Raw genomic sequence first — 50,467 nt, forward strand, 5'->3', positions numbered from 1 at the left:
ATCGTCGCCTGGTCGGCGGCCGGTGTGCTGGTGCTGATCGCCGGTGCGGGCGGCGCGATCTACTTCAAGCTGAACGCCAACATCAAGTCCTTCGACGCGGACGCGATCGCCGGCGACCGCCCGCCCGAGGCGAAGGCCGACGCGGACGGCAACAAGCCGGTCAACGTGCTGCTGATCGGCTCGGACAGCCGCGGCAAGAACAACGCCGACCTCGGCGGCGGCGAGGACGGCGGCGCCCGCTCGGACACCACGATCCTGCTGCACGTCTACGCCGACCACAAGCACGCCGTGGGCATCTCGATCCCGCGCAACACGATGGTCCAACTGCCGTCCTGCAAGCTGCCCAACGGCAAGTGGACCAAGGGCGGCAACACCGACCTGTTCAACGCGGCCTTCTCGATCGGCGGCAGCGACGACGGGAACCCGGCCTGCACCCAGAACACCGTGGAGAAGCTGACCGGCATCCGGGTCGACCACACCATGGTGGTCGACTTCAACGGCTTCGCCGCGATGACCAAGGCCGTCAACGGCGTGGACATCTGCCTCCCGCAGCCGATCTACGAGGGGGACATCAACCCCAACCTGAAGAAGAAGGGCGCGCTCGTCCTCCCGCAGGGCAAGCAGACCGTGGACGGCCAGAAGGCGCTCGACTACGTGCGCCTGCGCCACGGCATCGGCGACGGCTCCGACATCGGCCGGATGAAGCGCCAGCAGGCCTTCATGAGCTCCCTGGTCAGCAAGATCAAGAAGGACGGGCTGAGCCCCACCAACCTGCTGCCGCTGGCCGACGCCGCCACCAAGTCGCTGACCGTCGACCCGGGCCTGGACTCGGCGGACAAGCTGCTCTCCTTCGGCCTGTCGCTGAAGAACATCGACATGCACGACCTCAAGTTCGTGACGGCGCCCTGGCGTTACCGCACCCAGGACTCCAACATCGACCTCATCCAGCCGGACGCAAACAAGCTCTGGGAGACCCTCAAGGCCGACCAGACCATCGACGGCCAGAACGCCACCGGCCAGCAGCCGGACGCGTCCGGCAGCAGCCCCGCCCCGCAGCAGTCCGCGCCCGCCACCCCGGCCGCCCCGGCCGGGGACGCCGCCAACGCCGCGATCAAGGTGTCGGTCTACAACGGGACCACCGTCAACGGCCTGGCCGGCAAGGGCACCGAGCAGCTGAAGGCCGCCAAGTTCGGCGCCACCACGGCCGGCCAGGCGGCGAACACCAAGTACAAGACCACCACGATCGAGTACGGCACCGGGCAGAAGGCGAACGCCGAGAAGATCGCCGCGCTGTTCCCCGGCGCCGAGCTCTCCTCCGGCAGCTCGCGGGGCATCTCGGTGATCGTCGGCCAGGACTTCGCGTCGTCCGCCGGCCTCGGCACACCCTCCGGGACGGCCGGCACCACCCCGGGGGTCCAGACGCCCCCGCAGCCGCTGCCCACCAGCGTCACCAACGAGGCCCGCTCGGCGGACGACGACATCTGCGCCAACACCACGTACGGCAGCGGCGGCTGACCGCACCCACCGGACAGCGGGGACGACCCCCGGGCCGGCGCCCCTCCGGGCGCGTGGGCCCGGGGGTCGTGCCATGGTGGGGCCAGGGCCGGTCCGCGGACCCCCGCCGACCGGCCGCGGGGCCCGTGCGGCTCCGGGAGGGGACCGGCACGGCACCGAAAGGCGGACCCCATGCCCGAGATCGCCCTCCAGTTCGACATCGCCGCGCCCCGGGCCGTCGTCCTCGCCGCGCTCACCACGCACGACGGGCTGACCGCCTGGTGGACCACCGCCGTGGACCGGGAGGCCGACGTCCTGCTGTTCGACTTCCCGGAGGTCCCCGAGCCGTTCCGGCTGCGGGTGGAGCGGGCCGACCAGGACCGGGTGGTGTGGACCAACGCCGGAGCCTTCCCGCCGCACTGGGCCGGCACCTGGATCAGCTGGGACCTCGCCGACCTGCCCGGACGGCCCGACCTGCCCGGACGGCCCGGCGCGCCCGACCGCACCCGGCTGCTGTTCCGGCACGGCGGCTGGCAGCCGGGCAGCGAGGACGGCGTCCCGGCGGTGGCCGGCACCTGGGCCGAACTGCTGGTCCGGCTCAAGGACTACGCGCAGAGCGGCAAGGTGCAGCCGTACTTCGTCACCGCCCGGCGCCACGACGCGCCGTGAACCCGCCGTGAACCCGCCGTGAACCCGCCGCGGACCCGCCGCCGAGCCGCCACGTGCTCGGCCGCCCCGCCCGCCGGGGCGCCGTCCGGTGGCGGGATCGCGGCGGCGGGCCGAAGGTGGCGGTGTACCGCCGTCGTACCGGCCGGCCCGTCCCCGCCGCCCCCGTCCCCACGACCGCCGGCCGCCACCGCCTCCGGGAGGCCCCGCAATGCCCGTAGTCACCGATCCGTACCAGCCCGGCACCCCGTGCTGGATCGACCTGATGGCGAGCGACCAGCAGGCCGCGCTCGACTTCTACCGCGACCTCTTCGGCTGGCAGGGCGAGGTCGGCCCCGCCGAGTTCGGCGGCTACGCCGTGTGCACGCTCAACGAGCGGCCGGTCGCCGGGATCATGGGGCAGGTCGTGCCCGAGGGCCAGCCGGCCCCGCCCGTCGCCTGGACCACCTACCTCGCCTCGGACGACGCCGACGAGAGCAGCCGGGCGATCTCCGCGGCCGGCGGCACGATCCTCTACGAGCCGATGGACGTCGGCACGATCGGCCGGATGCTGGTCGCCGCCGACCCCACCGGCGCGGTGTTCGGCGTCTGGCAGGCCATGGACTTCATCGGCGCGGGCGTGGTCAACGAACCGGGCGCGCTGGTCTGGAACGAGCTCAACACCGCCGACACCGACGCGGCCGGCCGCTTCTACCAGCCGGCCCTCGGGCTGCGCCCGGCCACCATCCAGGGCATGGCCGGCTACTACTCCCTCAACGTCGCCGAGCGCACGGTGGGCGGCATGCAGGCGGTCCCCGGCTACCTGGCGCCGGGCACCCCCTCGCACTGGATGACGTACTTCTCGGTGGACGACACCGACTCCACGGTGGACGCCCTGGTCAAGGCCGGCGGCTCGGTGCTCCAGCCGCCGTTCGACCTGCAGTCCGGCCGGATGGCCGTGGTCCGGGACCCGCAGGGCGCGGTCTTCGCGGTGATCCAGGCCCCCGACGCGCAACTGCCCGACCACCCGTAGCGGTCCGCGGTGCGGCCGGGCAAGCGGAAGCCGTCCTTCCCGCGACGCGCCGCCGGGAAATGGGCGGCTTCCCCCCCGTTCCCGGGTAAGACTGCACCCATGCTGGGGCTACCGGACGACATCCGCGCTTTCCTCTTCGACCTCGACGGGGTGCTCACCCAGACCGCGAAGGTGCACGCCGCGGCCTGGAAGGACACCTTCGACGCCTTCCTGCGCGCCGAAGCCGCCCGCACCGGCGGGCCGTTCGTCCCCTTCGACGCGGTCGTCGACTACGACACCTACGTGGACGGCCGTCCACGCCTCGACGGCACCCGGGCGTTCCTGCGCAGCCGGGCAATCGACCTGCCCGAGGGCACCCCCGACGACCCGCCCAACTCCCCTACCGTCCAAGGGGTCAGCCGGGCCAAGAACGACACCGTGCTGCGGATGATCCGCGAACAGGGCGTCCAGCCGTACGAGGGCTCGGTCGCCTACGTGCGCCGGCTGCGCGCGGCCGGGCTGCCCAGCGCGGTGGTCTCCTCCAGCGCCAACTGCCGCGACGTGCTGCGGGCGGCGGGCATCGAGGACCTGTTCGACCTGATCGTGGACGGCAAGGTCGCCAAGGCCGAGGGCCTGCCCGGCAAGCCCGCCCCCGACACCTACCTGTACGCCGCCCGCACGCTCGGCGTCGAGCCCGCGCACGCCGCCGTCTTCGAGGACGCGCTCGCCGGCGTCGCCTCCGGCCGGGCCGGGGGTTTCGGCGCGGTGGTCGGGGTGAACCGCACCGGCCAGGCCGCCGAACTGCACCGCGACGGCGCCACCGTGGTCGTCGACGACCTTTCCGAGCTGCTGGGGGAGCAGGCATGACCGAGCGCGGTGCGGCGGGCGCCATGACCGAGCGTGGTGGGGCAGGGACATCATGAGTCCGTCCGACAACTTCGCGATCGACCCCTGGCAGATCACCGAACAGGGCCTGGACCTGACCGCGATGGCCCGCGCCGAGTCGGTGTTCGCGCTCTCCAACGGACACATCGGCCTGCGCGCCAACCTGGACGAGGGCGAGCCGCACGGCCTGCCCGGCACCTACCTCAACGGCGTGTTCGAGCTGCGCCCGCTGCCGTACGGCGAGGGCGGCTACGGCTACCCGGAGTCCAGCCAGAGCGTCATCAACGTGACCAACGGCAAGATCATCCGACTGCTGGTGGACGACGAGCCCTTCGACCTGCGCTACGGCGAACTCCTCAGCCACAAGCGCTGGTTGGACTTCCGTGAGGGACTGCTGCACCGCGAGGCCGAATGGGCGTCCCCGGCCGGGCGGACCATCCGGGTGCGCTCCTCCCGGCTGGTCTCGCTCACCCAACGGGCCGTCGCCGCCGTCGAGTACAGCGTCGAGGCGGTGGACGGCCCGGTGCGGATCGTGCTGCAGTCCGAGCTGGTCGCCAACGAGCAGCTGCCCGGCGGCCCCGAGGGGGACCCGCGCGCCGAGGCCGTCCTGGAGGCGCCGCTGCAGCCGGAGGTGCACCACGCGGGCGGGACGAAGGCCGTCCTGGTGCACCGCACCCGGTACAGCGGCATCCGGGTCGCGGCCGGCATGGACCACATCATCGAGGGCCCGGAGCGGTCCGACACCGTCGCCGAGGCCGAGGCCGACCACTGCCGGATCAGCGTCACCACCGTGCTGGAGCCCGGACAGCGGTTGCGGCTGACCAAGTTCATGGCCTACGGCTGGTCCGCCACCCGCTCGCTGCCCGCCGTCCGGGACCAGGTGGAGGCCGCGCTGACCGCCGCCCGGTACACCGGCTGGGACGGTCTGGTCGCCGAACAGGCCACCTTCCTGAGGGAGTTCTGGGAGACCAGCGACATCGAGGTCGAGGGCGACGTCGAGCTCCAGCAGGCCGTCCGGTTCGCCGTCTTCCACGTCCTGCAGGCCGGTGCCCGCAGCGAGGAGCGGGCCATCCCCGCCAAGGGGCTGACCGGCCCCGGCTACGACGGGCACAGCTTCTGGGACACCGAGACCTTCGTCCTGCCGGTGCTCACCTACTGCCTGCCCGCCGCCGTCAACCAGGCCCTGCGCTGGCGGCACACCACCCTCCCGCTGGCCCGCGAGCGGGCGACCCAACTCGGCCTGTCCGGCGCGGTGTTCCCGTGGCGGACGATCCGCGGCGAGGAGTGCTCCGGGTACTGGCCGGCCGGCACCGCGGCCTTCCACATCGGCGCCGACATCGCCGCCGCCGTCGCCCGCTACGTCCGGGCCACCGCGGACGAGGAGTTCGAGCGCGAGTTCGGTCTCGAACTCCTGGTGGAGACCGCCCGGATGTGGCGCTCGCTCGGCCACCACGACGTCGCCGGGAAGTTCCGGATCGAGGGCGTCACCGGGCCTGACGAGTACAGCGCGATCGCCGACAACAACGTCTTCACCAACCTGATGGCGCAGACGAACCTGCGGGCCGCCGCCGAGGCCGCCGTCCGGCACCCGGCCGAGGCCGCCGCCCTCGGCGTCGACACCGAGGAGACCGCAGCCTGGCGGGACGCGGCCGCCGCGATGTTCGTCCCGTACGACGAGGACCTCGGCGTCCATCCGCAGGCCGACGGCTTCACCGACCACCAGGTCTGGGACTTCGAGAACACCCCGCCCGAGAAGTACCCGCTGCTGCTGCACTTCCCGTACTTCGACCTGTACCGCAAGCAGGTGGTCAAGCAGGCCGACCTGGTGCTCGCCATGCAGGTCCGCGGCGACGCCTTCACCGACGAGCAGAAGGCCCGCAACTTCGCCTACTACGAGCGGCTGACCGTCCGCGACTCCTCGCTCTCCGCCTGCACCCAGGCGGTCATCGCCGCCGAGGTCGGCCAGCTCGACCTCGCGTACGACTACACCGCCGAAGCCGCCCTGATGGACCTGCACGACCTCGGCGGCAACACCCGCGACGGCCTGCACATGGCCTCGCTCGCCGGGGCCTGCATCGCCCTGGTGGCCGGTTTTGGCGGGCTGCGCGACCACAACGAGACGCTCTCCTTCCGCCCCCGGCTGCCGTCCGGCCTGATGCGGCTGAGCTTCTCGCTGCTGGTGCGCGGGCACCTGCTCGGCGTCCGGATCACCCACGAGTCGACGACGTACACCCTGCGCCGCGGCGAGGTGATCCACGTGCGGCACGACGGCGCGGCGGTCCAGGTCAAGGCCGGCTCGCCGGTCACGGTGCCCACCACCGCCCCGCCCACCCAGGAGCGCTGCTCGCAGCCCCCCGGCCGCGAACCCGGCCGCCGCCAGCCCCAGGCGGGCCTCACCGCGGGCAAGCTCGGCCAGCACGACCACCTCGCGGCGGAGTAGCGGCCCGGTGCGGGCCCGCGCCGCCGGTGGCGCGGGCCCGCACCACCGGCGGGGTCCGCCCCCGCTCACCCGTCCGGCTCACCCCGGCTGCGAGGCTCCCCGCCCCCGTCGGAGGGTGCAGGTGTCCGGTGGCGACCTGGGTCGACCCGTGGCGACCGAAGGAGGGCACCCGTGGCGAGCGTGGCCGAACAGCTGGTGGAGGTGCTCCGGCAGGCCGGGGTGGAGCGGGTCTACGGCGTCGTCGGCGACAGCCTCAACCCCGTCGTGGACGCGATCCGCCGGGCCGAGGGCATCGGCTGGGTGCACGTGCGCAACGAGGAGGCCGGCGCCTTCGCGGCCGCCGCCGAGGCCGAGCTCACCGGTCGGCTCGCGGTCTGCGCCGGCTCCTGCGGTCCCGGCAACACCCACCTCGTCCAGGGCCTCTACGACGCCCAGCGCAGCGGCCTGCCCGTCCTCGCCCTGGCCTCGCACATCCCCTCCGGTCAGATCGGCACCGGCTTCTTCCAGGAGACCCACCCCGAGCGGGTGTTCACCGACTGCAGCAGCTGGTGCGAGATGCTCTCCACCCCCGCCCAGCTGCCCCGGCTGCTGCGGATCGCCGTCCAGCACGCCCTCGGCTCGCACGGCGTCTCGGTGCTCGCCTTCCCCGGGGACGTCGCCGCGCTGCCCGCCGCCGGGCCCACCGGCACCAGCCACTTCCTCACCGAACAGGCCGTCGCCGCACCACCGTGGTCCCAGGTGCAGGAGCTGGCCCGGCTGCTCAACGCGGCCCGCAAGGTCGTGCTGTTCTGCGGCGCCGGGGTGCGCGGGGCGCACGCCGAGGTGATGGAGACGGCGCAGGTCCTGAACGCGCCGATCGGCCACTCCCTGCGCGGCAAGGAGTGGATCCAGTACGACAACCCGTACGACGTGGGGATGAGCGGCCTGCTCGGCTACGGCGCCTGCCACGAGGCGCTGCACTCCGCCGACCTGGTCCTGCTGCTGGGCACCGACTTCCCGTACGACTCCTTCCTGCCGCAGCTGCACACCGTCCAGGTCGACCACGACGCGACCCGGCTGGGCCGCCGCACCGCGCTCGACCTGGCCGTCCACGGCGACGTCGCCGCCACCCTGCGGGCCGTCCTGCCGCTGCTGGACGCCAAGCGCGACCGCGCCTTCCTCGACGGCATGCTGCGCAAGCACTGCCGGGCCCTGGAGGACGTGGTCGGCGCCTACACCCGCGACATCGAGAAGCACCTGCCGATCCACCCCGAGTACGTCGCCGCCGTCCTCGACGACGTCGCCGCCCAGGACGCGGTGTTCACCGTCGACACCGGCATGAACAACGTCTGGGCCGCCCGCTACCTGCAGCCCAACGGCCGCCGCCGGGTGATCGGCTCCTTCCTGCACGGCTCGATGGCCAACGCCCTCCCGCACGCCATCGGCGCCCAACTCGCCCACCCCGGACGCCAGGTGATCGCGATGGCCGGCGACGGCGGCCTCGGCATGCTCCTCGGGGAACTGCTCACGGTGGCGAAGCACCGGCTGCCGGTGAAGACCGTGGTCTTCAACAACGGCGCGCTCGGCATGATCAAGCTGGAGATGCTGGTCTCCGGCTACCCGGAGTGGGAGATCGACAACGGGGACGTGGACTACGCGGGGATCGCCCGGGCGATGGGGATCCCGGCCAAGCGGGTGGCCGAGCCGGCCCGGGTGCGGGAGGTGCTGGCGGAGGCGCTGGAGCGGCCGGGCCCGGCCCTGGTGGACGTGGTCACCGACCCCGACGCGCTCTCCGTCCCGCCGCACATCACCGCCGCCCAGCTGAAGGGCTTCGCGCTGGCGGCCGGGCGGACGGTGCTCTCGGGCGGCGTCGGACGCATGGTCGACCTGGCACGGAGCAACCTGCGGAACATCCCGCGGCCGTGAGTTCCGGGGCGGGTCACCGGGGCCCGAGCGGACCCCTTGCCCCTGAGGCAAAATTCTTGCCCGTGCGGCACGACGGGTGTCCACTGGACACATGACCAGCACCACCACCGGCGCCCCCGCCGCAGGCGACCAGCTCGACGACCAGGAGGTCGTCGGCCTCGCCGCCCGCCTCCGTGAGCACCGGCTCAGCAGCCGCCTCACCCTGGAGGTCGCCGCCGGACGGGTCGGGCTCTCCCCAGCGTATCTGTCCCGGCTGGAGACCGGTCGGCGGCAGCCCTCGCTGCCCGTCCTGCTCGGCCTCGCCCGCGCCTACGGCACCTCGGTGTCCGGCCTGCTCGGCGAGACCATGGCCGAGCCGGACCCGGTGGTCCGCGGCGGCGCCATCGAGCCCGGGCGGGCCGGCGGCTGGGGCTACCGCCGGGCCGGCGCTCCCGGCCGCGCCATGCAGGCCCTGCGGGTGCACGTCCCGCCGGGCGTGCAGGACGCGGTGGTCCGGGTCCACCCGGGCGAGGAGTGGCTGTACATCCTGCGCGGCGAACTCCGGCTCACCCTCGGTGAGCAGGTCCACCGCCTCGGCGTGGGCGACTCCGCCCACTACGACTCGCTCACCCCGCACTGCATCGCCGCCGAGTCCGACACCGGCGTCGAGCTGCTGTTCGTCCACACCCTGCTGCAGAGCCCCGGCGGCGAACTCTGCCTCGGCGGCGGCCCCGCCGCAACCCACTGATCTGCCGTCAGAAACCCTGGAGGAGATCCCCATGGCCGATCCCGCCACCACCGCCACCCCGACCGCGGTCGGAGCCGCCGACACCGCCACCGGCCCGAAGACCATGGACGCCGGCAAGTGGGCCAACAAGCGGGTCTACCTCCGCCTGGTCATCTACACCGCCGGCATCCACGCCTTCGCCGGCTTCATCATGCTGCTGTTCGAACTGGGCAGCCGCAACAAGTAGGTCACCCACGACGTTCCGCCCGCCTCCACCCCCGAAGGAGGCGGGCGGAGCACTTTCCCGGCCGCCCCAGCCCCACGGCCCGGCGGGCCCGCGCCGTCCCCTGGCCACCGCTCGCCTGCTCGGGCCGTGTGCGGCAGCTCTCCCGGCGGGTCCACGCGGTTCCCGGGCGTCGGCCGCCCCGCCCCTCCGCTCAGGCCCTGCGCAGCAGTTCGCAGAGGGCCTGGAGTGCCGCCGGGAAGGCGTGTTCGGGTGGGCCGGCGTAGCCGATGACGAGGGCGGGCGGGGCGTCGGCGGGGGCCGGGGTGGCGCGGTGCCAGCCGAGGCCGTCGAGGGCGAGGCCGGCGGCCTGGGCGCGGGCGAGGAGTTCGGGTTCGGGGGTGGAGCCGGGCGGCAGTCGGAGGACGGCGTGCAGGCCGGCCGCGATGCCGGTGACCCGGACGTGCGGGGCGTGTTCGGCGAGTGCGGCGACCAGCCGGTCGCGGCGGCGCCGGTAGTGCAGGCGGCAGCGCCGCACGTGGCGGTCGTAGGTGCCGGAGGTGATCAGCTCCGCCAGGGTCAGCTGGTCGAGCACCGGGGACATCGTGTCGGCCAGCGCCTTCAGCCGGGCGACCGGTTCGACCAGGGCGTCCGGCAGGGCCAGCCAGGCCAGGCGCAGGCCCGGTGCGAGGCTCTTGGCGGCGGTGCCGACGTACACCACCCGCTCCGGGTCGAGCGCCTGCATGGCGCCGAGCGGTTGCCGGTCGTAGCGGAACTCGCCGTCGTAGTCGTCCTCGATGACGTACCGGTCGTGTTCGCGGGCCCACCGCACGGCCTCCGCCCGTCGTTCGGCGGAGAGCGGGGCGCCGGTGGGGTACTGGTGGGCCGGGGTGAGCAGGACGGCGCCGGGGCCGGTGTCGAGCCGGTCGACCCGGGCGCCCTCCGCGTCCAGCGGCAGCGGGAGGGTGGTGAGTCCGGCGGCCCGGGCGACGGCGTGCTGGGGCGGCAGTCCGTACTCCTCGACGGCGAGCGCGCGGGCGCCGCGGTCCCGCAGGGCGGTGCAGAGCAGGCCGAGGCCCTGGGTGACTCCGGTGCAGACGAGCAGGTGGTCGGGGTCGGTGCGGACGCCCCGGACGCGGGCGAGGTAGTGGGTGAGGGCCTGCCGGAGTTCGATCCGGCCGAGCGGGCTGCCGTAGTCGAGGGCTTCGTGCGGTGCGGTGGCGAGGGCGCGGCGGGCGGCGGCGAGCCAGGCGGTGCGGGGGAAGAGCGAGAGGTCGGGCCGTCCGGACGTCAGGTCGTGCCGGGCGGTCCGCCGCGGGGGGACCGTCCGGGCGGCGGCGGCCCGCCCGCTCCGGGCGGGCGGTTCCGGTCGGGCCCGCCGGGCGACGGTGGTGCCGGAGCCCTGCCGGGAGTCGAGCCAGCCCTCCGCGGTGAGCTGGCCGTACGCCTCGACCACGGTGTTGCGGGCGATCCCGAGGTCCTCGCCGAGGGCCCGGGAGGAGGGCAGCCGGGTGCCGGGGGCGAGCCGGCCGTCCTGGACGGCTTCGCGCAGGGCGTCCTCCAGGGCGGCTCGCAGCCCGGTGCCGGCGGCGCGCCGTTCGGTGAGGTCCAGGTGCAGGTCGCCGCCGAAGGAGGTCCAGGAGCTGGTCACGGGCCCATTCTCGCGCGCCGTCGCGGGCCGCCGGTGACGTCCGCCGCCCCGCCCCGCGGTGCGTCCGACCGCGCCTGCGGCGGGTCCGATCCGCTCGACGTCTTCGCCATCTCTCCTCCACCCGTTGTTCGCCGTCACGTCCGGGGCCGTCGTCGCACCCGCGCGCTACGGTGCCGCCCATGGCGAACTTTGTACTGGTGGCGGGTGCGTGGCTCGGTTCCTGGGCCTGGGACGAGGTCGTGTCGGAGCTGCGGGCGGCCGGGCACGGGGTCCGTCCGCTGACGTTGTCCGGGCTCGGGGAGAAGCGGGACGCGCCGGCCGGGCAGCGGGCGCACGTGGCGGACGTCGTGGCCGAGGTGGAGCGGTTCGACCTGCGGGAGGTCGTGCTGGTCGGGCACAGTTACGCGGGCATCCCGGTCGGGCAGGCCGCCGAGCGGATCGGCGACCGGCTGGCCCGGCTGGTGCTGGTGGACGCCAACGTGCCGGTGGCGGGGGAGTCCTTCGCCGACCAGATACCGGAGCCGGCCGCGCTGCGGGCGGAGCTCGCCGCGCACGGGGGCTGGTGGCCGCCGCTGCCGCCCGCCGAGTTCGCCGGGCAGGGGCTGACGACCGGGCAGATCGCCCGGATCGCCGAGCGGGCGACCCCGCACCCGGGCGCCTCGCTGACCGAACCGGCCGTGCTGGAGGGCCCGTTGAGCGCTCTCCCGGCGGTGTACGTGAAGTGCCTGCTGGACTGGCCGGAGCCGCCGCCGGTGGTCGCCGGGCTGGTCGCGGAGGGCCACTGGCGGCTGGCCGAGCTGGACACCGGGCACTGGCCGATGTTCTCCGCGCCGGCCGAACTCGCCCGGATCCTGGGCGAGTTCTGACGCCGGGTCGCGGGCGGGTCAGATCGACAGGTAGACCGCGCTGCCGACGCCGGCCAGGAAGCAGTAGACCGCGAACGGCGTCAGGCTGCGGGTCTCGAAGTACTTGGTGAGGAACCGCACCGAGATGTACCCGGCCACGAAGGCGGCGACGCTGCCCGCGGCCACCGGGCCGAGCACGGCGGAGTTCTCCGGCTTGAACAGCTCGGGGACCTTCAGCGCCGAGGCGGCCAGGATGACCGGGGTGGCGAGCAGGAAGGAGAACCGGGCGGCGTCCTCGTGGTGCAGCCCGCGCAGGATGCCGGCGCTCATGGTGACGCCGGAGCGGCTGATGCCGGGGAACAGCGCGAGGATCTGCGCGGCGCCGATCCAGGCGCCCTGTCCGTAGCCGAGCTTGGTCAGCCGGTGGTCGGAGGCGACCGCCGGGTCCGTGCCCGGCTCGTCGACGGGGGCGGCGTGCCCGGCCCGGCGGCGGCCGGAGCCGCCGCGCTTGAGCCGCTCGGCGCCGAGCAGCACGAGCCCGTTGAGGGCGAGGAAGACGGCGGCCGGGACGGGCTTGCCCAGCGCGTTGCGCAGCGCCTTCTCCAGCGCGAGGCCCGCCACCCCGACCGGGATGGTGGAGAGGATGAGCAGCCAGGCGAGCTTCTCGTTGCGGGTCTCCACCCGGCGGTGGCGGATCGAGCCGACGAGTCCGCTGACGACGCGGACCCAGTCCTTCCAGAAGTACACGACCAGCGCGAGCGCGGTGGCCAGGTGCAGGGCGACCAGCGCGGCGAGGTAGGAGGAGCCCTCGGCGGTCATGTCGAGGTCGTGCTGGATCTTCCCGCCGAGCAGGGCGGGCAGCAGGATGCTGTGGCCGAGGCTGGAGACCGGGAACAGTTCCGTCACACCCTGCAGCAGGCCGACGCCTATCGCTTCCGGGTAGGTCAGGGTGGACATCGCGCACCTTCGCTCGGGGGGTCGGCGGCCGGCCTGATCCGGTGGCCCCCGCGAAGCTACTACGGGCATGTAGACGCCCGGCAGCCCCGCCGCCAGAAGTTCACCGACCGTACGTTTGGGTGACACCGGCGCCGAGATGGCGGATCAGCGCCCCCACCACGGCGGCCGGCACGGTGGCGGACGGGACGGCCCGGTGCACCGCGTCGCCGAGCAGCACGACGGCGCCGACCGCGAGCGGCGTGACCAGCAGTGCCAGGGCGACGGTCAGGACGGCGGGCAGACGGCGCACGGTGGCTCCTCGGGACTCGGCTCCGGGCTCGGCGCGTGCCACGATGCCGCCTTCCCCAACGGGAGGTTCAAGTCCTTTTCGCCACCGCCGAAGAGCCGACCCGCCCCCGCGTGCCCGCCCCCGCCCGCCCGACTCGCCCCCGCCCGCCCGACCCGTCCCCGCTCAGCCCGTCGCGACCCGCCGCCAGCCGGCCCCGTCCGCCGCCGCCACCGGCGCCGCCGTGAAGTCGTACCGCAGCCGGTCCGGCCCGAGCGCGAGCAGCGAGATCGACGAGGAGCCCCAGATCCGCCCGTCGCCGAAGTCCCGCCGCTGGACCAGCGCCGCGTCCTCGTCCGGCGCCAGTCCGTCACCCGCGACGATCGGCAGCCACCCGCCCCAGGCCCGCGCGGTCGGCCCGTCGCCGGCCGGTTCGGGCCGGGGCGCGGCGGTGAAGCGGGCCCGGAAGTGGCCGGCGCGGGCGGCCATGAGCGCGCCGATCCGCGCGGAGGCGGGGCGGTTGGCGGCCAGGCCCTCCAGCCCGTCGTTGAGCACCACGCTGAGCCCGGCGGGCAGGTCGCGCTCCTCCAGCCGGCCGTCGCCCCAGCTGGCGACCCGGGCGCCGTCCGGCCGGGCCAGCACCAGGTGGAACGGGTCGTACGGGGTGAGGTCGAGGTGGCCGATCCCGCCCTCCGTGACGGCGGTGAGCGGCAGCCGGCCCCGGGTGCGCCGGGAGTCGGCGGGGGCGAGCGGGCCGAAGCCGTTCAACAGGCAGGCGGCGGTCCGCCGGGCGGGGTCGACGGCCAGCCAGGTGCCGCCGGCCGCGAGGTCCAGGCCGCCGAGCAGCCCGGGCCGGTCCGGCCAGTGGTGGTCCGGCGGCAGCCAGGCACGGCCCAGGTACTCGTCCCGGACGGACAGCAGCAGTACCGGGACGGCGGCTCCCGGTTCGATGCTGACGAACGCCGTGCACACGACCCTGATCCCCTGACCTCGTCCTGTCAGCGATGTCCTGCCAGCGATCCTCGCACGAACGTTCGGGTGCCGGAAGTGGCCCACGGAACCGGGTGTCGAATGCACCAGAGCGGCGGGCCACCGCGCTTCTAGGCTGGCGTTCATGACGACGAACGAGACCCTGCCGACCCCCGGGGGAGCGGCCGCCGCGCACGTGCCCGCCCCGGCCCGGCGCATCGTGCTGCCGAAGCTCGCCCCCGCCTACTACCAGGCGATGGTCGCCGTGGACCAGGCCGCCCGGGCCGGCCTCGACCCGGTGATCGTCGAGCTGGTCAAGCTGCACGCCTCGATGATCAACGGCTGCGCCTACTGCATCGACATGCACTCCACCGACGCGGTCGCGCACGGCGAGCGGGAGCACCGCCTGCTCTCCCTCCCGGCGTGGCGGGAGACCCCCTGGTTCACCGCCCGCGAGCGCGCCGCCCTGGCCCTCACCGAGTCGGTCACCCTGCTGACCAGCGGCCACGTGCCGGACGCCGTGTGGGCGGAGGCCGCCGAGCAGTTCGAGGAGACGGAGCTGGCCCAGCTGGTCGCGCTGATCGCGACCATCAACGCCTGGAACCGGATCGGCGTGAGCACCCGCATGAGCCCGGCCGCGAAGTGAGGCCCGGGGACATGACGACGAACGCGGCCGGGACGGTCCGGCGGGAGAAGGCCCGGCTGCTCCGGGAGCTGCACCGCCCGGGCGAGCCGCTGGTGCTGGCGAACGTGTGGGACGCGGCGAGCGCCCGCCTGGTGGCCGCCGCCGGGGCGCGCGCGGTGGCGACGGCCAGTGCGAGCGTCTGCTGGTCGCTCGGCAGCCCGGACGGCGGCGGCGCCGACCGCGAACAGGTGCTGGCCCGGACCGCCGAGGTGGTCCGGTCGGTCGACCTGCCGGTCACCGCCGACCTGGAGAGCGGCTACGCGGACACCGCCGCCGGGGTCGGCGGGACCGTCACCGAGCTGCTCGCCACCGGCGCCGTCGGGGTGAACCTGGAGGACGGCGGACGCCCCCTGGCCGAGGCCGCCGAGCGGATCGCGGCGGCCCGGGCGGCGGCCGACGCGGCCGGTGTCCCGCTCGTCGTCAACGGGCGCACCGACGTGTTCCTGCTGGGGACCGGCGCCCCGGAGGGCCGGCTGGACGAGGCGGTCCGCCGGCTGCGGGCGTACGTCGAGGCGGGCGCGGACGTCGTGTTCGCCCCCGGCGTGGCCGACCCGGAGACCATCGCCGCCCTGGTCGCGGCCGTCCCGGCGCCGCTGAACGTGCTGGCCGGCCCGGGCTCCCCGTCGGTCGCCGAACTGGCGAAGCTCGGCGTGGCCCGGATCAGCCTCGGCCCGGGCCTGGCCAAGGCGGCGTACGCGGCGGTCCGCCGGGCCGCCGAGGAGGTCTACGCGAGCGGCACCTACACCGCCCTGGACGGCGGGCTGACCTACCCGGAGCTCAACGGGCTCTTCACGGGCTGAGCACCGGAGCCCGGGCGGCCGGCCGTACGGGGGTCGGCCGGCCGCCCGGGGCGTCAGCCGAGGGCGCGGTCGACCAGGTTGCCGACGTTGCCGTCGCCGCAGTGGCGCACGTGGTCGTCCACGTGCTCGCCGAGCGAGCCGCCGCCGAGCACCGGCACCAGGGCCACCTCCGACAGGCAGACGGCGGCGGCGGTGGGGCCCCAACTCTGTGCCGGGCCGGACCCGTTGCCGGTCCCGCCGCTGTCGCCGCCGGCGGACGCGAACGCGGGCGCGGCCGGAACGGCCAGGGACAGCACGGCGAGCGCGAGGGCGAGCGGCCCGACCCCCACCCCCGTCAGCCGATCTGCCCGCTGAGCCCCGGGTGGCTCATCTGGTTGGTGCCGACGGCCTCCACCTCGTTGGCGGTGTGCCCGACCACCGGGAGCTTGCCCGCGGTCTGCAGGGCGAGGTCGGCGGGGGAGAGGTTGAGGCCGTCGGTCAGGCCGCCGGTGGCGTCCGGCGAGGTGGCGGTCTGGGTGGTGGCGGAGGCCGCCGGGGCGGCGAGGGCGAGGCCCGCCATGGTGAGGGCGGCCAGGGCGGCGAGCTTCCGCACGCCGCGCTTCTTCGTGCCGTGGTCCGTGGTGCCGTGGTTCGTCATGCACTGCCGAACGACCCGGCCGCCCTCAGGTCACCGGCCGGACGAGACGGTCACCCACAGGGTTCGCACGCTGTTGCTGACGAACGACGCGATCGGCTGGTTCGTCCGGCCCTCCGCGAGGGCCAGTCCGGGGAAGCGCCCGAACAGGTGCCGCAGCGCCGTCTCGGCCTCCAGCCGGGCCAGCCCGGAGCCGAGGCAGAAGTGCGGGCCGTGGCCGAGCGACAGGTGCCGGGCGGGCTGCCGGGTGAGGTCGAAGCGGTCGGCGTCGGGGTGGTGCCCGGCGTCCCGCCCGGCCGCCGCGTAGGAGGCCAGCAGGGCCTCGCCGCGCCGGATCACCACGTCGCCGACCTCGATGTCCTCGATCGCGTAGCGCAGCGGGAACTGCCCGACCGGCGAGTCGTAGCGCAGCGTCTCCTCGACCACCGCCGACCACGGCTGCGCGCCGTCCAGGACGAGCCGCAGCTGCTCCGGGTGGGCGAGCAGGGCACGGACGGCGTTGGTGATCAGGTTGAGCGTGGTCTCGTGCCCGGCGACCAGCATCAGCACCAGGGTGCCGACGAGTTCGGCCTCGCTGAGCCGCTGCTGGTCGGGGCGGTGGCCGGCGTCGCGGGCGGCGATCAGGTCGGTGGTCAGGTCGTCGCCGGGCTCGGCCCGCTTGGCCGCGACCACCGAGGCCAGCAGCGCGTTCAGGTCCCGCTGCGCGGCGATGGCCGCCGCCGGGGTGGCCGAGCTGGAGACCAGGGTGTCGGACAGCGCGTGCAGCTCGTCCTGCTGCTCCAGCGCGAGGCCGAGAAGTTCGCCGATCACCTGCATCGGCAGCGGGTAGGCGAAGTGCTCGCGCAGGTCGAACTCGCCGTCCAGCTTCGCGACCTCGTCGAGCAGCGCGACGGTCCTGGCCTCGATCGCGGGGGCCAGGGCGGCGATCCGGCGCGGGGTGAAGGCCTGCGAGACCAGTCCGCGCAGCCGTCGGTGGTCCTCCCCGTCGGCCGTGACCATGCCGGGGACGGCGATGAAGTTGGTCAGCGGCCAGCCCTCCGGCAGGCGCCCCTCCCGGAAGGTCGTCCACAGCCGGGCGTTCTTGCCGACCCGGGGGTCGGCCAGCAGGGTCTGGAGGGTGTCGTGGTGGGTTATCGCCCAGACCACCACCCCGCCAGGGAGCTCCACCAGGACCGCTGGACCGGCCGCGCGGAGCCGGGCGTTCTCTCCGTGCTGGTCGCCTCCGAAGGGGTCGAGTCGGATGGGCTCGGGGCGGGCTCCTGCGGAAGCGACGGTGGTGTCCATGCGGGCCTCTCGGGGGCTGGCGGGCGGGGTGGGGTGAAGGCGCTGTACAGCACCGGTAGGGCGGTCAGGGCCCGGGACCACGGGGACGGCCGCCAGGCCAGCTCGCCCGACGGAACGGCGAGTTGGAGGTCCGGCAGGCGGTGCAGCAGGGTCTCGACGGCGGTCTCGACGATGATCCGGGCCGGGTGCTGGGCCGGGCAGACGTGCCGGCCCGCGCCCCACGCGAGGTGCGCCCGGTTGCCGCCGAGCGATCCCTGGGCGGCGGCGGAGACGCCCTGGGCGGCCGGGTCGGCGTTGGCCGCGGCCAGGCCGAGCACCAGCATGTCGCCGGCGCTGATGTACTGGCCGCCGAGCACGGTGTCGCCGGTGGCCCAGCGGCCGGGGAAGTTCTGCGTCGGCGGGTCGCGCCAGAGCACCTCCTCCAGCGCGTCGGAGACGGTCAGCCGGCCGCCGGTCAGGGTGGCCCGGAAGCGCCGGTCGGTGAGCAGCAGCCGCAGCGTGTTGCCGGTCCAGTTGATCGAGGTCTCGTTGCCCGCGACCATCAGCACCACCAGGTGGTGCACCGCCTCCTCGTCGGTCAGTCCGGCCGGGTGGGCGAGCAGCCAGGAGGTGAGGTCGGCGCTGGGCGCGGCCCGGCGGCGCCGGACCAGGTCGACCAGGATCGCCTGGAACTCGGCGCCGGCCCGCTGTGACTCCGCGCTGCTGTCCACGAAGTGGCTGATCAGCTCGACCAGCCGGGGCCCGGCCTCGGCCGGCAGGCCGACCAGCTGGGTGAAGACCAGCAGCGGCAGCTGCCGCGCGTACTGGGCGATCAGGTCGGCGGTGCCGTCCGGTCCCCAGCTGTCGATCAGGCCGTTGGCGGCGGCCTCGGTGGTCCCGCGCAGCTGGTGGTGGTCGATCTGGGCGAGGGTGTCCGAGACGGCGGAGCGCAGCCGCTGGTGTTCGGCGCCGTCGAGGTTGAGCAGCGTCGGGCGCCAGGAGGTCATCGTCAGCAGCCGGGAGTTGGTGGGCAGCCGGCCTTCGGCGGGCACCCGCCAGCGGCGCGAGTCCTTGGAGAACAGCGCCTCGTTGCGGGTGAGTTCGAGCAGTTCGGCGTAGCCGAGGACGAGCCAGGCCTCGACCCCGGGCTCCAGCTCGATCGGCGCGACCGGGCCGTAGCGCTCGCGCAGCCGCAGGTACAGGCCGTGCGGGTCCTCGGAGACGGTCGGCCCGTACAGCGGGGTCAGCGGTACGCCGGTGGGCAGGCCGCGGCCGGGCGGGACACCGGGCAGCCCGGGGTGTCCGGGCGGTCCGGGGTGTCCCCCGTGCGCGACCGGGCAGCCGGAGCCGGCGGGGAAGGCGGGGGAGCCGTGGCCGGATCCGGGCGGGAAAGCGGGGCCGGGTTCGGTGGCGCTCATCCCTGCAGCTCCAGGATCGAGCTGCGGTGCAGGTGGTCGACGAAGTCGATCAGCAGGTCGTACGACTGCCGCCGGTCACGCGCGTCGCAGAACAGGATCGGCACGTCCGGCAGCAGGTCCAGCGCCGAGCGCAGCTCCTCCTCCGGGTAACTCGGGGTGTCCGGGAAGGTGTTGACGGCCACGGCGAACGGGATGCGCTGCTCCTCCAGCCGGCCGAGGACCTCGAAGCTCTCGTCCGGGCGGCGCAGGTCGACCATGGCGATGGCGCCGAGCGCGCCGCGCGACAGGTCGTCCCAGAGCGGCCAGAACCGCTGCTGCCCGGGCGTGCCGAACAGGTACAGCGCGAGCCGCGGGTTGAGCGTGATCCGGCCGAAGTCCAGGGCGACCGTGGTGGTCGTCTTGGTGGCGCGCCCGGTGAGGTCGTCGACACCGCTGCTGGCGGCGGTCATGGTCTCCTCGGTGCGCAGCGGGGTGATCTCGCTCAGCGACCCGACCAGGGTGGTCTTGCCGACCCCGAACGGGCCGGTGACCAGGATCTTGACCGCGCCCTGAACCGAGGACGGCAGGTACTGCGGCCCGTCGGCCGCACCGGCAGCCTCGGGGACGGCTTCAGCGGAGTTGGCGGAGGCCAACGAGCACCTCTTCCAGGAGGGTTGTGGGCAGGCGTTCGGCCTGCGGGACGGGCGGGAGCACCTGGACGGCACCGAGGTCCCACAGGTCCCCGACCAGCACCTTGACGACGCCGAACGGCAGCCCCAGGTGGGCCGCCACTTCGGCGATGGACAACAGGCTGTGGCAGATCCCGAGGATGCGCCGGTGCTCCCGGTTCAGCAGCTCGTGGTCGGGCAGTTCCGGCGGCTCGGGTAACGCGCTGACCAGGCTCTCCACGGCCAGCTCGGGGCGGGTGGAGCGGCTGCGCCCGCCGGTGATGACGTACGGCCGGACCGGCCCGCTCACCGGTGGCCCCCCGCCGCGTGGTCGACGCGCGGCGGGCTGGTGAGGTGGGTTCCGATCCGCTCGACCAGGACCTGCATCTGGTACGCGACCAGGCCGGCGTCCACCGCCTCGCTGGTCACCACGGCCAGGTGCGCCCCGGCGCCGGCGGCGACGATGAAGAGGTAGCCGCCGCCGTACTCGATGATGATCTGGCGGGTGGCGCTGCCCGGTCCGCCGAAGCCCGCCGCGACGCCGCGGGCCAGCGACTGCAGCCCGGAGCAGGCGGCGGCGAGCCGTTCGGCGTCCTCGCGCGGGATGCCGGTGCTGCGGCCGATCTCCAGGCCGTCGTTGGAGACGACGACGGCGTGCTGGACCTGCGGGACGGCGATGATGTCGGCGAGCAGCCAGCCGAGGTCAGGGGTGGTGGTCATGGAACTCTCCGGAGCGCTGGGGAAGTCGGGGGGAAGCGGGGTGGGAAGGGTCGGTGGGGCCGGGCGAGGTCTGGGCCTGGGTCCGGGCGGCCGATCGGCCACTGGCGGTCCCGGCCTGGAACATCGCCATGAACGCCTGCGCGTCCCGGGCCGAGCGGTAGGGCGGGGCCGGCGGCGGCGCGGGAGCGGAGTGCTGGGCGGGGCGGTTGGCGCGGTCGCGCCGGTGGCTCCGGCGGGGCAGGGGCGGCGGGGTGTCGCCGAGGAGGGGGCCCCGGCCCGGCGGTGGGGTCTCCACCAGGGCGTGGCCGAGGGGGGCGGCCGGCCGGGGGTCGGGGTTGAACGCCCGGTCGTCCGGCCCGAGGCCGGGCACGGTGGGCGGCAGCGGCTCGGTGAGCAGCGCGTTCGGCAGCAGGACGACCACGCGCACACCGCCGTACGGGGAGGGCGCCGAGCTGAGGGTGACCCGGAAGCCGTACTGCTCGGCGAGCCGGCCGACCGCGGCCAGGCCCAACTGCGGTACCTCGCCCAGCCGGGAGACCTCCAGGGTGCTGCCGCCGGCGAGCGCGGCGGACGCCTTGGCGACGGCCTGCTCGGGCATGCCGACGCCGCCGTCGTCGATCTCGATGACGGCGCCGTTGTGCACCGGCATCAGGGTCACGAACACCTGGGTGCTGGGCGGGGAGTAGCGAGTGGCGTTGTCCAGCAGCTCGGCGATCGCGTGGATCAGGGCCTCGGCCGCGGCGCCGACCACCGCGGTCTCGATCCGGCTGCGGACGAGCACCCGCTGGAACGGCAGGATGCGCGACTGGGCGCCGCGGACGACGTCCTCCAGCGGGACCGGCTCCGGCCAGTGGCGTCCGGCCCGCGCGCCGCACAGCACGGCCAGGGTCTGGGCCAGCCGGGCCTGTTGGGCGGCGGCGTGGTCGGCCTTGAGCAGGCCCTCCAGCAGGGCCGGGTCGTCGTGGGTGCGCTCCATCTCGTCCAGCAGCGCCTGCTGGTCGTGGGCCATCACCAGGATCCGGCGGGCGACGCTGAGGAAGGCCCGCTGGGTGGAGGCGGTGAGCTCCTGCTCCTGCTGGACGGCGGCCAGTTCGGCGCCGCGGCGGGAGTGTTCGGCGGTGAGCTCGTCCTGGAGGCGGTCGAGTTCGCGCCGCAGCCGGTCGGCCCGGCCGCGTTGGGTGACGGAGACGGCGTGATAGCGAGCGGCGGCCACGAGGGCGAGGACGGCGAGTACGCCGGTTGCCGTTACGGACCACTGAGTCATCGTCACGCCGCGAATTCTAGGGTGATGATCCTACGAAGGTGTGAACGGATCTCGCCAAGTGACCGGATCTCGTCAATATCCAGTCAATCCGGCCTCAATCCGGACTCGTTCGCAGTCGACCGCCACGCCTGACGCGGCCTCGGGTCGACCCGGCCGGGCCGGTCGGGGCGCGTCGCGACGGCTCGCGATGGCCGATTCGCGTCCTGGGATGTGTGGGGCGTGTGTGCAGGATGTTGCGGAAGGGACGACGTCCGGTGCAGGACCGGCGGCATCGCCACGTCGTCCGCGACGTCCTGCGCGGGAAGTCGGCCGGGCCGACGTCCCGTGGCCCGTGGGCGGCTCGTCAGGCGGGCCAGGCGCGGAGGCCGGTGGTGAGGGTGCTGATGAGGCGGTCCTGGGTGGTCGTGAGGTCTTCGGCGAGTCGGAAGGCGCCGGCGGTGGTGAGGGAGGCGAAGCCGTGGGCGAGGGAGCGGACGGTGCGGGCGGCGTGGATCGCCTCGGAGCCGTCGAGGCCGTACTCCCGCAGGACGGCGGTGATCACGCCGACGAGCCGGGTGGCGGCCCGGGTCAGGTCGTCGTCGTGCTGCGGGGCCTGGGGGAGGGCGTTGTAGCGGTGCGGGCGCTCGGTGGCGTACGCGTGGTAGGCGCGCAGCAGGGCGGCGACGGCGTCGTCCCCGCTGCGGCCGACCGCGGCGTCCGCGAGGCGGTCGGCCAGTTCCTCGGTCACCCGGACGGCGATCATCCGCCGCAGTTCGGCGAGGCCGCCGCTGACGTGCTTGTACAGCGAGGGGGTGGCGACCCCGGCCCGCGCCGCGACCGCGGCCAGGGTCAGTGCTTCCGCGCCCTGTTCGTCGATGAGGGCGAGGGCGTGGTCGACGACCTGGCCGGGGGTCAGTCCTATGCGCGGCATGGCTTCGGGTTCTCCGTACGGAAGTCGGGCGGGGAGTCGGGCGGGGAGTCAGGCGAGTCAGGCGAGTTCGGCGAGTTCGGCGAGGAAGGGCAGCAGGGCGGCCGCGGTGGCCTGCGGGTTGTCGGCCATCGGGTAGTGCCCGGACCCTTCGATCATCGCCTTCCGCGCGCCGAGTGCCGCGACCTGCCGGTCGGCGACCAGCTCGGGCTTGGGGAAGTCGGGGTCCTTGCTGCCCATGATCACGAGCGCCGGGCACCGCACCGCGGCCGTCCAGCCGGCCGGGGAGGAGTCCCCGCGGACGTAGCCGCGGGTGGCGGTCTTGCGGCCCGGGGTGCGCAGGGCGGCGACCAGCCCGTCCACGTACGGGTCGAAATCGGCGGGCTTGGCGCCGGGGAAGGCCATCCGGCGCAGGTAGAAGCCCCAGGAGGCGGGCCAGTGGACGAGCGCCACGCTCATCAGGCGGAGCACGCCGCGCATCAGGGCGCCCGGCTGCGGGTTCTCGACGAAGGCGTCGATCAGGACGATGCCGGCGACCCGCTCCGGCGCGTCCCCGGCGGCCTTGACGACGGTGGCGCCGGTGTAGGAGTTCCCGGCGAGGACGGCGCGCTCGATGCCGAGGTGGTCGAGCAGGGCGAGGAGGTCGTGGGCGAGGGCGGCCGGGCCGTAGTCGTCCCAGGCGATGGAGGACTCGCCGAAGCCCCGCAGGTCCATGGTGATGACCCGGTGGCCGGCGGCGACGAGCAGCGGGCGCAGGTGCCGGTACGTGGCCCGGCTGTCGAGCATGCCGGGGAGCAGGACGACGGGGGTGCCGTCGCCCTGCCGGGTGTCGTCGAAGGCGATCCGCCCGCCGGGGAGGGTCAGGTACCGGGTGTCGGGGGTGGCGGTGGCGTTCATGGGGGCCTCCTCGGTCCGCCGCTGCGGGCATCGACGTGCTGCCGATAGCCATAAAGCTAATGCTAATAGCCTTAGCCGTCAAGCGGGCGGCGCTCGACGCGAGGAGGGCGGGGGGCGGCTCGCCTCAGGCCCCCTCGACCCGGAACGGGTCGTGCTCGCTGAGCAGCTTCTCCAGCCGGGCCTGGTCGACCCGGCTGACGATCTCGTTCGACTCGTGCCGGTCCCGGATCACCTTCGCCAGGGTGAACGCGGAGGTGACGGTGTAGAGGAGGCCGACCCCGAGGAAGGCCCGCGTCCACCCGCCGACCGGCAGGTAGGCGATCCCGGCGGCGAGGGCGGTGCCCGACACGGCGAAGGAGAGGACGGCCTGGATGTGGTACGCGGCGGTGGTGCGGTTCTGCGTCGGTGCGCTCATGGCGTCAGGATGCGGCCGCCCGGTCGGGTCGCACATGAGTAGGAGTACTCAGATGGGTGCTCTGCTTGTGCGGGGGGTCGTTCGTTGACGTCCGATCACCCGCTCCACAGCCGTACCGGACGGATGGCTTGGAATCGGAGCGTCCTAGGATTAACGTTTGATAACGCAGCGCGGTTGTCAACGCCGTACCCAGACGGCACCGTGCGCCGTCGCCTAATCCCGCCGGCCGGCCTCCGGGCAGGTCAGGGAGCCGGGGAACCACGTTCCTTGGGGTGAATCGGCGGGGCCCAGGCCCGGCCGTAGGAGACCTTCCTGCTCCGAACCCGTCAGCTAACCCGGTAGGCGCGAAGGAAGGAAAGGAGCGCGCCTCCGTGGCGTCGACGCACACCCCGGCACACCCGGCCGGCCCCGCAGCCGGTACCCAGCTCCTCGACCACCCCGGTGCGGACGGTCCCGAGGCTTTCGGTCCCGAGTCCTTCGGCTCCGAGGCCGAGACCAACCGGCACCGGATGCCGCGTCAGACCCGCGGCGCCTCCCCGCTGCTCGGCGTCACCGCGGTCGCCGCGACCCTGGGCGCCACCGGCTTCGCCTCGGCCACCCCGGCCGCCGCCCCCGCCGTCGAGGCCCCGGACGAGACCCCGGTCGCCCTCTCCGCCGACCCCGGCCTCGCGCTCGCCGCCCGCATCCAGCAGCAGGCCGACAGCCAGCGCACCGCCGCCGAGGAGAGCGCCCGCGTGCAGGCCGCGCAGGACGCCGAGGCCAAGGCCGCCGCCAAGGAGGCCGAGGCCAAGCGCGCCGCCGACGAGGCGGAGACCGAGCGGGCCGCCGCCCTCACCCTCCCGGTGAAGGACTACCGGCTCTCCGCCCACTACGGCCAGAGCGCCCGCTACTGGGCCAACCTGCACACCGGCCTGGACTTCGCCGCCGACACCGGCACCGCGGTGTACGCGCTCGGCCAGGGCACCATCACCTCGGCGGGCTGGTCCGGTTCGTACGGCTACCGGATCGTCGAGACGCTGCCCGACGGCACCGAGATCTGGTACTGCCACCTCTCCTCGATCATCAAGGGCTCCGGCAAGGTCACCTCCGGCCAGCAGATCGGCAAGGTCGGTGCGACCGGCAACGTCACCGGCCCGCACCTGCACCTGGAGGTCCGCCCCGGCGGCGGCGCCCCGGTCGACCCGGAGCCCTGGCTCCAGCAGCGCGGCCTCAACCCGTAGCGGACACCCGGAAGCCCCCGGCCGCGCGGCCGGGGGCTCCTCCACAGGGCTCGGCGCGCCGTACTCATCGCGCCGCACTGCTCCTCGTACGTCGCGCCCCGCGCGTCACTCCTCCGCGGGCACCTGCGCCAGGTACGCGTCGATCTCCTCCTGGCCCGGCTCCGGCGCCAGCACCGGGAAGTCCTCCACCAGCAGTCGCGGCAGCCCCGGCACCGTCCATGCCCCGAACAGGTCGAGCGCCGCGTCGACCGCCGCCTCCTCGAACCGCCCGAAGTCCCCGGTCAGTTCGTCCGGCATCGGCCGCCCGAGCGCGGTCAGCTCGGCCAGGTTGCGGTAGCTGCGCCGCATCAGGCCCTGCTCCAGCAGCCGCCGCGCGCCGTCCGTGGCCATGCCGACCGACAGCACCCGGCCCGGTCCCCAGCCCTGCTCGTCCGGTTCGTCCAGCCAGCCGGTCGACGCCAGCGCCTCGTACGCGGCCAGCCGCTCCTCCTCGGCGAGCTCGCCGAAGCCGGCCAGCCAGTCCCGCACGGCCGCCTCGTCCGCGACGTCCACCCCGTACGCGTGCAGCAGCAGCGCGTACAGCCGGGGCCAGGTCACCAGGTCGGCGCGGCGCAGCAGCCCGGCCGCGACCTCGCCCTGCCACTCGGCCTCCGCGTGCAGCCGTTCCTGGCGCTTGGCGTTGAGCCGCCGGGCCGCCCGCTGGTGGTCGATCAGCAGCCGGACGGCGTCGCCGTACGCGAGCGGGTCCTCCTCGGGTCCGGGTTGGACGTACAGGTGGAGCCGCTCGTACAGCAGGTGCTCCACCGCGGCGGAGGTCAGTTCGGGCCAGCCGTCGTGCATCCTGCTCCCGCCCAGCTCCAGCAGCGCCAGCACCGCGCGCAGCGGCTCCTCGGCCACCGGCGTGCGGCCCTGCTCGGCCGCCCAGGCGAGCAGGTCGGCGGCCCTGGTGCGCGGGGCGAGCCGCAGGTCTTCGTCGTTCATAGTCCGAACGGTAGTCGCCGGGGGCGGGTAGGGTCGGCAGCCATGGTCCCCGTACGACTCGTCGGCCCCCGGCTGGCCATCCGCGAGTACCACCACACCGACGGCGACGTGGACGCGCTGCACGCGCTGTTCGGCGACCCGGAGGTCACCCGTCACCTGCCCTTCGAGCCGTGCGACCGCGAGTCCTGCGCCGACCAGATCGAGCTCTACCTGGAGGAGGCGATGGCCGAGGAGCGGGACACCTACCGGCTCGCCGTCACCAGGCTCGCCGACGCGGCGGACCCGCGGGACGCGACGCCGATCGGGCACGCCTCGCTGACCCTCGGGAAGCACCGCGCCGCCCAGCTCGGCTACGTCCTCGGCCGCGAGTCCTGGGGCCGCGGCTACGCGGGCGAGATCGTCGGCCTGCTCTGCGAGTTCGCCTTCCGCACCCTGGACCTGCACCGGCTGGCGGCTCGGGTCGAGGTGGCCAACACGGCCTCCGTCAAGGTGCTCACCAGGCTCGGGTTCCAGTGGGAGGGGCGGGTACGGCACGCCCGGCTCAAGGACGGCGTCTGGTCGGACGCGTACCTCTACGGGCTGCTCGTCGACGAGTGGCCGGGCCCGACCGGCTGACCCGTGCCCCCGGCACCGGCCGCCCGGGGGCGGGGGATAACCCCACCCCCGATCCGCCAGGCCTCCGGATGCCCCCCGAGCCGCGCTCCGACCAGACTGGACGACGTCAGCGAACGCGAACGACCGTCAGAACGAGGGGCCGGGGGCCGGGACATGAGCAGCAGCCGAAGCACGTGGGACCACGAGGGTGACGTCCTGGGCGGTTACGGCGCCGACCGGCACGCGGATCCGTACACCGACCCGCGCGCCGACCGGTACGCCGACCGCGCCCACCGGAGCGAGCGGCCGCCCGTCTTCTGGGCGGCGCCGTTCTCCGCGCACTACTACCGCGAGATCGGCTACGTGCTCAGCGGCCTGCCGGTGGCGATCGCCGGCTTCGCCGTCGCGATCACCCTGTTCTGCCTCGGCCTCGGCACCTTCGTCACCGCCCTCGGCCTGCCGGTGCTGGCCGGCCTGACCACCGCCGGCCGCGGCTTCGGCCGGCTGGAGCGGGCCCGGACGCGCGGCATGCTGGCCCTGGACGTCCCCGGGCCGAAGCCGGTGCGCCGGGTCCGCCCGGGCGGCTGGGGCGGGATCACCGCGCGGCTGGCGGACGGGGCGGGCTGGAAGGCCGCGCTGTACCAGGTGGTGATGTTCCCCTGGGCGATCTTCAGCTTCGTCATGACGCTGGTGTTCCTGCTGCTCGGCTGGGCGATGGCGCTCTACCCGGTCTACCACTGGGTCTTCCCGGCCTACACCGACTGGCGCGGGTACCGGGTGTTCGACTACACCGACAGCCACCACGTCCACCACGTCTACTACATCGAGGGGATGTGGCAGATCGCCGGGTTCTCGCTGGCCGGGGTGGTGCTGGTGTTCCTCACCGCGCAGCTGGTCCGCGGCCTGACCAACGTCAACCGGGCCGCCGCCCGGGGCCTGCTCGGCCGCTGAGCGGGCCGCCCACCGCGCCTCGACCGCCGGGCCTCGCCCACCGCGCCTCGACCGCCGGCCCCGACCCCGTCCGTACTCCGGATGCGGTCGGGGCCGGCCCGTGTTCGGATGACCGGGTGGCCGTCGCAGGCATTCCCCCCGAACCCCCGGACGTCCTGGTCACCTCCCGTCCGCTGGACGAGTACTGCGCCCTGTTCGACCTCACCCGGGCCCAGCTCGCCGCCCTCCCCGGGCCGCTGCTGGACTGCCCCGGCGGCGCGGCCGGCCTGGCCGCCGAGGCGCGCGACCTGGGCTGCCGGGTGATCGCCGCCGACCCGGCGTACGCGCTGCCGCTGCCGGTGGTCGCGGACCGCGCCCTGGCCGCCCGGGCGGCGATGGCCGACGCGATGGCCGCCCGCCCGTTCCTCTACCCCTCAACGCTCCCGCACCGGCCCGAGCGCTACCTGCGCAGCTGGGACCGCGCCCGTCGGCTGTTCGCCGCCGACTCGGCCGCGCACCCGCAGCGGTACGTGGCCGCCGCACTGCCCCGGCTGCCCTTCGCGGACGGCACTTTCGCCCTCACCCTGAGCGGCTACCTGCTCTTCGCCTACCCCGAACTCTTCGGCCCCGAGCACCAGTTGGCCGCCCTGGCCGAACTGGTCCGGGTCACCTCGCCGGACGGCGAGGTCCGGGTCCAGCCGCTGCACGACGGGCGTGGCCGCCGCTGCGGGCACCTCGACCCGCTGCGGTACGCGCTCGGCGAGTGCCGCATCGCCAGCGAGGTCCGCCGCTTCCCCCGCGCCGAGGACGGCCGCACCCGCCGCGTCCTGGTGCTCCGGGCCGCCGACCGCCGCCGCCGAGCCGATATGTAATGGTCCCTACTGGCTTTCACCCCTATACTCGCCACATGACCGAGACCATGATCCGGCCGGCCGGAGCAGCCGACGCCGACCGGCTCACCGAACTGATCCAGGCCTCCGGCGCCTACCGCGGCGCGTACTTCGCGATGATCGACGGCTACCGGGTGACCCCCGACTACCTCGCGCGGCACGAGGTGCGGATGGCCGTGGACGGCGCCGACGACCACCTGCTCGGCTTCTACGCGCTGATCCGGGAACCGGCCGAACTGGACCTGATGTTCGTCGCCGACCGGGCCCAGGGGCTGGGCATCGGGCGGCAGTTGATCGCGGACATGCTCGACCGCGCCCGGGCGGCCGGGATCGCCGCGGTCAAGGTCGTCTCCCACCCGCCCGCCGAGCGCTTCTACCTGCGGATGGGCGCCGAACGCACCGGCACCCGGCCACCGCAGCCCAGGACCCCCTGGGAGCAGCCCGAACTGCGCTTCACCGTCTAGGAGTCGCCCCCGGCCGGTCCGGTCGGTGCCACCGCCCCGGTCGGTGCCGCAGACCCGGGCGGCTGCGCCGGCACGAAGGCCGTCACCTGCAGCCGGGACAGGATCTTCTCCGCCAGCCAACTGCGGTCCGACCCGTACGGAATGCCCCGCGGATCGACCAACTGCGCCGCCACCGCGTCCCGCAGCCGCTGCGCCCCGGCGGCCGGCAGCCGGGAGAGCAGCCCCCGGGCGGCCAGCAGCGCGTGGTACTGCTCGAAACCCGAGCGCGGGCGCTCGATCGCCTCCAGCACGCTCGCCAGGTCCGCCAGCGACGGGTCGCCCTGCATCAGCGCGAGCGCCTGGATCCGCCGCCCCTCGGAGCCGTCCGTGAAGAGGTCCCGCACCTGGTCGGCGGTCAGCGCCGAACGCCGGGCGGTCGAGCGGACCTCGGCCACCACACCCTCCGGCCCGGCCGGCGAGCCCACGGCGGGCGGCAGCTGCCCGGCCAGCGCGGCGGGGTGCTCCGCGCTGCCGCCCAGCAGCCCGAGCTGCTGCATCGCGCGGACCCGCAGGTCGTCCGCACCCACCTTGTCGCCGTGCCGGTCGCGGTCCTGTCCGGCGAGGAAGAGGTCGAGGGCCCGGTCGGCGTCGTTCAGCACCTGCGGCAGCGCGAGCCTGGTCACCAGCCAGCCCGTCAGGAAGCCGAAGACCAGGAAGTAGAGCACCAGCGCCGCCGCGAACGGCACCGCGGCCTCGCCGCCGCCGAGCACCGGCGCCAGCGCCGTCCCGAGTCCGTGCAGCCGCTCGCCGAGCGAGCCGAGCTGGGTCAGCCCGACGCCCAGCAGCACCTTGGTCAGCCAGTCCGAGACCTGCTCCAGATTGGTGTTCGGCACGTACGAGCCCTGCGGCGCGTCCGAGCCGCCGCGCACCCGGGGCACCCCGAACAGGAAGCCCAGCCCGCCGCCGAGCACCGCCGAGGCACCGGCCACCACCAGCCCGCCGCCGAGCGCCTGCCAGGTCCGGTCCCGGCCGAGCGCGAACAGCAGCAGCCCGGTCAGCCCCGTCCCGGCCAGTACTCCGGCGGCACCCCACTGCACCGTCCGCAGCGCCGAACCGCCGCCCGGCCGCCGTGCCTTCGCCATCGCCACCCACCCCCTGTGTCCGCGCCGCTCCGCTCCGGAACCCCGCGCCGACTCTAGCGCCGGGGTCCCACCAGGAGAACGCCCCGGGCCCACCCCGGCTACGACACGGGGCGGACGTGCAGACGGCCCGCGGGCTGCTCCTCCGCGCCGGCCCGTGCACTGGCCGGGCGCCGAGGCACCGGGGATGTACCGGTGAGCCCGCGGGCCGGGTGACTGCTGCCTTTCGTCGTCCGTGTTCTACCCCAAATGGGGAGTCGCCCGGTGCTCCAGGAAGTGCTGAAGCCGGAGTTGCTGGGTGTGGTGCATCGGGAGATCTCCAATATCGTGCGGAGCTACGAACTGGAGGTCGGTCGACTCGTCGGAGATCCGGAGTTCCCCGCCCGTGATGCGGGCGGTGAAACAGACGTTGAACTGTTGCCGCACCTCTCCGTCCGAGTAGGCGATCACGTGCCGAGGATCGGTGTAGGTGCCGACGAGTCCAGTGAGCTCTACGTCGAGACCGGTCTCCTCACGGACCTCCCGGACGGCTGTTTCCGGAAGTGACTCGCCAAGATCCATCGTGCCGCCCGGAAGCGCGTACAGGCCGTTGTCGGTGCGTCGTTGAAGCAGGATGCGCCCTTCGGCATCAGTCACCACTGCGGACGCTGCCACCACCAGCCGGTTGGGCTTAGGCGCGTTGGGATCGTCGTAGAACTCGGTCCGTGCCACGTGATCAGCTCTCCGCAACCGGTAGGGCGGCGTTCCACACTGCGTCGAAGCTCGCAGCATAGGTGTCGAACAGCGTGCCTGTGCCTGTCTGCCGCAGGTGCCAAACCGGGGCTCCGAAGGCTACTGGCTCGGACATGCCGAACCCCCGGGTCCTCGCCTTGAGGGTGTCCCGGGGGCACGACAACTTCTGCGCGAATCGTCCGCAGAGCTACGACTCAGGCCGTACGCTCCACGGAGGCGCGCCCGAGAGAGTCGAACGCGCTCACGTGCGCAGTTGCGTAGTTACTCAACTCAGGATCACCTCCTTTCGTGTGCCGCCACGATAGGCAGCCCACCGGCCGGAGGGCAACGGATTAAATCGCGACCGCGGCTCGGGCGGGATCGACGGTTCGGCGGATCTTCCGTCCGGAGGTCGCTCGGGTGGGGCGGCAGGGGCGTGCGCTCCGTGGGCCCGGGAACGCGAAAGGCCCGGAGGACGGATCCTCCGGGCCTTTCGGCTACTGAGTAGCGGGGACAGGATTTGAACCTGCGACCTCTGGGTTATGAGCCCAGCGAGCTACCGAGCTGCTCCACCCCGCGTCGGTGAACACAACAATACGTGGAAGTCGCCGAGATGGGAAATCCGTTCTCCGGCCGCTCCCGCGGCGGGCACCCGGGCCGCCCGGGCCGGGTGCCTCAGGCCGCTCCGACGGAGTGCCCGGCGGGCCGTCGGCCGCCCCGGATCCCGTCCCCGTCCCGGAGCGAGCCCCGGACGGCGCGGGTCCTCGCCCAGGCCGCGAAGCAGACCAGCGCGACGAAGCAGGGCACCATCAGCGCCGCGTACACCACCAGGAAGCCGTCCGTGCCGAGGTCGGCGGCGGCGTTCCAGGTGCCGTGCAGCACCATCGCCAGCAGCAGCCCGGTCGGCGCGGCCAGCCGGGCGAGCAGGCGCCGCCCGGTGGTCAGGGCGACGGCCACGCCGATGCCGGTGAGCGCGGTGAACAGCGGGTGCGCGAAGGGGGAGAGCAGGGCGCGCAGCACGAAGGTCTGCACGGTGCTGTCGAAGTCGCGCAGGCTGGGCGGATCACCGAGGCCGATGCTGTCCAGCCGCTGCCGCTGGTCGCTGGTGAAGGCCCGGCCCAGGTAGAGGACGTTCTCGGTGAAGGCGAAGCCGCACGCGGTCATCCCGCCGAGCACCACCCCGGCGGCCAGGGTGCGCGGCCGGGAGCGGCGGTGCGGCGTGCCGCCGGGCGGCGGGGCCGGGCGGAGGTAGGGCAGCGGCCGCAGGTACGGGCGCAGCCGCAGCCGGCCCCGGGCGTGCGGCTCGACCGGGCGGCGCTGGTACGGGCGGGGGCGCCGGGGCACGGGCGACCGGCTCAGCAGCGGCGCGCAGGGGCGCCCGGTGCGGCGGCCGCGGCAGCGCGGCCGCCGGCCGAAGGGCAGCAGCAGCACCAGCAGGGCGGTGGCCTTGGCGGTCTCCTCGATCACCGGGGTGGCGATCCCGGCGCCGAGCAGCTCGCCGAGCCGGCCCTGATGTCTGGTCAGGTAACTGGCCGTCCAGTTGTTGGCGAGGATGGCGACGGTCGTGGCGGCGCAGGCGCCCCAGCCGAGGCAGAACACGGTGTGCCGCAGCGGCACCCGGGCGGTGAGGTTGAGCCAGGCCAGGCCGCCCAGCACGAAGGGCAGCGGCACCATCGCGAGGCCCAGCCCGACCAGCAGCCCGACGGTGCCGGTCTGCCGTTGGACCAGGTGCAGGATCAGCGCCCCGCAGCCGATCAGGGTGAGGACGGCGGTCGCGGTGACCGACGAGAGCGCGACGGAGCGGCGCCGGCCCGGCGGCCCGCCGGGGGCAGCGGGGGCGGTGCCGGGAGCGTCCGCGGCCGACGACGGCGGTCCGCCCGGCCGGGGCAGCAGGCGTCGGTCCCGGCGCTTCCGGGGGCCCGGGATGGTCCGGGTGTCGCCGGTGCGCGGGACCGTCTCCGGTGCGTCGGCGGCGACCTGAACAGCCGTCCGGACAGTCCGGGCGATCGGCCGGGACCCGCCGCCGGACGGGCTGCCCATGCGGCACAGGGTAGGCCACGGCAGCCGCCCGTCGGGAGGACTCGGGACGAACCGTCCGTCCGGGGCGCGCCCGTACGGTCCTCGCGCGGCCGCCGTTCGAACGGCGGCCGGCGGGTCAGCGGCGGCGGAACAGCAGGTCGTGGACCACGTGGCCCTTGGCGATCCCGGCCCGTTCGAACTTGGTGACCGGACGCCACGCCGGTCGCGGCGCGTAACCGGGGATGCTGCCGTCCGGGTGGTCGGCGGGCTCCAGCCAGCCGGTCCCGTCGCCCTCGGGGTGCAGGTTCTCCAGCTCCGGCGAGGCGGACAGCACCGCCAGCATCTGCTCCGCGTACGGCTCCCAGTCGGTGGCGCAGTGCACCAGGGCGCCGGGGGCGAGCCGGGGCAGCACCAGGTCGAGGAAGGCGGGCTGGACCAGTCGGCGCTTGTGGTGCTTGGGCTTGGGCCACGGGTCGGCGAAGAAGACCCGCAGACCGGCCAGCGAGGCGTCCGGGAGCATGTCGCGCAGCAGGATCACCGCGTCGCCGGCGGCCGTCCGGACGTTGTCCGAGCCGTCGCGCTCCAGCAGCCCGAGCAGGTTGCCGTGGCCCGGGGTGTGCACGTCGGCGGCGAGGATGCCCATGGCCGGGTCGGCGGCGGCCATCGCGGCGGTGGTCTCGCCCATGCCGAAGCCGATCTCCAGCGTCACCGGCAGCTCGCCGAACAGCTCCCGCAGGTCGAGCGGGGTGCCGTCGATCGGGATGCCGTACGTCTCCCAGCTCCGGTCCAGCGCGCTCGCCTGGGCGTTGGTCATCCGGCCCCGGCGCGGCTGGAAGCTGCGGATGCGACGCTCCCGGTGCTGGGCCTCGGTGGCCTTGTGCGGGTACATCGGCGCGGGGTAGGCGGCCGGCGCCGCGGACATCCGGGCGGACGGCGAGGGCTGGGGGATCGGGGCGGTGGCAGTCACAATCCCCCGAGTCTACGGGGCCGCGCGGGGCGCCCGGCGGGGTGTGTGACGGGGCTCATCCGGGCTCCGGGCGCGGGCCCGGTCCCGCCTGTTCCGCCCGGTCCCGCCAGGCGCCGCCCGGTCTCGATCGGTCCCGCCCGTCCTCCCTGTCCCGTCCCTCCGGTCATCCCCCCGCCGCCAGGGCGGCCAGGGCCCGGCGGGCCACCTCCCGACCGATCGGCAGCGAGGCCGTCGCGGCGGGGGAGGGGGCGTTCAGCACGTGCACCGCGCGGCGCGGGGAGCGCGGGTCGGCCGGGTCGAAGCCCGCGAAGGCGAAGTCGTCCAACAGCGAGCCGTCCCGGGCCACCGCCTGGGCCCGCACCCCGGCGGCCGCCGGCACCAGGTCCTCGGCGGAGACGGCGGGCAGCAGCCGCCGTACGGCGGTGGTGAACGCCCGCTTGGACAGTGAGCGGTGCAGCTCGCCCAGCTCGTACCGCCAGTGCCGGCGGGCGATCCGCCAGGTGCCGGGGAAGGCCAGCGTCCCGGCCAGGTCGCGGGGGCGGACGGTGCGCCAGTCGTACCCCTCGCGGGCCAGCGCGGGCACCGCGTTCGGGCCGACGTGGACGTCCCCGTGGATGCCCCGGGTGAGGTGCACGCCGAGGAAGGGGAAGGCCGGGTCGGGCACCGGGTAGACCAGGCCGCGCACCAAGTCCCGCCGCTGCTCGGTCAGTTCGTAGTACTCGCCGCGGAACGGCACGATCCGCACGCCGGTCTCGTCGCCGGCCAGCCGGGCGATCCGGTCGCTGTGCAGGCCGGCGCAGTTCACCAGCACCCGGCAGCGCAGCTCGCCGGCGGCGGTGCCCACCGTCACCCCGTCCCGGCGCCGCGCCACCGCCCGGACCTCGCTGCCGGGCCGCAGGTCGGCGCCGGCCTCCCGGGCCAGCCGGGCGTAGGCGGTGGCGACGGCCGGGAAGTCGCAGATGCCGGTGGTGCCGACGTGCAGCCCGGCGATCCCGGTCACCTCCGGTTCGTACCGGGCGATCCCGGCCCGGTCCAGCTCGGCGACCGGGACGCCGTTCGCCCGCCCGCGCTCCGCCAGCGCCGCCAGCCGGGGCAGTTCGGCGGCGCCGGTGGCCACGATCAGCTTGCCGGTCACCTCGTGCGGGACGCCGTGCTCGCGGCAGAACGCCACCAGCTCGGCGGCGCCCGCGACGGCGTACCGGGCCTTGTACGAGCCGGGGCGGTAGTAGACGCCGCTGTGGATCACCCCGCTGTTGCGCCCGGTCTGGTGCGCCGCGAAGCCGGCCTCCTTCTCCAGCAGCGCGATCCGCAGCCCCGGCCGGGCCCGGGTCAGCGCGTACGCCGTGGCCAGGCCGACGATCCCGCCGCCCACCACCAGTACGTCGACCTCGTCCGCCACGGTCCGCTCCTCGCCTCGCCCGGTCGCCCCCGCCGTGGCCGATGCTGCCACGGCGCCCCGGACGGGTCGAGAGCGCGAACGGCCCGCCGCCGGAACGCCGAGCGGCCGGGAGGGGACCACCCCCGTGGGTCCCTTCCCGGCCGCTGGCCCGGCCGCTCGCCCGGCCGGGGCAGTCGCCGCACGGCCGACTGCCGAACCGGCCGAACCGCCCCCCGTCCCTCCTACCCCTGCTCCTCCCAGGGCCAGTGGGCGTTCGCCCCGGCCTCCAGGAGCGGGATGAGACGGAAGGCCGCGTCGCTCAGGCCGCCGAAGGTGTGGCGGTGGGCGCCGCCGCTGGGGCCGTGGGCCGGGGCGTAGCCGGCCAGGTTCCAGGTGTAGACGGGCACGTGGGCGGGGACGGCGGCGAGTGGGTCGCCGCCCCAGTGGCCCGGTCCGGTCTGCTCGTCGGTGACGATCACGACCCGGTCGTGGCCGCGGTAGTGGGCGCGGACGGCGTCGGCGGTGTTGGTGCCGCCGAGGCTGGAGAAACGGTCCAGCACCCGCAGCACCGCCTCGCCCCGGCCGACCTCGATCACCCGGCTGCTGGTGCCGAACTCGACCAGGTCCGCCTCGGCGGCGCGGACCTTCAGCGCGGTGCCGAAGATCGCCGCCGAGTCGGCCCGGTTGAGCTCGGTCGGGCCGCCGGAGCGGTCGAACATCGAGCCGGAGCGGTCCACCAGGACCAGCGTCCGGCCGGGCAGTTCCGGCACGTTGGCCAGCGAGTGGTCGAGCGCGGTCTCCAGCGCGTGCCCCCAGCGCAGCGAGGGCACGTGCCGGTGCGCGGACAGGTAGCGGAACGGGAACTGGCGCGAGCGCCGTACCTCGCCCTTGTCGGAGATCCGCCGGGCCACCTCGGCCGCGACCGCGTCCGACACCCCGGCCCGGTCGAAGTTGCGCAGGTTCCGCACCAGCGCCATCGGGCCCATCGACGGGATGACCGCCTCCCAGACCGGTGCGTCGAGCGGCCCCTGCAGCCAGCCGGCCAGCGCCTCCCAGGTCAGCCCGGCGGCGGCCAGCCGCTCGGCGCCGTCCTCGGCGGTCACCGCGTCCCGGCGCTCGTCCACGGGCAGCGCGAGCAGCGCGCGGTTGGCGGTCAGCACCGGGTCGGCCGCGGGCGGGACGGCCTCCTCCGGCCGGTGCCGGCGGTCCAGCGCGTACGCGAACAGCGCGCCCTGCCACGGCTTGTCCGGGTCCGGCGAGGGGTGGGTCAGCTCGATCACGTCGCCGAAGCGGTAGCCCTTGCCCGCGGTGTCGTACTTGAGCAGAGAGCGGGCGTCGTAGAGGCGGCGGACGGCGTCCGCGACACCGCGCTTGAGCGGCTTGGGCAGCGCCCGGCCGTAGCGCGAGGTCCAGTACGCGAGCAGTTCGCCGGGCTCGTCGGCGCGCCGCAGCACCGCCGCGACGGCCTGCCGGGAGTGCCCGTGGGCGCCCGCGTCGAGCCGGGCGCGGGTGAACTCGGCGGCACCGACCAGGGCCGCGGTGCGCATGTGGGCGCCGTAGCGCAGCCAGCGCAGCAGTCCGAGGGTCCACTCGGGCTCGGCGACGGCGAGTTCGCGCACCAGCGCGGTGTAGCGGTCGTCGCGGGCGCCGCCGTTCTCGTAGTAGGTGTCCTTGCCGACCATGTTGGCCACCGCGAGCAGGAACAGCTCGGACTTGCGGTCGCGGACGTGGCCGACGCCGCCGTTGTGGTTGCGGGTGAGCCGCCCGGTCGTGGTCACCGGCGAACTCGGACCCGCCTTGGTCTTGCGGATGTTGAACCTGGACATGCGACAGCCCCCCTCGGCGTGCTGGTGTCGGTGGGAGGGAGGCATGCTGCGGCCGGGGTGCCCGAGATCGTGCCGGCCGTGGGACGGTCGACGTCGGCGGAGGTGTGTATGCCTTGTGCTCTACCCGTTGAGCTAGCGGCCGCGCTCGCGCACGGCACGCCCGGGACTCGAACCCGGAACCGCAAGATCCGAAGTAACCCCCGCCTGCGCACCGGGCACTCCGGAGCGCGCTGCCTCCCGAGATCGAGGAAATGCGGCTGCGGTTTCGGATGCTTCACCGCGCCCCGTGGGGGCACTCCACAGAAGTAACCGCTGCCGTCGCACCGGGAGGTGCGGACGAACTATTCACGTGTGGGTGTCCGGAGTTCAAGGACGGCTGAGGTGACGTAGCTGCTCTGGCCACTGAGCTACACCGGCCCGAAGCCGGTGACGGGATTCGAACCCGCGACCTGCCCATTGGGAGTGGAAGTAACCTCTGCCTGCGCACCCGGACAGGAGAGACCTTAGCCAGGCCCCTCCGGCCGCCGCACCTCATTTACCGTCAGGCCGTCCGGGCCCTGGCCCGCCGCCGTCGGGCCCGCCGCCGCTCGCGCCGGAACGCCGCCCTCACCGGGCGCCGCTCACGCCGGAGCGACGATCACCGCCCGCGCCCGCTCGGCCAGTTCCCGTACCCGGCGCTCGCCGTGGAACGGCTCCAGCCGCCGCAGCATCTCCACCACGTACTCCCGGCTGCGCTGCGAGGAGATCCGGCCGGCCACCTCGACGGCGCGTTCGCCGGCGGCGACCGCGGCGTCCAGGTTGCCCGCCTCCGCCTCGGCCATCGCCGAGACCACCAGCCGCAGGCCGTGCGAGCGGACGAAGCCCTCGGTGGGCGTGGCCAGCGCCTCGCGGGTGAACTGCCGGACCTTGGAGGGCACTCCGAGGTCGCGGAAGCACTCGGCGGCGTCGGCGGCGAGCCGGTCGTAGGCGTAGAAGTCGATCCACGCCGGATCGGGATCCCCGGCGCGTGCCCGTTCGAGTGCGCTCTCCGCCGCGCCGAGCGCCGTGGCGCACGCCGCCGCGTTGCGGGCCTTGGCCTGGGCCCGTGCCTCCACCAGGTGGAAGAAGCTCATGGCGCGGGCGGTGGCCAGGCCGCGGTTGCGCTCCAGGGCGGCCTGCGCGAGGTCGACCGCCTCCTCGGCGAAGCCCCGGTAGCCGGCCTGCAGGCTCATCGAGGCCAGCACGTAGCCGCCGAGCGGCACGTCGGCGGCGGCCCGGGCGAGCCGCAGGGCCTGGATGTAGTACCGCTGGGCGGCCTCGTGCTGCCCGGTGTCGAAGGCCATCCACCCGGCCAGCCGGGTCAGTTCGGCCGTCGCGCCGAACAGCGCCCGGCCGACCGCGTCGCTGTACGAGGCCAGCAGCAGCGGCGCCGCCTCGACCCGCAGGCACTCCGGCACCATCGACGAACGCCAGTCCCCGCCCCCGTACTTGGAGTCCCAGCGGCGGGCCTCCTGGGCGGCCTCGCGGAGCTTGGCGGCGTCCGAGTGGCCGACCCGGTAGGAGGACGTGTCGCTCGGGGAGCGCGGCACCTCGCGGGCCACCGAGCCGTCCGCCGGGGCGATCAGCCAGCGGGAGACGGGCGTCGCGTAGGCGGCGACCGAGAAGGTGCCGGCCAGGCTGTCGCTCCACCGGCCGCCGCCGGGGCCCCGGCGCAGGTCGAGGTCGACCCGCCACAGGTCGGTGGCGGAGCGGACGGCCTCGGCGACGTCCCGCGGGAAGGCCAGGCCGAGTTCGGGCGCCGGGTCGGTGTCGCCCAGGCCGATCTCCTCCAGCGGGACGGGCCGGCCGAGCTTGCCGCCGATCGCGGTGGCGATCAGGTGCGGCACCGGGCCCTGCGGGACCATGCCCTTGCTGACCCAACGGGCCACCGAGGTCTTGTCGTACCGCAGGGTCAGCCCGCGCTGGGCGCCGAGGTCGTTGACCCGGCGGGCCAGCCCGGCGTTGCTGATCTGGGCGAGGGTCAGGAGCGTGCCGAGCCGTTCGTTCGGTCCACGTGGGCTGACGGTCATGGTGGCGGCTGCACCTCCTGCGGCCTTGTGCGCGGGGCCCGGGCGGCACCGGGCCGTAGCTGCAGTACCTAGAGTAGTCGGACGCGTTCCGACGGTTAAGAGGCTGCATTCCGGATGGCGGGATCGCGCACTCGGCGGTGCCGCGCGGAGGTTGGTCCGGACCACTCGGATCCGGCCGATCCTGCCGCGCGCCGGAGCGTCGTGCTCCGGTCCCGTGTTCACGTGCGCCCGGCCGTGCCCCCTGGTTCGACCGGCTGGTCGGCGATTCGCTGGTGGTCGTGGGTCGGCCCGCCGTCGAGGACCCGGCGGGCCGGGGAACGCCGCCGCCTCAATCCCCGCGGGCGGCGGTGAAGTCCGGGAGGGCATGCGGATGCCCTCCCGGGCTGGGCGACGCCTTTCGGCCATCTCGCGATGCCCATGCCAAGGCGCCCCGCGGGCGGTCCGGGCCGGGGAGGGGAAGGCCCGGCCCGCCCATCGCCGACCGTGGCCGCCCCGCTTCGCCGTGCCCGCCGCCGGCCGGTCGCCCCGAACCGGAACCCGCAACACCGGCCACAGCGCCCCCGAGCGGTGGCACGATGTCCCTGACGGCGCGTCGAGCTCGGAGGGCACGTCGGGACGCGCGCGGGCCCCCGCGGCACACCCCACCCGGCCGCCCGCCCCGGCGGCGAACGCGCCGCGCGGATGCAGGTCCTCGTCCGGTGGAGGCGCGATGCGGTGGCTGACGGGCTGGTGCACGGGCGCACCGCGGGCGGGTACGCCCGCGCACGAGGCGATCGGCACGGTCGCACCGATCGCCGCGCGCCCCCTGTGGGCCGGACCGGACCCGCTCTGGGCCGTCGGCGACTGGCGCCCCGAGGAGATCCGCCTGGCCACCCTCCGCCCCGGCGCCCCCGCCGTGGTCCGCACCGGCCCCGCCGGCCCCGACCCGGTCGAGGACACCCCCGCCACCACCCGGCTCGCCGTCCTCGGCCACTGCGGCGCCACCGACGCCGAACTCGCCGCCGGCCTCGCCGCCGCCCGCGGCGGCGCCGTCCGCCACCTGACCGCCTGGCCCGGCAGCTACACCGTCGTGCTGCGCTCCGGCACCCGCTCCACCCTGCTGCTCACCGACCTCGCCGGCGCCCAGCCCGTGTTCCACACCCCCTGGGGCCACGGCACCGCCTACGCCACCGCCGCCCTCCCGCTCGCCGATCTGGTCGGCGCCCCGCTGGACACCGGCCACCTCGCCGCCCGCCTCGCCTGTCCCGAGTCCCCCGAGGCGCTCGGCACCGGCACCCCGTACCTCGGCGTCCAACAGGTGCCCCCCGGCCACGTGCTGGCGATCCGCGGCGGCCGCCCGTACCTCTCCGCCTACGACGGCCCGGCCTCCGCCGAGCAGCCCCGCGACGAGGCGCCCGCCGTCCGCGAACTCACCCGCGCCCTGCTGGAGTCCGTCCGCTCCCGGGTCCGTACCACCGTGCCGGTCCTCGACGCCGCCGGACGGGCCCGGCTCGGGGCCGACCTCTCGTACGGCACCGCCTCCGCCACCGTCGCCCTGCTCGCCGCCGCCGTCCCTCTGCCGCCGGCCCCCTCGACGACCGTACCCGCCCCGAGGGGGACGGCGGCCGCCGCGGCCCCGGGGCGCACGGAGGCCGCCGCGGCCGAGGGGGCCAGGAACGGCGCGGTCAAGGGCTCCTGGGCCCGCGCCGCCACCCGGACACCCGCCGCCCCCGAGCAACTGGCCGCCGTCACGCTCGGAGAGACCGAGCCCCCCGCCACCCTCGCCCTCGCCCCCGACACCCCGCGACTGCGGCACACCGTGCTCGACCCCGGCCCCGACGCCCTCCCGTACGCCGGACTGCGCACCGACCCGCAGGCCGGCCGGCTCACCGACGAACCCGGGCCCGAACTCGTCGCCGCCGCCCGGGCCGAGGCCCGCTTCGACGCCGGCGGCACCGACCACCTCACCGGCTACGGCGCCCGCCAGGTCCTCGACGGCCACCCGGCCCGCCTCGCCGACCTCATCCGGTCCGGCCGGCCGCGCGAACTCCTGCCCCCGGTCGCCGCGCTGGCCGGCGCCGACCGGGCCGTCGCGGGCGTCCTGACCGGTGCGCTGCGCACCCCGCTCACCGTGGTCCGGGCCGCCCACCGGCTCTCCCGGGTCCGCTACGCCGAGGCGCTGGACGAGGCCGCCGCCAAACTGACCGCCCGTCACGTTCCGGACGGCGGCGGGACGGCCGGGAGCCGCTCGGCGGTCGACCTCGCCTGGTGCGTGCCCGGCCCGGCCGCCCGCTGGCTCTCCGACGAGGCGCTCTCCGCGGTGGCCCTGCGGCTCCGCCTGGCGGCGCGCAGACCGGCGCCCGACGAACACCCCGGCGCCCACCGCGCCCGGCACGCCCTCTACCGCCAGGCGCGCTCCTTCCGCACGCTCGTCCACGCCGCCGAACAGCCCGGCCAACGGCTGCACGCGCCCTTCCTCGACAACCAGGTCGTCCGCGCGGCCCGACTGCTCCCCGACGACGTCCGCCTCCAGCCCGGCGCCCGGCACGCCCTCCTGCACGCCGTCCTCACCGGCGCCGGCCGCACCGACCTGCCCCCCGACTGGGGCCGCGGCCCCCGGCCCGACCGCACCGCCCCCGCCCGGGCCGGCCTCCGGCTCGCCGCCGACGGCCTCGCCGAACTCTTCGACGCCCCCCTCCTCGCCGAAGCCGGCCTCATCGACCTCCCCGCGGTCCGCGCCGGCCTCGCCCGCTCCGCCGACCCCCTCTCCCCGGCCGCCCTCGCGGGCCTCGCCGACCTCGTCTCCACCGAACTCTGGCTCCGCCGCATCCGCGCCCGCCGCCACGGCGCCTGCTGGACCGGCCTCCCCCACCCCCTCCCCCCGGCCCTCACCTCCTGACCTCGGCACCTCCTGACCTCCTGGTCTCCGCCGCGTGCTGCCCGCCCGGCACCTCCTCTCGGCGCGGTGGCGGCGACGGCGTCGCCCGGGCGGGCCATGATGGCGGGGTTGTGGATCCCCGGGTGAGGAGGGTGTGCGGTGGCCGGTGGGAGCGCGGGGCGGGACGTGCCCGTGGTGCTGTCGGTGCTCGGGCGGCCGCCGACGGGGCGGCCGGCGGGGGTGCTGGCGGCGTGCGACGGGTCGGACGGGTCGCTGTGGGCGCTGGACCGGGCGATGACGGAGGCGGAGCTGTTCGGCCTGCCGCTGTACGTGCTGGCCGTGGTGAACCCGGCGCCGGCCGGCTATCCGCCGGGGATGGCGGAGCTGGTGCAGGAGAGCGTGGAGACGCTGGTCGAGAGCACGGCGGACGGGCTGCGCCGTTCGGTGGCCGCCGTGCAGCGGCAGCGCCCGGCCCCGTTCGCGGGGGAGATGTCGTTGCACGTGGTGCTGGGCAACGTCATCGAGGTGCTGCTGGAGGCGGCGCACCGGCAGCACACGCTGGTGGTCGGCACCCGGGGCAACGGCGGGTTCGCCCGGCTGCTGCTGGGTTCGGTGAGTTCGGCGCTGGTGCACCATGCGGCGTGCCCGGTCCTGGTGGTCCCGGCGCCGCCCGCAGGGTGAACCGGCAGGTCAGTGGGTTGTCGGGAATGTACCGAGATGGTTCATCGTTCACCGATCTCGTACACATCCGACAAGACGCCCCCTGGAGACCCCGCATGAAGGTCGAGATCTGGTCCGACATCGCCTGCCCCTGGTGCTACATCGGCAAGCGCCGCTTCGAGGAGGCCCTCGCGGGTTTCCCGGGCAAGGAGCAGGTCGAGGTCGTCTACCGCCCGTACCAGCTGGTCCCGGACGCCCCCGCGACGGCGAGCCCGCACCGCGCCTGGCTGGCCGAGCGCTACGGCCCGCAGTCCGTGGCGATGGACGCCCGGGTGGCCGAGCTGGGCCTCGCCGAGGGCATCGCCTACGACTTCGACGCCGCGCTGCACGCCAACACCTTCCTGGGGCACCGCCTGCTGCACCTCGCCGAGACCGAGTACGGCGCGGCGGTCCAGGGCCGGTTGAAGGAGGCGCTGCTCAAGGCGCACTTCACCGACGGCGTCGACGTCGGCGACCGCGCCGCGCTGGCCGACGTCGCCGTGGCGGCCGGTCTGGACCGGGACCGGGTGACCGCCTACCTGGCGGGGGACGAGGGCACCGCCGAGGTCGACGCCCAGCTGGCCGAGGGCCGGGAGCTGGGCATCACCGCCGTGCCGACCTTCGTGTTCGAGGGCAAGTGGGCGGTCCAGGGCGGTCAGGACGCCCAGACCTTCCGCAAGGTGCTGGACCAGGTCGCCGCCGAGATCGGCGAGCGCCGGCCGGCCCCGGTGCAGGTCGCCCCGGCCGGGGAGGCCTGCGCGGACGGCTCCTGCGCCATCTGACCGCTCACCGCCCGGCCACCCTCACCGGCCGGCCGCTCTGACCGCTCACCGCCCGGAGCCCGGGCCCCCGGGGCCCGTTTCAGGAGCACCTGAAGCGGGCCTCGGCCCAGTCCGAGATGTTCAGCGCGGACCAGATCCCGTACGTGGGCGTGACCACCAGCCGGATCGACTTCTGCCCGGCCAGCGGCACGTGCACCGGCACCGCGTCGTCGCCGGCGGCGAGCGTCCCGGAACGCCACAGGGTCCGGCCGTCGCCGTCCTGGACGGAGAAGACCACCCCGCCCCGGGAGAACGTGGCGTCGTCCACCCCGGCCACCGCGTCGAAGGACGTGCAGCTCCGGTTGAGGTCGATCAGGGTGGTCGCCGGGGCGCGCACGATGAGGGCGTGCGGGTGGTAGTCGCCGCCGATCCTGCTGCCGGCGCGCTGCCAGAAGGTGTCGCTGCCCCTCTGCCGGATGCTCGGTCCGGTCGGCGGCTCCCGGTGGTGGCCGGGCCTGACCACGGGCAGCGAGTCCGCCCAGAAGTCGGTGAGGGCGGGCGGCGAGGGCGGGACGACGGTCGGCGTCGGCACTGGCGTCGGCACCGGCGGCGGGGTGGGCGTCGGAACGACCGGCACCTCGGGCGTGGGAACCGGCGGCAGGGGCGGCGCGGGCACGACCGGGGGAGCGACGGCCGGCTCGGGGTCCGCGGGCCGGCTGGGCGCCGACGAGACGGGCTTCGGTGTCCGGGTGGCCGGCGGCGCCTGCGTGGGCTTGGCGGACGGCTTCGCGCTGGGGCTCGGCACGGGCACGGGCTGCTCCGGGACCGGCGGTGCGCTGCCGGGCGCGGGGGCCGGGGCCGGCGCGGGGGCGGGTGCCGGCGGTGCCGGGGTAGGGACGGCCGGGGCGCCGACGGCCGGGGGAGCGGCCGCCGGGGGCTGCGGCTCGGGCGAGCCGGTCAGCGCGTACGCGACGGCGGCGGCCGCGGCCACCGCGACGGCGGCGGCGATCCCGGCCTTGGCCGCGGCGCCCAGGCCTTCGCCGGCCACCGCGGCGGCGCCACCGCCCCCACCCCCACCGGAAGCCGCGCCGGCACCGGCCGCACCGGCGCCGACCCCGGCGCCTGTCCCCGCCGTCCCCGCGGCAGCCGAGCCGGCCGCCGTCCCGGTCGTCGCCGTGCCGGCCGCGGCGCCGGAGGACCCGGCGGTCGCCGCCGCCGTCGCCGCCGCGCCGCCGACCGCGGCGACCCCGCCGACGGCGGCCGCGGCGGCGCCGAAGCCGCCGACCCCGATCCAGACGAGCACGCCGCCGGGCAGCAGCGCGCGCAGGCCGGTGTTGATCTCGGTCAGTTCCAGGCAGGCCGCCGTGCAGCGGTCGCACTCCTTGAGGTGCCGTCCGACCTCCGCCGAGGCCCGCTTGCGCAGCGAGCCGCGGGCGTACGCCCCGAGCCGGTTGGCGTACGCCTCGCACGCACGGTCCTGGCTGCCGGAGACGTGCGCCTGCAGGAACGCTGCGGCGAGCCGGTCGCGGGCCCGGTGGGCCTGGACGGCGGTGGCGTTGGCGGTCTTGCCGAGCATCACCGCGACGGTCTTGGGGGACTCCCGCTCGACCTCGGTGTGCCAGAGCACCATCCGGTCGTCCTCGGGCAGTTCGGCGTAGGCCCGCATGACCATCCGCTGGTCGGCCAGCGCCATCGCCCAGGCGTCGGCGCCCGGGTCGGCCAGGTCGAGGTCGACGACGGCGGCCGAGGTCTGCGCGAAGACGGCGAAGTCGTCCACGAGTTGCTCGCGCCGCTCGCTGCGGTGCCAGGCGGCGGCGACGTTGCGCACGGCGGTCAGCAGGTACGCGCGGACGGCGAACTCCGGGCCCTTGCCCGCCCGCAGCGCCTGCAGGGTGCGGGCGAAGACCTCGCCCGCGAGGTCCTCGGCGGTGAAGCTGTCCCGGCAGCAGGTGCGCGCGTAGCGGCGGACCGATTCGGCGTGCCGGCGGTAGATCTCCTCGTACGCGGTGTCGTCGCCGGCCCGCACCCGGGCGGTCAACTCCGCGTCGGAGGGCGGGCGCTCGCCGTCCACCGGGTCGGCGGGGGCGGGCACGGTCGGGCGCACCGGTCGGCGGCCGCCGACCGGCTCGCCGACGAACGCCTCGGGGGCGACGCCGCCCCGGCCCGCCGGGGCCTGGCCGGGCACCCGGCCGGAGGGCAGCGCGGCGGCGGAGGCGGAGAGCGACTCGCGGCTGGGCATCCCGGCCTGGTCGGGGACGTGTCCGGCGGCCGAACCCGCTACGGCGCCCGGCACTTGGGCCGACCCGCCGGCCCCACCGATGCCACCGGCCCCGGCCCCGCCGACACCACCGATGCCACCCGCACCGCCGACACCACCCGCACCGCCGACACCACCCGCACCGCCGACCCCGCCGGGGCCCGCGGCGGACCCTTCGGCGGTGCTACCGGAGAAGCCTCCGAAGTCGAGGCCGTACCCGTAGTCGTTCTGTTCCTCGGCGCTCACAACGGACCCCAGATTCCACGACAGCCCCCGTAGTGCGGCAGGGCGCGCGGGAGTGCGCATGCGCACGGCTTCCCGACGTGCGGCGCCGACGGCGCGCGAAGGGCGCGCATCCGGACATTGGCTCCAACCACGGGCAAAGGATGGCATAGCGCAGGGACGTGCGGTAGCCGGACCGGCCGTTCCCCACTCTTCCGTGGGGCCGTCGCGGATGTGTTCGCCCAGCGTGCGCTGTCGGGGCGCACGACGCCCGGACCCGGCGCGCGGTCCTGTCCCGCGCGCCGGTGATTCGTCCAACTCCCTTGCCCACCAAGCACGTCGACCGCGCGTGCCGTCGGGGGTCAGTGCGCCCGCAGACCGTCCAGCAGGATCTGCAGCAGCCGGTCCGAGGGGCCGCCGAACGTCTGACCGTCGGTCTGCGGAGAGACCGGCGAGAAGCCGCCCGGCGCCGGTGTCGAGACCGACGGCCGGGCCGCGTGCACCGGCACCGAGGCGGTCAGCACCAGCACCACGTCCGACACCGTGACGCCCGACCGCAGTTCGCCCGCCGCACCGGCCCGCGCCACCAGCGCGGCGAGCAGCTGCAGCAGCAGCCGGGGATCGGCGTCGGCCGCCGACGGTTCGACCGCCCCGCCGGAGCGGGCCTCCTCGCCGCGCAGGTCGAAGCGGACCGCCGCGGGCGGTTCCGGTGCCCGCGGTCCGGGCACCCGGCCCAGCTCCTCCGCGTACCGGAACGCCTCCGGCGGCAACAGCCGCCCGGCGCCGCTGCTCACGGCCCGGGCCAGGTAGCCGGCCAGCGCGTCCCAGGCGCCGTCGGCGCCGTACAGCGACTCGCGCGCCTGCGCGGTCAGCCACGCCACCTCCTCGGCGGCGATCCGCTGGACCAGCACCTCCTTGCTCGGGAAGCGCCGGTAGACGGTGCCGACGCCGACCCCGGCCCGGCGTGCGACCTCCTCCATCGGCGCGCCGTAGCCGAACTCGCCGAACACCTCGCGGGCCGCCCGCAGCACGCTCTCCAGGTTCCGCCGGGCGTCCACCCGCAGCCGGGCCCCGGGCACCGGCACGGTGGCCTGCCCGGGTTCGGCCCGGTACGGGACCGCGGCCTGGACCACGCCGACCGGCACCGTCCCGACCGGCACTGATCCGACCTGCACGGCTCCGACCGGCACCGCCCCGGTCTGCGCCGGCAGGTCCACCGGTCCGCGCTGCTCGGGCACCGTGCCCGGCCCGGCCTGTGGTGTGCCCGCCCGCCCCAATACCTGCTCCTGTTCCATCATCCCAACTCTCCCCCGCAGGCGTCCGAATCCGGACCCTGTCGTCGCCCGCCCCTGCACCCCCCGGTGCAGCTCAGCCCGTCAGAAGTGACCCGATGACCCATTGCTCGTGCCGCCCGTCCCGTTCCGGTGACCACGGTTCGTGCCGCCGCGCCGGGTCCACGTCCGGCTCGGCGCGTCGGCACCGCCCGGGGCCCTGTCCGGGGACTAACCTTCCCCGGACGACCGTGCCCCAGTCGGGTTCTCACGCCGACGCTGGAACTGGCCGTAGCGGCCGCTCCACGGTGCGTCGCCGCCGATTGTCATGGCGACAGCCGCCCCGGTACACAATCCGACCATAGTTCACGGCTCCTCGCGTCCGAAAGTGCGTCAGAAAGTCGCCCAGGAAGCACAACTGGCCACGGCGGCCACTCGCGCCGCAACCCGCCCCGTACGGACTGTGGACAAGACCACCTCCGCCGGTCCTTCATAGGGGGGCGTGATGGGGGACACCCCCGGCCGCAGGGCCGGGACGAAACGTCACATCGGCAGGAGGTGCACCATCAGGATCCTGATCGCCGGCGGCGGTTGCGCCGGTACGGCCACCGCACTCCACCTCCAGCGCGGCCTGCGCGAGCGGCTGCGGCGCGGAGAGGTGGAGATCACCGTCGTCGAGCCCCAGGCCTACTTCACCTACCACCCGCTGCTGGCCGAGGTCGCGGCCGGCGCGATCGACCCGAGACACGTGGTGGTCCCGCTGCGCCGGGCCCTGCCGGACTGCCGGGTGCTCACCGCCCGGATCACCCGGATCGAACACGCCGCCCGTCGCGCCCTGGCCGACGCCGCGAGTCCCGGCGAACCCCCCGCGCCGATCGAACTGCCCTACGACGTCCTGGTGGTGGCGCCCGGCTCGGTCTCCCGGACGGCGCCGGTGCCCGGCCTCGCCGAGCACGGCCTCGGCTTCTCCACCGTCGGCGAGGCGGTGGGCCTGCGCGACCACGTCCTGGAGCAGCTCGACCTCGCCTCCGCCACCCGCGATCCCGCGCTGCGCCAGTCCGCGCTCACCTTCGTCTTCGTCGGCGCCGGCTACGCGGGCGTCGGCGCGCTCGCGGAGCTGGAGGACATGGTCCGCACCGCCGTGCGCGGCTACCACAACGTCCGCGCGGAGGACCTGCGCTGGGTCCTGGTCGAGGCGACCGACCGGATCCTCGCCGAGGAGTCGCCCGAGCTCGCCGAGCACACCCTCGGCGAGCTGCGCGAACGCGGCGTCGACATCCGGCTGCGCACCACTCTGGAGTCCGCCGTCGACCGGATCGTCGCGCTCTCCGACGGCAGCCGCTTCGGCGCCCGCACCCTGGTCTGGACGGCGGGCATCCGGCCGTCCCCGCTGCTGCGGGACACCGACCTGCCGCTGGACACCCTCGGCCGGGTCCGCTGCCTCGCCACCCTGCAGGCGGTCGGACCGGACGGCCGCGCCCTGCCCGGGGTCTGGGCGGCCGGCGACTGCGCGGCCGTACCGGATCCGCACGCGGACGGTGCCCCCTGCGCGCCCAACGCCCAGCACGCCTTCGCCGAGGCCGAACTGCTCGCCCGCAACATCGCGGTGGCCCTGGACGGCGGGCCGCACGCGCCGGGGCTGGCCGAGTACGTGCCCGGCCCGGCCGCCTGTTCGACCTCGCTCGGCCCGCACCGGGCCGTCGCGCACACCCGGCGTGGCGGCACGCTCACCGGCCGGCGGGCCTGGTGGCTGCACCGGGCGCGGCACCTCCGGCGGCTGCCGAGCGCCGAGCGCCGGGTGCGGGTGCTGATGGACTGGGTGCTCGGCGGGGTGTTCTCCCGCGAGGTGGTCTCGCTGGGCGCGACGGGGGACCCGCGTTCGACTTTCGAGGACGAATTAGGCCGGACGTTCGGGCGGCCGCCCGAGCCCTGACCGGACGCGCCACGCTGACCGCCCCCGCCTACCGGGCCCACGGGTCGATCGGACGACCACGCCGGGCGCGCGACTTCCGGAATCGGGCCTCCGCCTGACAGGATCAGCCCGACCCGGTCATTACCCCGTGTGCTGTTGCGTACACAAAAAGTGATGATATGCCTGGAAAACGAGGAAGCGGCCGTCGTTTGAACCTCATGCGCTGGAGCGCGCGGCTCACCGGAGCCCCTTGGCGTGCCACCCCGTCCACCGGGGCCGGCACCGACGAGGGCACGCCGTGCGCCGACGGTGTCGTCGTGCCCAGCCCCCGCGACCCGACCAGCCCCACCACCACCCCCGCCGAACTCCTCGACCCGCACAAACCCCAGAACCTGCGCGAGGTCCTCAACCGCATCCCCGCTCCGGTCGCCGTCACCTACGGCCCGCTCCACCAGCTCGGCTACGCCAACCGCGCCTACCGCGAGCTCTTCGGCGAACGCCCCACCGGCCTGCCCGCCGCCGAGGCCCTGCCGGAACTCGGCACCATGGGCGTCCTGCCCCTGATGGACCAGGTCATTCGCGGCGGCCGCCCGCGCAGCGTCAAGGCCCGCTGCATCCTCGGCCTCACCGGCAACCGCTACTACAACGTCTCCTGCGTCCCGCTCGGGCCCGGCGACACCGCCGACGCCCCCGTCGAGGGCCCGCCCGCCGGCGTCCTGATCTTCGCCGCCGAGGTCACCGACCAGGTCCTCGCCGCCGCCCGCCTGCGCGAAGCCGAACGCCGCCAGCGCGAGGCCGCCGTCACCCTCCAGCGCAGCCTGCTCCCGCAGAAGCTCGACCAGCCCGCCGACCTGCGGGTCGCCGCCACCTACCAGCCCGGCGGAGCCGAGGCCGCCGTCGGCGGCGACTGGTACGACGTCATCGCCATCGACGGCGGACGCACGGCACTCGTCATCGGGGACGTGATGGGCCGCGGTCTACGGGCAGCCGCCGTCATGGGCCAGCTGCGCACGGCCGTCCGCGCCTACGCCAGGCTCGACCTGCCCCCGCACGAGGTGATGCGCCTGCTCGACGGCCTCGCCATGGAGATCGACGCCAACCAGATCGCCACCTGCACCTACGCCGTCTGGGACCCGCAGCGCCGCACCCTCTCCTACGCCTCGGCCGGCCACCTCCCGATGCTGCTGCGCTGCCCCGACGGAACCATCCTGCGCAGCGAGGAACAGAACGGCCCCCCGCTCGGCACCGGCGACGGCCTGCACGTGTCCCACACCCTGCGCCTGCTCCCCGGCACCACCGGTGTCCTCTACACGGACGGCCTCGTCGAGCGCCGCGACGAGGACATCGACCAGGGCCTCGACCTCCTCGCCCGCACCCTGACCGGTGCGATCGGTGCCCCGGAGGTGATCTGCGCGCGGCTGCTGCGGGCGATGGGGGTGACCTCGGAGCACGACGACGACGTTGCCGTCCTGGCCTTCCACCTGCCGGCGGAGGAGGCCGTCGAAAATCCACTTGCGGCGCTTGACTCGGTCATCCCAGAGGTCTAGTGTTCTTCGAGCTGCCTGGCAGGGAGCACCGGACACGCACCAGCGCGGACGGTCCCGGGGCGGCCAATCCTCTGAAACACCACTTCCCAGGTTCGGGCTGGGTCGCGTGCGCATTTCTGCGTCGCGGCCTGGCGCTTATGTGGCGTGC

At 75.1% G+C, this 50,467-nt stretch carries 45 protein-coding genes, 1 tRNA gene, 1 pseudogene and 1 riboswitch (1 of these 48 running past the window's edge); of the genes and pseudogenes, 21 read left to right on the forward strand and 26 right to left on the reverse strand.

The window, feature by feature from the left end; translation table 11 throughout:
- The 8 genes from AB0Q99_RS15850 to AB0Q99_RS15885 all read left to right on the forward strand — a co-directional run.
- Positions 1–1,515: the 3' portion of an LCP family protein gene (locus AB0Q99_RS15850; RefSeq protein ID WP_363572005.1), read on the forward strand. 234 nt of this gene lie to the left of the window's left edge; only the last 1,515 of its 1,749 coding nucleotides appear in the window; its start codon lies off the left edge, out of view; the stop codon is at positions 1,513–1,515.
- A gap of 171 nt (positions 1,516–1,686) precedes the next feature.
- Positions 1,687–2,163, forward strand: a complete 477-nt coding sequence (locus AB0Q99_RS15855) for an SRPBCC domain-containing protein (RefSeq protein WP_363572007.1) — start codon at positions 1,687–1,689, stop codon at positions 2,161–2,163.
- A 208-nt stretch (positions 2,164–2,371) separates the two neighbouring features.
- Positions 2,372–3,172 carry a VOC family protein gene (locus AB0Q99_RS15860; RefSeq protein WP_363572009.1) on the forward strand — a complete coding sequence of 267 codons (801 nt, stop codon included), beginning with the start codon at positions 2,372–2,374 and terminating at the stop codon, positions 3,170–3,172.
- Positions 3,173–3,271: 99 nt separating this feature from the next.
- Positions 3,272–4,018, forward strand: coding sequence for a beta-phosphoglucomutase family hydrolase (locus AB0Q99_RS15865; RefSeq protein ID WP_363572011.1), 747 nt, complete (start codon positions 3,272–3,274; stop codon positions 4,016–4,018).
- A 52-nt stretch (positions 4,019–4,070) separates the two neighbouring features.
- The gene (locus tag AB0Q99_RS15870) at positions 4,071–6,476 is read left to right on the forward strand and encodes a glycosyl hydrolase family 65 protein (RefSeq protein WP_363572013.1); all 2,406 of its coding nucleotides are present in this window, start codon (positions 4,071–4,073) and stop codon (positions 6,474–6,476) included.
- 171 nt (positions 6,477–6,647) lie between these two features.
- The gene (locus tag AB0Q99_RS15875) at positions 6,648–8,381 is read left to right on the forward strand and encodes a pyruvate dehydrogenase (protein ID WP_363572015.1); all 1,734 of its coding nucleotides are present in this window, start codon (positions 6,648–6,650) and stop codon (positions 8,379–8,381) included.
- Between the two features lie 91 nt (positions 8,382–8,472).
- Positions 8,473–9,108: an XRE family transcriptional regulator gene (locus AB0Q99_RS15880; protein ID WP_363572017.1), complete on the forward strand. Its 636-nt coding sequence runs from the start codon at positions 8,473–8,475 to the stop codon at positions 9,106–9,108.
- A 31-nt stretch (positions 9,109–9,139) separates the two neighbouring features.
- Complete coding sequence (locus tag AB0Q99_RS15885; RefSeq protein WP_363572019.1) at positions 9,140–9,334, forward strand: DUF6126 family protein; 195 nt, start codon at positions 9,140–9,142, stop codon at positions 9,332–9,334.
- Between the two features lie 190 nt (positions 9,335–9,524).
- Here the strand turns inward: AB0Q99_RS15885 and AB0Q99_RS15890 are convergent, their stop codons facing one another.
- Positions 9,525–10,961 (reverse strand): PLP-dependent aminotransferase family protein, encoded by a 1,437-nt coding sequence (locus tag AB0Q99_RS15890; protein ID WP_363572021.1) that lies wholly within the window; start codon positions 10,959–10,961, stop codon positions 9,525–9,527.
- A 179-nt stretch (positions 10,962–11,140) separates the two neighbouring features.
- Here AB0Q99_RS15890 and AB0Q99_RS15895 point away from each other — a divergent pair, with 179 nt between their 5' ends.
- Positions 11,141–11,827 carry an alpha/beta fold hydrolase gene (locus AB0Q99_RS15895; RefSeq protein WP_363572023.1) on the forward strand — a complete coding sequence of 229 codons (687 nt, stop codon included), beginning with the start codon at positions 11,141–11,143 and terminating at the stop codon, positions 11,825–11,827.
- Between the two features lie 18 nt (positions 11,828–11,845).
- Here AB0Q99_RS15895 and AB0Q99_RS15900 read toward each other — a convergent pair whose 3' ends face one another.
- The 3 genes from AB0Q99_RS15900 to AB0Q99_RS15910 all read right to left on the reverse strand — a co-directional run bounded on the left by AB0Q99_RS15900 (position 11,846) and on the right by AB0Q99_RS15910 (position 14,000).
- Positions 11,846–12,763, reverse strand: a complete 918-nt coding sequence (locus tag AB0Q99_RS15900) for an undecaprenyl-diphosphate phosphatase (protein ID WP_363572025.1) — start codon at positions 12,761–12,763, stop codon at positions 11,846–11,848.
- A gap of 100 nt (positions 12,764–12,863) precedes the next feature.
- Entirely contained in the window at positions 12,864–13,052 is a 189-nt protein-coding gene (locus tag AB0Q99_RS15905) for a hypothetical protein (RefSeq protein ID WP_363572027.1), read from the reverse strand.
- Between the two features lie 162 nt (positions 13,053–13,214).
- Positions 13,215–14,000: an NRDE family protein gene (locus AB0Q99_RS15910; RefSeq protein ID WP_363572029.1), complete on the reverse strand. Its 786-nt coding sequence runs from the start codon at positions 13,998–14,000 to the stop codon at positions 13,215–13,217.
- A 142-nt stretch (positions 14,001–14,142) separates the two neighbouring features.
- On the opposite strand from AB0Q99_RS15910, the gene AB0Q99_RS15915 reads away from it, so the two are divergent.
- Both AB0Q99_RS15915 and AB0Q99_RS15920 read left to right on the forward strand, forming a co-directional pair.
- Positions 14,143–14,643 carry a carboxymuconolactone decarboxylase family protein gene (locus AB0Q99_RS15915; RefSeq protein WP_363572031.1) on the forward strand — a complete coding sequence of 167 codons (501 nt, stop codon included), beginning with the start codon at positions 14,143–14,145 and terminating at the stop codon, positions 14,641–14,643.
- An 11-nt stretch (positions 14,644–14,654) separates the two neighbouring features.
- Positions 14,655–15,482: an isocitrate lyase/phosphoenolpyruvate mutase family protein gene (locus tag AB0Q99_RS15920; protein WP_363572032.1), complete on the forward strand. Its 828-nt coding sequence runs from the start codon at positions 14,655–14,657 to the stop codon at positions 15,480–15,482.
- A 53-nt stretch (positions 15,483–15,535) separates the two neighbouring features.
- On the opposite strand, the gene AB0Q99_RS15925 is transcribed toward AB0Q99_RS15920, so the two are convergent.
- From AB0Q99_RS15925 to AB0Q99_RS15975, 11 genes are all read right to left on the reverse strand, one after another.
- Positions 15,536–15,811, reverse strand: coding sequence for a hypothetical protein (locus AB0Q99_RS15925; protein ID WP_363572034.1), 276 nt, complete (start codon positions 15,809–15,811; stop codon positions 15,536–15,538).
- Positions 15,812–15,816: 5 nt separating this feature from the next.
- On the reverse strand, positions 15,817–16,119 hold the full coding sequence (locus AB0Q99_RS15930) for a hypothetical protein (RefSeq protein WP_363572036.1): 303 nt from the start codon (positions 16,117–16,119) through the stop codon (positions 15,817–15,819).
- Between the two features lie 30 nt (positions 16,120–16,149).
- Positions 16,150–17,283, reverse strand: coding sequence for a cytochrome P450 (locus AB0Q99_RS15935; protein WP_363572038.1), 1,134 nt, complete (start codon positions 17,281–17,283; stop codon positions 16,150–16,152).
- Entirely contained in the window at positions 17,247–18,797 is a 1,551-nt protein-coding gene (locus AB0Q99_RS15940) for a cytochrome P450 (RefSeq protein ID WP_363572040.1), read from the reverse strand. Before AB0Q99_RS15940 ends, AB0Q99_RS15935 begins: the two co-directional genes overlap by 37 nt.
- The gene (locus tag AB0Q99_RS15945) at positions 18,794–19,429 is read right to left on the reverse strand and encodes an ATP/GTP-binding protein (protein ID WP_363572042.1); all 636 of its coding nucleotides are present in this window, start codon (positions 19,427–19,429) and stop codon (positions 18,794–18,796) included. Before AB0Q99_RS15945 ends, AB0Q99_RS15940 begins: the two co-directional genes overlap by 4 nt.
- The gene (locus tag AB0Q99_RS15950; protein WP_363572044.1) at positions 19,407–19,754 is read right to left on the reverse strand and encodes a DUF742 domain-containing protein; all 348 of its coding nucleotides are present in this window, start codon (positions 19,752–19,754) and stop codon (positions 19,407–19,409) included. The genes AB0Q99_RS15945 and AB0Q99_RS15950 overlap by 23 nt, the downstream gene beginning before the upstream one ends.
- The gene (locus AB0Q99_RS15955) at positions 19,751–20,164 is read right to left on the reverse strand and encodes a roadblock/LC7 domain-containing protein (RefSeq protein ID WP_363572046.1); all 414 of its coding nucleotides are present in this window, start codon (positions 20,162–20,164) and stop codon (positions 19,751–19,753) included. Before AB0Q99_RS15955 ends, AB0Q99_RS15950 begins: the two co-directional genes overlap by 4 nt.
- Positions 20,148–21,428 carry an ATP-binding protein gene (locus tag AB0Q99_RS15960; protein WP_363572102.1) on the reverse strand — a complete coding sequence of 427 codons (1,281 nt, stop codon included), beginning with the start codon at positions 21,426–21,428 and terminating at the stop codon, positions 20,148–20,150. Before AB0Q99_RS15960 ends, AB0Q99_RS15955 begins: the two co-directional genes overlap by 17 nt.
- A gap of 343 nt (positions 21,429–21,771) precedes the next feature.
- Positions 21,772–22,338, reverse strand: coding sequence for a TetR-like C-terminal domain-containing protein (locus AB0Q99_RS15965; RefSeq protein WP_363572048.1), 567 nt, complete (start codon positions 22,336–22,338; stop codon positions 21,772–21,774).
- Between the two features lie 57 nt (positions 22,339–22,395).
- Entirely contained in the window at positions 22,396–23,232 is an 837-nt protein-coding gene (locus AB0Q99_RS15970; protein WP_363572050.1) for an alpha/beta hydrolase, read from the reverse strand.
- 124 nt (positions 23,233–23,356) lie between these two features.
- On the reverse strand, positions 23,357–23,647 hold the full coding sequence (locus AB0Q99_RS15975) for a YiaA/YiaB family inner membrane protein (RefSeq protein WP_363572052.1): 291 nt from the start codon (positions 23,645–23,647) through the stop codon (positions 23,357–23,359).
- Positions 23,648–23,847: 200 nt separating this feature from the next.
- Positions 23,848–24,006: riboswitch (cyclic di-AMP (ydaO/yuaA leader) on the forward strand.
- Between the two features lie 12 nt (positions 24,007–24,018).
- On the opposite strand from AB0Q99_RS15975, the gene AB0Q99_RS15980 reads away from it, so the two are divergent.
- Positions 24,019–24,867, forward strand: a complete 849-nt coding sequence (locus tag AB0Q99_RS15980; RefSeq protein ID WP_363572054.1) for a M23 family metallopeptidase — start codon at positions 24,019–24,021, stop codon at positions 24,865–24,867.
- Between the two features lie 105 nt (positions 24,868–24,972).
- Here the strand turns inward: AB0Q99_RS15980 and AB0Q99_RS15985 are convergent, their stop codons facing one another.
- A complete protein-coding gene (locus AB0Q99_RS15985) occupies positions 24,973–25,848 on the reverse strand; it encodes a hypothetical protein (protein ID WP_363572056.1) in 876 nt (291 codons plus the stop codon).
- A 42-nt stretch (positions 25,849–25,890) separates the two neighbouring features.
- Between AB0Q99_RS15985 and AB0Q99_RS15990 the strand changes: the two genes are divergently transcribed.
- From AB0Q99_RS15990 to AB0Q99_RS16005, 4 genes are all read left to right on the forward strand, one after another.
- A complete protein-coding gene (locus tag AB0Q99_RS15990; protein ID WP_363572058.1) occupies positions 25,891–26,463 on the forward strand; it encodes a GNAT family protein in 573 nt (190 codons plus the stop codon).
- A gap of 153 nt (positions 26,464–26,616) precedes the next feature.
- The gene (locus AB0Q99_RS15995; protein WP_363572060.1) at positions 26,617–27,393 is read left to right on the forward strand and encodes a sensor domain-containing protein; all 777 of its coding nucleotides are present in this window, start codon (positions 26,617–26,619) and stop codon (positions 27,391–27,393) included.
- A gap of 116 nt (positions 27,394–27,509) precedes the next feature.
- Positions 27,510–28,244, forward strand: a complete 735-nt coding sequence (locus AB0Q99_RS16000; protein ID WP_363572062.1) for a class I SAM-dependent methyltransferase — start codon at positions 27,510–27,512, stop codon at positions 28,242–28,244.
- A 35-nt stretch (positions 28,245–28,279) separates the two neighbouring features.
- Positions 28,280–28,726, forward strand: coding sequence for a GNAT family N-acetyltransferase (locus AB0Q99_RS16005; RefSeq protein ID WP_363572064.1), 447 nt, complete (start codon positions 28,280–28,282; stop codon positions 28,724–28,726).
- Here AB0Q99_RS16005 and AB0Q99_RS16010 read toward each other — a convergent pair.
- From AB0Q99_RS16010 to AB0Q99_RS16045, 8 genes are all read right to left on the reverse strand, one after another.
- Complete coding sequence (locus AB0Q99_RS16010; RefSeq protein ID WP_363572066.1) at positions 28,723–29,847, reverse strand: hypothetical protein; 1,125 nt, start codon at positions 29,845–29,847, stop codon at positions 28,723–28,725. The genes AB0Q99_RS16005 and AB0Q99_RS16010 overlap by 4 nt on opposite strands.
- A gap of 237 nt (positions 29,848–30,084) precedes the next feature.
- Positions 30,085–30,555 (reverse strand): NUDIX domain-containing protein, encoded by a 471-nt coding sequence (locus AB0Q99_RS16015; protein ID WP_363572068.1) that lies wholly within the window; start codon positions 30,553–30,555, stop codon positions 30,085–30,087.
- Positions 30,556–31,060: 505 nt separating this feature from the next.
- Positions 31,061–31,134, reverse strand: a tRNA-Met gene (locus AB0Q99_RS16020).
- Between the two features lie 96 nt (positions 31,135–31,230).
- Positions 31,231–32,595 carry a PrsW family intramembrane metalloprotease gene (locus AB0Q99_RS16025; protein ID WP_363572070.1) on the reverse strand — a complete coding sequence of 455 codons (1,365 nt, stop codon included), beginning with the start codon at positions 32,593–32,595 and terminating at the stop codon, positions 31,231–31,233.
- Positions 32,596–32,710: 115 nt separating this feature from the next.
- Positions 32,711–33,541 carry a tRNA (guanosine(46)-N7)-methyltransferase TrmB gene (gene trmB / locus AB0Q99_RS16030; RefSeq protein ID WP_363572072.1) on the reverse strand — a complete coding sequence of 277 codons (831 nt, stop codon included), beginning with the start codon at positions 33,539–33,541 and terminating at the stop codon, positions 32,711–32,713.
- 163 nt (positions 33,542–33,704) lie between these two features.
- A complete protein-coding gene (lhgO, locus tag AB0Q99_RS16035; RefSeq protein WP_363572074.1) occupies positions 33,705–34,940 on the reverse strand; it encodes an L-2-hydroxyglutarate oxidase in 1,236 nt (411 codons plus the stop codon).
- 221 nt (positions 34,941–35,161) lie between these two features.
- Positions 35,162–36,745: a TROVE domain-containing protein gene (locus AB0Q99_RS16040; protein WP_363572076.1), complete on the reverse strand. Its 1,584-nt coding sequence runs from the start codon at positions 36,743–36,745 to the stop codon at positions 35,162–35,164.
- A 620-nt stretch (positions 36,746–37,365) separates the two neighbouring features.
- A complete protein-coding gene (locus tag AB0Q99_RS16045) occupies positions 37,366–38,793 on the reverse strand; it encodes an MFS transporter (RefSeq protein WP_363572078.1) in 1,428 nt (475 codons plus the stop codon).
- A 709-nt stretch (positions 38,794–39,502) separates the two neighbouring features.
- On the opposite strand from AB0Q99_RS16045, the gene AB0Q99_RS16050 reads away from it, so the two are divergent.
- The 3 genes from AB0Q99_RS16050 (at position 39,503) to AB0Q99_RS16060 (ending at position 43,131) form a co-directional block, all read left to right on the forward strand.
- The gene (locus AB0Q99_RS16050; protein WP_363572080.1) at positions 39,503–41,671 is read left to right on the forward strand and encodes an asparagine synthase-related protein; all 2,169 of its coding nucleotides are present in this window, start codon (positions 39,503–39,505) and stop codon (positions 41,669–41,671) included.
- A gap of 138 nt (positions 41,672–41,809) precedes the next feature.
- The gene (locus tag AB0Q99_RS16055) at positions 41,810–42,331 is read left to right on the forward strand and encodes a universal stress protein (RefSeq protein ID WP_363572082.1); all 522 of its coding nucleotides are present in this window, start codon (positions 41,810–41,812) and stop codon (positions 42,329–42,331) included.
- Positions 42,332–42,426: 95 nt separating this feature from the next.
- The gene (locus AB0Q99_RS16060) at positions 42,427–43,131 is read left to right on the forward strand and encodes a DsbA family oxidoreductase (RefSeq protein ID WP_363572084.1); all 705 of its coding nucleotides are present in this window, start codon (positions 42,427–42,429) and stop codon (positions 43,129–43,131) included.
- 79 nt (positions 43,132–43,210) lie between these two features.
- Here the strand turns inward: AB0Q99_RS16060 and AB0Q99_RS16065 are convergent, their stop codons facing one another.
- A complete protein-coding gene (locus AB0Q99_RS16065; protein WP_363572086.1) occupies positions 43,211–45,613 on the reverse strand; it encodes a sigma-70 family RNA polymerase sigma factor in 2,403 nt (800 codons plus the stop codon).
- Positions 45,614–45,951: 338 nt separating this feature from the next.
- Positions 45,952–46,887, reverse strand: coding sequence for a helix-turn-helix domain-containing protein (locus AB0Q99_RS16070; RefSeq protein WP_363572088.1), 936 nt, complete (start codon positions 46,885–46,887; stop codon positions 45,952–45,954).
- A 478-nt stretch (positions 46,888–47,365) separates the two neighbouring features.
- Between AB0Q99_RS16070 and AB0Q99_RS16075 the strand changes: the two genes are divergently transcribed.
- Both AB0Q99_RS16075 and AB0Q99_RS16080 read left to right on the forward strand, forming a co-directional pair.
- Positions 47,366–48,793, forward strand: a complete 1,428-nt coding sequence (locus AB0Q99_RS16075) for an FAD-dependent oxidoreductase (protein WP_363572090.1) — start codon at positions 47,366–47,368, stop codon at positions 48,791–48,793.
- A gap of 371 nt (positions 48,794–49,164) precedes the next feature.
- Positions 49,165–50,244: pseudogene (locus AB0Q99_RS16080) on the forward strand (SpoIIE family protein phosphatase); the annotation flags it as partial.
- Positions 50,245–50,467 lie beyond the last annotated feature (223 nt).

The sequence above is a fragment of the Kitasatospora sp. NPDC086791 genome (assembly GCF_040685975.1).
Taxonomy (GTDB): domain Bacteria; phylum Actinomycetota; class Actinomycetes; order Streptomycetales; family Streptomycetaceae; genus Kitasatospora.

What these genes read in the sequence shown, in the direction of transcription:
- AB0Q99_RS15855 (WP_363572007.1), top strand. Translation starts at nt 1,687, where the DNA reads ATGCCCGAGATCGCCCTCCAGTTCGACATCGCCGCGCCCCGGGCCGTC.
- AB0Q99_RS15860 (WP_363572009.1), top strand. Translation starts at nt 2,372, where the DNA reads ATGCCCGTAGTCACCGATCCGTACCAGCCCGGCACCCCGTGCTGGATC.
- AB0Q99_RS15865 (WP_363572011.1), top strand. Translation starts at nt 3,272, where the DNA reads ATGCTGGGGCTACCGGACGACATCCGCGCTTTCCTCTTCGACCTCGAC.
- AB0Q99_RS15870 (WP_363572013.1), top strand. Translation starts at nt 4,071, where the DNA reads ATGAGTCCGTCCGACAACTTCGCGATCGACCCCTGGCAGATCACCGAA.
- AB0Q99_RS15880 (WP_363572017.1), top strand. Translation starts at nt 8,473, where the DNA reads ATGACCAGCACCACCACCGGCGCCCCCGCCGCAGGCGACCAGCTCGAC.
- AB0Q99_RS15885 (WP_363572019.1), top strand. Translation starts at nt 9,140, where the DNA reads ATGGCCGATCCCGCCACCACCGCCACCCCGACCGCGGTCGGAGCCGCC.
- AB0Q99_RS15895 (WP_363572023.1), top strand. Translation starts at nt 11,141, where the DNA reads ATGGCGAACTTTGTACTGGTGGCGGGTGCGTGGCTCGGTTCCTGGGCC.
- AB0Q99_RS15900 (WP_363572025.1), bottom strand. Translation starts at nt 12,763, where the DNA reads ATGTCCACCCTGACCTACCCGGAAGCGATAGGCGTCGGCCTGCTGCAG.
- AB0Q99_RS15915 (WP_363572031.1), top strand. Translation starts at nt 14,143, where the DNA reads ATGACGACGAACGAGACCCTGCCGACCCCCGGGGGAGCGGCCGCCGCG.
- AB0Q99_RS15920 (WP_363572032.1), top strand. Translation starts at nt 14,655, where the DNA reads ATGACGACGAACGCGGCCGGGACGGTCCGGCGGGAGAAGGCCCGGCTG.
- AB0Q99_RS15930 (WP_363572036.1), bottom strand. Translation starts at nt 16,119, where the DNA reads ATGACGAACCACGGCACCACGGACCACGGCACGAAGAAGCGCGGCGTG.
- AB0Q99_RS15940 (WP_363572040.1), bottom strand. Translation starts at nt 18,797, where the DNA reads ATGAGCGCCACCGAACCCGGCCCCGCTTTCCCGCCCGGATCCGGCCAC.
- AB0Q99_RS15955 (WP_363572046.1), bottom strand. Translation starts at nt 20,164, where the DNA reads ATGACCACCACCCCTGACCTCGGCTGGCTGCTCGCCGACATCATCGCC.
- AB0Q99_RS15960 (WP_363572102.1), bottom strand. Translation starts at nt 21,428, where the DNA reads ATGACTCAGTGGTCCGTAACGGCAACCGGCGTACTCGCCGTCCTCGCC.
- AB0Q99_RS15965 (WP_363572048.1), bottom strand. Translation starts at nt 22,338, where the DNA reads ATGCCGCGCATAGGACTGACCCCCGGCCAGGTCGTCGACCACGCCCTC.
- AB0Q99_RS15970 (WP_363572050.1), bottom strand. Translation starts at nt 23,232, where the DNA reads ATGAACGCCACCGCCACCCCCGACACCCGGTACCTGACCCTCCCCGGC.
- AB0Q99_RS15975 (WP_363572052.1), bottom strand. Translation starts at nt 23,647, where the DNA reads ATGAGCGCACCGACGCAGAACCGCACCACCGCCGCGTACCACATCCAG.
- AB0Q99_RS15985 (WP_363572056.1), bottom strand. Translation starts at nt 25,848, where the DNA reads ATGAACGACGAAGACCTGCGGCTCGCCCCGCGCACCAGGGCCGCCGAC.
- AB0Q99_RS15990 (WP_363572058.1), top strand. Translation starts at nt 25,891, where the DNA reads ATGGTCCCCGTACGACTCGTCGGCCCCCGGCTGGCCATCCGCGAGTAC.
- AB0Q99_RS15995 (WP_363572060.1), top strand. Translation starts at nt 26,617, where the DNA reads ATGAGCAGCAGCCGAAGCACGTGGGACCACGAGGGTGACGTCCTGGGC.
- AB0Q99_RS16005 (WP_363572064.1), top strand. Translation starts at nt 28,280, where the DNA reads ATGACCGAGACCATGATCCGGCCGGCCGGAGCAGCCGACGCCGACCGG.
- AB0Q99_RS16010 (WP_363572066.1), bottom strand. Translation starts at nt 29,847, where the DNA reads ATGGCGAAGGCACGGCGGCCGGGCGGCGGTTCGGCGCTGCGGACGGTG.
- AB0Q99_RS16025 (WP_363572070.1), bottom strand. Translation starts at nt 32,595, where the DNA reads ATGGGCAGCCCGTCCGGCGGCGGGTCCCGGCCGATCGCCCGGACTGTC.
- AB0Q99_RS16040 (WP_363572076.1), bottom strand. Translation starts at nt 36,745, where the DNA reads ATGTCCAGGTTCAACATCCGCAAGACCAAGGCGGGTCCGAGTTCGCCG.
- AB0Q99_RS16045 (WP_363572078.1), bottom strand. Translation starts at nt 38,793, where the DNA reads ATGACCGTCAGCCCACGTGGACCGAACGAACGGCTCGGCACGCTCCTG.
- AB0Q99_RS16050 (WP_363572080.1), top strand. Translation starts at nt 39,503, where the DNA reads ATGCGGTGGCTGACGGGCTGGTGCACGGGCGCACCGCGGGCGGGTACG.
- AB0Q99_RS16060 (WP_363572084.1), top strand. Translation starts at nt 42,427, where the DNA reads ATGAAGGTCGAGATCTGGTCCGACATCGCCTGCCCCTGGTGCTACATC.
- AB0Q99_RS16070 (WP_363572088.1), bottom strand. Translation starts at nt 46,887, where the DNA reads ATGATGGAACAGGAGCAGGTATTGGGGCGGGCGGGCACACCACAGGCC.
- AB0Q99_RS16075 (WP_363572090.1), top strand. Translation starts at nt 47,366, where the DNA reads ATGGGGGACACCCCCGGCCGCAGGGCCGGGACGAAACGTCACATCGGC.